The sequence below is a fragment of the Vibrio sp. R10-SG3-ISO10 genome, assembly GCF_059834185.1.
The window spans coordinates 806,138-861,809 of the sequence record NZ_JCBDHG010000022.1; the positions used below are offsets into that span (position 1 = coordinate 806,138).

59 protein-coding genes and 1 riboswitch (1 of these 60 only partly in view) are annotated in these 55,672 nt (G+C 44.8%); of the genes, 23 read left to right on the forward strand and 36 right to left on the reverse strand.

The features are described 5' to 3' along the window. Positions 1-74: 74 nt before the first annotated feature. Complete coding sequence (locus AC6R16_RS17180) at positions 75-1,892, forward strand: MOSC N-terminal beta barrel domain-containing protein (protein WP_500675187.1); 1,818 nt, start codon at positions 75-77, stop codon at positions 1,890-1,892. Between the two features lie 46 nt (positions 1,893-1,938). Here the strand turns inward: AC6R16_RS17180 and AC6R16_RS17185 are convergent, their stop codons facing one another. Both AC6R16_RS17185 and AC6R16_RS17190 read right to left on the reverse strand, forming a co-directional pair. Then, positions 1,939-2,850, reverse strand: a complete 912-nt coding sequence (locus AC6R16_RS17185; protein WP_500675188.1) for a sensor domain-containing diguanylate cyclase — start codon at positions 2,848-2,850, stop codon at positions 1,939-1,941. A 139-nt stretch (positions 2,851-2,989) separates the two neighbouring features. After that, entirely contained in the window at positions 2,990-3,889 is a 900-nt protein-coding gene (locus AC6R16_RS17190) for a DMT family transporter (RefSeq protein WP_500675189.1), read from the reverse strand. A gap of 99 nt (positions 3,890-3,988) precedes the next feature. Between AC6R16_RS17190 and AC6R16_RS17195 the strand changes: the two genes are divergently transcribed. Then, positions 3,989-4,777 (forward strand): AraC family transcriptional regulator, encoded by a 789-nt coding sequence (locus tag AC6R16_RS17195; RefSeq protein WP_500675190.1) that lies wholly within the window; start codon positions 3,989-3,991, stop codon positions 4,775-4,777. Here AC6R16_RS17195 and AC6R16_RS17200 read toward each other — a convergent pair. Both AC6R16_RS17200 and AC6R16_RS17205 read right to left on the reverse strand, forming a co-directional pair. After that, positions 4,769-5,692: a M14 family metallopeptidase gene (locus AC6R16_RS17200; RefSeq protein WP_500675360.1), complete on the reverse strand. Its 924-nt coding sequence runs from the start codon at positions 5,690-5,692 to the stop codon at positions 4,769-4,771. The genes AC6R16_RS17195 and AC6R16_RS17200 overlap by 9 nt on opposite strands. Positions 5,693-5,838: 146 nt before the next feature. Next, complete coding sequence (locus AC6R16_RS17205; RefSeq protein WP_500675191.1) at positions 5,839-6,486, reverse strand: DsbA family oxidoreductase; 648 nt, start codon at positions 6,484-6,486, stop codon at positions 5,839-5,841. Between the two features lie 276 nt (positions 6,487-6,762). On the opposite strand from AC6R16_RS17205, the gene AC6R16_RS17210 reads away from it, so the two are divergent. After that, positions 6,763-8,115, forward strand: a complete 1,353-nt coding sequence (locus AC6R16_RS17210) for an alpha-amylase family protein (protein WP_500675192.1) — start codon at positions 6,763-6,765, stop codon at positions 8,113-8,115. 51 nt (positions 8,116-8,166) lie between these two features. Here AC6R16_RS17210 and AC6R16_RS17215 read toward each other — a convergent pair whose 3' ends face one another. Both AC6R16_RS17215 and AC6R16_RS17220 read right to left on the reverse strand, forming a co-directional pair. Next, a complete protein-coding gene (locus AC6R16_RS17215) occupies positions 8,167-10,035 on the reverse strand; it encodes a methyl-accepting chemotaxis protein (RefSeq protein ID WP_500675193.1) in 1,869 nt (622 codons plus the stop codon). Positions 10,036-10,120: 85 nt separating this feature from the next. Then, entirely contained in the window at positions 10,121-10,732 is a 612-nt protein-coding gene (locus tag AC6R16_RS17220; protein WP_500675194.1) for an AraC family transcriptional regulator, read from the reverse strand. 188 nt (positions 10,733-10,920) lie between these two features. On the opposite strand from AC6R16_RS17220, the gene AC6R16_RS17225 reads away from it, so the two are divergent. Beyond that, positions 10,921-12,021 (forward strand): 1-acyl-sn-glycerol-3-phosphate acyltransferase, encoded by a 1,101-nt coding sequence (locus AC6R16_RS17225; protein ID WP_500675195.1) that lies wholly within the window; start codon positions 10,921-10,923, stop codon positions 12,019-12,021. 52 nt (positions 12,022-12,073) lie between these two features. On the opposite strand, the gene nadE is transcribed toward AC6R16_RS17225, so the two are convergent. Beyond that, entirely contained in the window at positions 12,074-12,901 is an 828-nt protein-coding gene (gene nadE / locus AC6R16_RS17230) for an NAD(+) synthase (protein ID WP_500675196.1), read from the reverse strand. A gap of 187 nt (positions 12,902-13,088) precedes the next feature. On the opposite strand from nadE, the gene AC6R16_RS17235 reads away from it, so the two are divergent. Both AC6R16_RS17235 and AC6R16_RS17240 read left to right on the forward strand, forming a co-directional pair. Continuing rightward, complete coding sequence (locus AC6R16_RS17235; protein WP_500675361.1) at positions 13,089-13,601, forward strand: nicotinate-nicotinamide nucleotide adenylyltransferase; 513 nt, start codon at positions 13,089-13,091, stop codon at positions 13,599-13,601. 47 nt (positions 13,602-13,648) lie between these two features. Next, positions 13,649-14,119, forward strand: a complete 471-nt coding sequence (locus tag AC6R16_RS17240) for a hypothetical protein (protein ID WP_500675197.1) — start codon at positions 13,649-13,651, stop codon at positions 14,117-14,119. Positions 14,120-14,147: 28 nt separating this feature from the next. Here the strand turns inward: AC6R16_RS17240 and AC6R16_RS17245 are convergent, their stop codons facing one another. Together AC6R16_RS17245 and AC6R16_RS17250 are read right to left on the reverse strand one after the other, a co-directional pair. Continuing rightward, a complete protein-coding gene (locus tag AC6R16_RS17245; RefSeq protein WP_500675198.1) occupies positions 14,148-16,001 on the reverse strand; it encodes a sensor domain-containing phosphodiesterase in 1,854 nt (617 codons plus the stop codon). Between the two features lie 125 nt (positions 16,002-16,126). Next, positions 16,127-17,008, reverse strand: a complete 882-nt coding sequence (locus AC6R16_RS17250; RefSeq protein WP_500640347.1) for a LysR family transcriptional regulator — start codon at positions 17,006-17,008, stop codon at positions 16,127-16,129. Between the two features lie 113 nt (positions 17,009-17,121). Here AC6R16_RS17250 and AC6R16_RS17255 point away from each other — a divergent pair, with 113 nt between their 5' ends. From AC6R16_RS17255 to AC6R16_RS17265, 3 genes are all read left to right on the forward strand, one after another. Further along, a complete protein-coding gene (locus AC6R16_RS17255; RefSeq protein WP_500675199.1) occupies positions 17,122-18,300 on the forward strand; it encodes a multidrug effflux MFS transporter in 1,179 nt (392 codons plus the stop codon). Between the two features lie 51 nt (positions 18,301-18,351). Continuing rightward, positions 18,352-18,702 carry a hypothetical protein gene (locus AC6R16_RS17260; protein ID WP_500640345.1) on the forward strand — a complete coding sequence of 117 codons (351 nt, stop codon included), beginning with the start codon at positions 18,352-18,354 and terminating at the stop codon, positions 18,700-18,702. An 81-nt stretch (positions 18,703-18,783) separates the two neighbouring features. Then, positions 18,784-18,921, forward strand: coding sequence for a hypothetical protein (locus tag AC6R16_RS17265; RefSeq protein WP_004745434.1), 138 nt, complete (start codon positions 18,784-18,786; stop codon positions 18,919-18,921). Positions 18,922-19,187: 266 nt separating this feature from the next. On the opposite strand, the gene AC6R16_RS17270 is transcribed toward AC6R16_RS17265, so the two are convergent. From AC6R16_RS17270 to norR, 9 genes are all read right to left on the reverse strand, one after another. Continuing rightward, a complete protein-coding gene (locus tag AC6R16_RS17270; RefSeq protein WP_500675200.1) occupies positions 19,188-19,787 on the reverse strand; it encodes a glutaredoxin in 600 nt (199 codons plus the stop codon). Positions 19,788-19,827: 40 nt separating this feature from the next. Continuing rightward, the gene (locus tag AC6R16_RS17275) at positions 19,828-20,730 is read right to left on the reverse strand and encodes a DMT family transporter (protein ID WP_500675201.1); all 903 of its coding nucleotides are present in this window, start codon (positions 20,728-20,730) and stop codon (positions 19,828-19,830) included. 121 nt (positions 20,731-20,851) lie between these two features. Next, the gene (locus AC6R16_RS17280; RefSeq protein WP_500675202.1) at positions 20,852-21,766 is read right to left on the reverse strand and encodes a DMT family transporter; all 915 of its coding nucleotides are present in this window, start codon (positions 21,764-21,766) and stop codon (positions 20,852-20,854) included. Between the two features lie 203 nt (positions 21,767-21,969). Then, the gene (locus tag AC6R16_RS17285) at positions 21,970-23,307 is read right to left on the reverse strand and encodes an MATE family efflux transporter (protein ID WP_500675203.1); all 1,338 of its coding nucleotides are present in this window, start codon (positions 23,305-23,307) and stop codon (positions 21,970-21,972) included. A 128-nt stretch (positions 23,308-23,435) separates the two neighbouring features. Further along, entirely contained in the window at positions 23,436-25,355 is a 1,920-nt protein-coding gene (locus tag AC6R16_RS17290; RefSeq protein ID WP_500675204.1) for a monovalent cation:proton antiporter-2 (CPA2) family protein, read from the reverse strand. A gap of 2 nt (positions 25,356-25,357) precedes the next feature. Further along, entirely contained in the window at positions 25,358-25,972 is a 615-nt protein-coding gene (locus AC6R16_RS17295; RefSeq protein WP_500675205.1) for an NAD(P)H-dependent oxidoreductase, read from the reverse strand. Positions 25,973-26,069: 97 nt separating this feature from the next. Further along, entirely contained in the window at positions 26,070-26,681 is a 612-nt protein-coding gene (locus AC6R16_RS17300; protein ID WP_500675206.1) for an HAD family hydrolase, read from the reverse strand. Between the two features lie 15 nt (positions 26,682-26,696). Beyond that, positions 26,697-27,056, reverse strand: a complete 360-nt coding sequence (locus tag AC6R16_RS17305; RefSeq protein ID WP_500640338.1) for a glutaredoxin family protein — start codon at positions 27,054-27,056, stop codon at positions 26,697-26,699. An 88-nt stretch (positions 27,057-27,144) separates the two neighbouring features. Then, positions 27,145-28,731: a nitric oxide reductase transcriptional regulator NorR gene (norR, locus tag AC6R16_RS17310; RefSeq protein WP_500675207.1), complete on the reverse strand. Its 1,587-nt coding sequence runs from the start codon at positions 28,729-28,731 to the stop codon at positions 27,145-27,147. 254 nt (positions 28,732-28,985) lie between these two features. On the opposite strand from norR, the gene hmpA reads away from it, so the two are divergent. Beyond that, complete coding sequence (gene hmpA / locus AC6R16_RS17315) at positions 28,986-30,161, forward strand: NO-inducible flavohemoprotein (RefSeq protein WP_500675208.1); 1,176 nt, start codon at positions 28,986-28,988, stop codon at positions 30,159-30,161. A gap of 82 nt (positions 30,162-30,243) precedes the next feature. Here hmpA and AC6R16_RS17320 read toward each other — a convergent pair whose 3' ends face one another. The 3 genes from AC6R16_RS17320 to AC6R16_RS17330 form a co-directional block, all read right to left on the reverse strand. Further along, a complete protein-coding gene (locus AC6R16_RS17320) occupies positions 30,244-30,783 on the reverse strand; it encodes a hypothetical protein (RefSeq protein ID WP_500675209.1) in 540 nt (179 codons plus the stop codon). Then, positions 30,776-31,315, reverse strand: coding sequence for a YaeQ family protein (locus tag AC6R16_RS17325; protein ID WP_500675210.1), 540 nt, complete (start codon positions 31,313-31,315; stop codon positions 30,776-30,778). Before AC6R16_RS17325 ends, AC6R16_RS17320 begins: the two co-directional genes overlap by 8 nt. A gap of 69 nt (positions 31,316-31,384) precedes the next feature. Then, entirely contained in the window at positions 31,385-31,594 is a 210-nt protein-coding gene (locus tag AC6R16_RS17330) for a cold-shock protein (RefSeq protein WP_004745419.1), read from the reverse strand. Between the two features lie 353 nt (positions 31,595-31,947). Between AC6R16_RS17330 and AC6R16_RS17335 the strand changes: the two genes are divergently transcribed. Beyond that, positions 31,948-32,160, forward strand: coding sequence for an alternative ribosome-rescue factor A (locus AC6R16_RS17335; RefSeq protein ID WP_500640333.1), 213 nt, complete (start codon positions 31,948-31,950; stop codon positions 32,158-32,160). A 43-nt stretch (positions 32,161-32,203) separates the two neighbouring features. Here the strand turns inward: AC6R16_RS17335 and AC6R16_RS17340 are convergent, their stop codons facing one another. Then, the gene (locus AC6R16_RS17340; protein ID WP_004749661.1) at positions 32,204-33,367 is read right to left on the reverse strand and encodes a threonine/serine exporter family protein; all 1,164 of its coding nucleotides are present in this window, start codon (positions 33,365-33,367) and stop codon (positions 32,204-32,206) included. A 469-nt stretch (positions 33,368-33,836) separates the two neighbouring features. On the opposite strand from AC6R16_RS17340, the gene AC6R16_RS17345 reads away from it, so the two are divergent. Together AC6R16_RS17345 and AC6R16_RS17350 are read left to right on the forward strand one after the other, a co-directional pair. Next, positions 33,837-34,202, forward strand: a complete 366-nt coding sequence (locus tag AC6R16_RS17345; RefSeq protein WP_239824737.1) for an NADH:ubiquinone oxidoreductase — start codon at positions 33,837-33,839, stop codon at positions 34,200-34,202. A gap of 194 nt (positions 34,203-34,396) precedes the next feature. After that, complete coding sequence (locus tag AC6R16_RS17350) at positions 34,397-35,563, forward strand: serine hydrolase (protein WP_500675211.1); 1,167 nt, start codon at positions 34,397-34,399, stop codon at positions 35,561-35,563. A gap of 57 nt (positions 35,564-35,620) precedes the next feature. Here the strand turns inward: AC6R16_RS17350 and gbpA are convergent, their stop codons facing one another. Beyond that, positions 35,621-37,078: an N-acetylglucosamine-binding protein GbpA gene (gene gbpA / locus AC6R16_RS17355; protein ID WP_500675362.1), complete on the reverse strand. Its 1,458-nt coding sequence runs from the start codon at positions 37,076-37,078 to the stop codon at positions 35,621-35,623. Between the two features lie 71 nt (positions 37,079-37,149). Continuing rightward, positions 37,150-37,237: riboswitch (cyclic di-GMP riboswitch) on the reverse strand. 372 nt (positions 37,238-37,609) lie between these two features. On the opposite strand from gbpA, the gene AC6R16_RS17360 reads away from it, so the two are divergent. The 4 genes from AC6R16_RS17360 (at position 37,610) to AC6R16_RS17375 (ending at position 39,241) form a co-directional block, all read left to right on the forward strand. Beyond that, the gene (locus AC6R16_RS17360; RefSeq protein ID WP_069668320.1) at positions 37,610-37,963 is read left to right on the forward strand and encodes a helix-turn-helix domain-containing protein; all 354 of its coding nucleotides are present in this window, start codon (positions 37,610-37,612) and stop codon (positions 37,961-37,963) included. 94 nt (positions 37,964-38,057) lie between these two features. Then, entirely contained in the window at positions 38,058-38,729 is a 672-nt protein-coding gene (locus AC6R16_RS17365) for a DUF3313 domain-containing protein (protein WP_500675212.1), read from the forward strand. 12 nt (positions 38,730-38,741) lie between these two features. After that, a complete protein-coding gene (locus AC6R16_RS17370) occupies positions 38,742-38,957 on the forward strand; it encodes a DUF3820 family protein (RefSeq protein ID WP_004748751.1) in 216 nt (71 codons plus the stop codon). 41 nt (positions 38,958-38,998) lie between these two features. Next, positions 38,999-39,241 (forward strand): hypothetical protein, encoded by a 243-nt coding sequence (locus AC6R16_RS17375; protein WP_500640329.1) that lies wholly within the window; start codon positions 38,999-39,001, stop codon positions 39,239-39,241. 142 nt (positions 39,242-39,383) lie between these two features. Here the strand turns inward: AC6R16_RS17375 and AC6R16_RS17380 are convergent, their stop codons facing one another. From AC6R16_RS17380 to AC6R16_RS17415, 8 genes are all read right to left on the reverse strand, one after another. Then, complete coding sequence (locus AC6R16_RS17380) at positions 39,384-39,722, reverse strand: cytosolic protein (protein WP_500675213.1); 339 nt, start codon at positions 39,720-39,722, stop codon at positions 39,384-39,386. A 69-nt stretch (positions 39,723-39,791) separates the two neighbouring features. Then, the gene (locus AC6R16_RS17385) at positions 39,792-41,033 is read right to left on the reverse strand and encodes an RNA polymerase sigma factor (RefSeq protein WP_500675214.1); all 1,242 of its coding nucleotides are present in this window, start codon (positions 41,031-41,033) and stop codon (positions 39,792-39,794) included. Between the two features lie 3 nt (positions 41,034-41,036). Next, positions 41,037-41,396, reverse strand: a complete 360-nt coding sequence (locus tag AC6R16_RS17390; RefSeq protein WP_239852875.1) for a YciI family protein — start codon at positions 41,394-41,396, stop codon at positions 41,037-41,039. Positions 41,397-41,721: 325 nt separating this feature from the next. Then, positions 41,722-42,453: a dienelactone hydrolase family protein gene (locus AC6R16_RS17395; RefSeq protein ID WP_500675215.1), complete on the reverse strand. Its 732-nt coding sequence runs from the start codon at positions 42,451-42,453 to the stop codon at positions 41,722-41,724. Positions 42,454-42,554: 101 nt separating this feature from the next. Beyond that, a complete protein-coding gene (gene yiaY, locus AC6R16_RS17400; protein WP_500675216.1) occupies positions 42,555-43,703 on the reverse strand; it encodes an L-threonine dehydrogenase in 1,149 nt (382 codons plus the stop codon). Between the two features lie 290 nt (positions 43,704-43,993). After that, positions 43,994-44,644: an isoprenoid biosynthesis glyoxalase ElbB gene (gene elbB / locus AC6R16_RS17405; RefSeq protein WP_500675217.1), complete on the reverse strand. Its 651-nt coding sequence runs from the start codon at positions 44,642-44,644 to the stop codon at positions 43,994-43,996. 69 nt (positions 44,645-44,713) lie between these two features. Further along, positions 44,714-44,848: a hypothetical protein gene (locus AC6R16_RS17410; RefSeq protein WP_272787406.1), complete on the reverse strand. Its 135-nt coding sequence runs from the start codon at positions 44,846-44,848 to the stop codon at positions 44,714-44,716. Between the two features lie 135 nt (positions 44,849-44,983). Next, complete coding sequence (locus tag AC6R16_RS17415) at positions 44,984-45,901, reverse strand: LysR family transcriptional regulator (protein WP_500640317.1); 918 nt, start codon at positions 45,899-45,901, stop codon at positions 44,984-44,986. A gap of 96 nt (positions 45,902-45,997) precedes the next feature. Here AC6R16_RS17415 and yjjG point away from each other — a divergent pair, with 96 nt between their 5' ends. Both yjjG and AC6R16_RS17425 read left to right on the forward strand, forming a co-directional pair. Next, positions 45,998-46,672 (forward strand): pyrimidine 5'-nucleotidase, encoded by a 675-nt coding sequence (yjjG, locus tag AC6R16_RS17420; RefSeq protein WP_500675218.1) that lies wholly within the window; start codon positions 45,998-46,000, stop codon positions 46,670-46,672. Positions 46,673-46,736: 64 nt separating this feature from the next. After that, complete coding sequence (locus AC6R16_RS17425) at positions 46,737-46,952, forward strand: cold-shock protein (protein ID WP_500640315.1); 216 nt, start codon at positions 46,737-46,739, stop codon at positions 46,950-46,952. Between the two features lie 9 nt (positions 46,953-46,961). On the opposite strand, the gene AC6R16_RS17430 is transcribed toward AC6R16_RS17425, so the two are convergent. Further along, positions 46,962-47,648 (reverse strand): helix-turn-helix transcriptional regulator, encoded by a 687-nt coding sequence (locus tag AC6R16_RS17430; protein WP_500640314.1) that lies wholly within the window; start codon positions 47,646-47,648, stop codon positions 46,962-46,964. 77 nt (positions 47,649-47,725) lie between these two features. Further along, positions 47,726-48,046 (reverse strand): hypothetical protein, encoded by a 321-nt coding sequence (locus AC6R16_RS17435; RefSeq protein ID WP_004748736.1) that lies wholly within the window; start codon positions 48,044-48,046, stop codon positions 47,726-47,728. 204 nt (positions 48,047-48,250) lie between these two features. Here AC6R16_RS17435 and AC6R16_RS17440 point away from each other — a divergent pair, with 204 nt between their 5' ends. Then, positions 48,251-48,844, forward strand: coding sequence for a DUF1294 domain-containing protein (locus AC6R16_RS17440; protein WP_500675219.1), 594 nt, complete (start codon positions 48,251-48,253; stop codon positions 48,842-48,844). A gap of 66 nt (positions 48,845-48,910) precedes the next feature. On the opposite strand, the gene phnX is transcribed toward AC6R16_RS17440, so the two are convergent. From phnX to phnW, 3 genes are all read right to left on the reverse strand, one after another. Continuing rightward, positions 48,911-49,726: a phosphonoacetaldehyde hydrolase gene (gene phnX / locus AC6R16_RS17445; RefSeq protein WP_500675220.1), complete on the reverse strand. Its 816-nt coding sequence runs from the start codon at positions 49,724-49,726 to the stop codon at positions 48,911-48,913. A 90-nt stretch (positions 49,727-49,816) separates the two neighbouring features. Then, a complete protein-coding gene (locus tag AC6R16_RS17450; protein WP_500675221.1) occupies positions 49,817-51,196 on the reverse strand; it encodes an aspartate aminotransferase family protein in 1,380 nt (459 codons plus the stop codon). A 25-nt stretch (positions 51,197-51,221) separates the two neighbouring features. Next, the gene (gene phnW / locus AC6R16_RS17455; RefSeq protein WP_500675222.1) at positions 51,222-52,325 is read right to left on the reverse strand and encodes a 2-aminoethylphosphonate--pyruvate transaminase; all 1,104 of its coding nucleotides are present in this window, start codon (positions 52,323-52,325) and stop codon (positions 51,222-51,224) included. A 283-nt stretch (positions 52,326-52,608) separates the two neighbouring features. On the opposite strand from phnW, the gene AC6R16_RS17460 reads away from it, so the two are divergent. The 3 genes from AC6R16_RS17460 to AC6R16_RS17470 all read left to right on the forward strand — a co-directional run. Then, positions 52,609-53,619 carry a putative 2-aminoethylphosphonate ABC transporter substrate-binding protein gene (locus AC6R16_RS17460; RefSeq protein WP_171319806.1) on the forward strand — a complete coding sequence of 337 codons (1,011 nt, stop codon included), beginning with the start codon at positions 52,609-52,611 and terminating at the stop codon, positions 53,617-53,619. Between the two features lie 436 nt (positions 53,620-54,055). Beyond that, the gene (locus AC6R16_RS17465; RefSeq protein WP_500675223.1) at positions 54,056-54,460 is read left to right on the forward strand and encodes a GNAT family N-acetyltransferase; all 405 of its coding nucleotides are present in this window, start codon (positions 54,056-54,058) and stop codon (positions 54,458-54,460) included. Positions 54,461-54,615: 155 nt separating this feature from the next. Continuing rightward, a protein-coding gene (locus AC6R16_RS17470) for a putative 2-aminoethylphosphonate ABC transporter ATP-binding protein (protein ID WP_500675224.1) crosses the window boundary here: on the forward strand, positions 54,616-55,672 show its 5' portion. It continues 56 nt past the right edge of the window; the window shows 1,057 of its 1,113 coding nt (coding positions 1-1,057); the start codon lies at positions 54,616-54,618; the stop codon falls past the right edge of the window.

The following is a 55,672-nucleotide window of genomic DNA, read 5'->3' on the forward strand; positions in this document are numbered from 1 at the left end:
GATAACGTTTTGTAGAAGAAATTCAATCAAATCAAGTATAATGGCTGCACAATAATTCTAGCTTAGGATAAGCAATGTCAGCTCCAACTCTTTCTCAAATCAATGTCTATCCGGTCAAATCTGTGGGTGGATTGTCTCTCTCAACGGCTTGGGTTGAAAAGCAAGGTCTGATGTTTGACCGTCGATTTATGCTTGCACTCTCAGATGGATCTATGGTCACGGCTCGAAAGTATCCACAGATGGTCAAAGTGCGTTCAAGTTTGCTACCTGATGGAGTGATCTTTACCGCTCAAGGTCAGTCGCCGCTGAGAGTTCGCTATGCGGACTTCAAGATGCAGGAAGCGCCAGCTCAAGTGTGGAAAGATCACTTCACGGCTTATACCACAACGGATGATGCTGATGATTGGTTCAGCCAAGTGTTAGGCCAACGTGTTGAGCTACTATTTAGTGGCGAGCAATCTAACCGGGTCCGAGAGAAGTTAGGCCACAATGTCAGTTTTGCAGATGGTTATCCAGTGTTAGTGATCAGTGAAGCTTCATTGGCAGAGCTAAACCGTCGTAGTCCAGAAGCTCACTCAATGGAGCAGTTTCGTACTAATCTTGTCGTTTCTGGCTCGGAACCGTTTGGAGAAGATAGTTGGAAGCGCATTCGTATTGGAGAGGTGGAATTCGAAGCAGTAAAACCTTGTGAGCGCTGCATACTCACCACGGTAGATGTTGAAAGAGGTGAGTTGAGAACGAGCAAAGAGCCGCTGAATACTCTATCTCAGTTCCGCGCTAATGAGCTTGGTGGTGTTTTCTTTGGACAAAACTTAGTTGCAAAAAATGAAGGGATGATTCATCAAGGCGACAAAGTTGAAGTTTTGGAGTACAAAGAGAAAGAGTTCTACCCAGACAATACTCCTAAACAGTTACTAATGACGTGTGTTGAAAGAGAAGAAATTGCCCGTGACTTCGTCACTTTTTGGCTTGAACCTCAACACGGCGAACTACCTATCTATCAACCTGGTCAGCATTTACCTATCTCGATTGAGATTGATGGTGAGAATGTTGCTCGCCGATATACATTATCTTCAAGTCCTTCTCGTCCGGGGCGCTTAGCAATATCCGTTAAACGAATTGACGGCGGGCGCGTGTCAAATTGGCTTAGCGACAATCTTAATATTGGTGATACTCTGACGTGTGAACAGCCTGATGGTAGTTTCCATTTGGGTGAAAAACATGGACAGCCTATATTGTTACTTTCTGCAGGTAGCGGTGTTACACCTATGCTTTCTATGCTCCGTTACCTTTCGGATCACAATCAAGTCGATGACGTCGTCTTCTACCATCAATGCAGCAGCGTAGAAGATATTCCGTGTAAAGAAGAGTTGGATGAGTTAAGGCGTAAACACGATGGCTTAACGGTGCTGTTTTCCTTGTCTCAAGCCCCAACAGATTGGTTTGGCTTAAAAGGTCGCTTGACGCTCGCACACTTGAAGCAAATTCGCGATGTTGAACAGAGACAAGTCTTTGTCTGCGGGCCTGATGGTTTCATGCAAAAAGCAAAAAACTTATTACTTAAGAAAGGTCTAGCAGAAGACAACTACCACCAAGAAGCATTTGGGGTCAGTCAAACCTCTCAGCAGCCATTAAAAGAGCTTACCTTGAGTGTTAATGGTCATGTCTTCGTGGGTAATAACCAGAAAACGTTGCTTGAACAAGCTGAAGACGCAGGCGCACCGATCGCAAACAGTTGCCGAGCTGGGTTGTGTGGAGCATGTAAAGTGACTGTCGAGTCAGGGAAAGTGCATCAACCGGACGTACCAGCCTTGCAAGATCATGAGCGTAATATGGGTGTTGCACTGGCTTGTTGCTGCGTACCAGAAACCGATATCGAAGTCGTCAGTTAAGTTTCTATTTGAATTAAATCAGCCCCTGCATTAGGGGCTGACATTTTTACTCAATGACACTTTGATTTCTCCCTAGGTGTTTGGCTTTGTATAGGGCATCGTCAGCTCTACGGTACAAATCTAAAAACTCACTGTCGTTGGGAGAGAGCTGGGTAACACCACAGCTTAAAGAAAATGGAGATTCTAAGATATTGAGTTCTGATTCAAGAAATTGATGACGCAACCGCTCCGCAACATCAAGGGCTTCTTTTCCTGTTGTATCGTTAAGCACTATCAAGAACTCTTCACCTCCGACTCGACCACAGTGATCGCTCTTTCTTAAGTTACTGTGAATGATGTTGGCAAGTTCCACTATCACATTGTCACCAAAATCGTGTCCAAACGAATCGTTGACGCGCTTAAAGTGGTCAATATCTATGATGATGCAAGATAGTGCAGAATCTTGTTGCCTTGCCTTTTCATAAGAAGATTCAAAACATTGCCAGATTTTACGGCGGTTATAGAGTCTGGTCAGTTCATCCGTGTAGGCTTGTTCTGCAAGTTTTTCCCTTAGCTCTACGATGTCGGTGATATCAGTAGAAACACCAATAAGGCCGATGACCTGCTTTGTTTTAGAGTGAGTTATCGGTTGTTTGATGGCTCGGTAAACACGGACTCTGCCATCTGTTACGGCTAAAGCGCGCTCCTCGTTGATCACCTTTTGACCAGTGTTAAAAACCATCTCATCGGTTTTGAGAATGTCGGCTAACATATGTGGTTCAAAAAACGCGTAGTCAGTTTTACCTTTGAGCTCATTTAACGTGGTATTAAACAGTTCTAAGGTCAGTTGATTAGCGTAAAGATATTCACCTTGGCGATTCTTAACGAATACGTAAGAGCCAATCTCATTCAGAACAACTTCATGCAACGTAAATTGGTCGTGATTATATATCTCTTCTATATGCTCCAATTCGATCATCTGACCTCCATCATGGTAATGAGGTCTAGCCAATGTCAGACGCAGTTATATTGTTATTGTGTATAGAGTTTGCTTTGTTGGTAAATGTCCAATATGCAAGCTGGATACTACAAACATATACCCATTCCCCCTCAAGTACCTATACCTGATTAACATTTTCTAATGATTTTCTACTTAAGTGCTTGAATTTTAGTTGTGAAAGAACTACGCCAGATACCACAAGTAAGCCGCCCATGACATGGTAGCTGTATACCGCCTCACCTAACATGGTCGCAGCTAAAGTTATAGCGACGACTGGCATTAAATTCATAAACATTGCACTCGAATCTGCGCCAATCAAATCAATCGCCTTAACCCACATCCAAGGAGCGGCAATTGAGGCTGCGAGACCAGCGTAAGCTATCAAAGGTATCGCGTCTTGGCTTGGCAATAACTGCTCGCTGGTCAACCATAGTGGCGTGAGCATGACAAGGGCAAGCAAACCCTGCATATACACCATCGTCCAGTTAGATAGAGGCATCTTCCAGCGCTTGAGAAGGACGCAATAAGCAGCGTAGCAAATGGAAGCGACAACCATAATGCCGTCACCAGGGGTAATGTCTTGATGTAAAAAGAATGCCACGTCACCTTTGCCCAGCATAAATGCCAGTCCGGCTAACGCTATCACGCCACCAACGATACTGAGTGGGGAAATTGGCTTAGATAGAATCGGTACACTCATAAAAATCGCAATCAATGGCACCAACGAAGTAATTAGCGCCATATTCGAAGCTGTAGTTGTTAATCCAGCGTAATAGGAAAGCGACTGATTCAAAACCATACCTAGCATTGACAGAAAGGCAAGTTTTGCCAAGTAAGGGCGTATTACGTCCCAGCGTTGAATGACTTTTGGTAGGCAAAATGGTGTGAGTACGACAACCGCCAGAAACCAGCGATAAAAGCTCATTGCGCTGGGTTCAATGGTACTCGCCGCCATTTTGTTTACGATAGCGTTGCCGCCCCATATACATACGGTTAAAAAAGGAAGTAGGTAGACCATGTGAACACCATCGCATTATTTTTAGTAGAAGCTAGTCTGACAGGTCGATATAATTATATATATCTTTAAAAAGACATTGTGAGTCATAGGAAGACAAGTTTGAGAAAGTCTGCAAAACACCTTCATCCCTCGTTATCAATTGATAAGGCACCATCAGATGTATTTATGAATTTCGAGGCATTTCTCTCCAATACTGAAACTCGTATGCATAGCCACCCTTGGGGGCAGGTGCAGCTGATTAGTGGGGGGATTTTAGAAATGGAGGCAGAAGACACTCGATTTTTAGCGCCACCTCATTTAGCCATTTGGGTCCCGGCTGGGATAATGCATACCAGTTTTAACCGAAAGCCACTGTCGTACTGTTCGTTAAACATCGCTCAAGCTCATACAGAGAACTTTCCAGACTGTACCAGTCTTATTAAAGTCACACCGATAGTATCAGCCATTATTGATGACTTTCGTCAGCGCAGTATTAACGTTGCACAATCAGAGCAAGACAAGCGCTTGGTTCAAGTACTACTAGATCAACTCGCCACGCGAGACACTCAACACCATTTTCTACCATCTACAGACAATAAATACCTTGCCAAGATTCTCGCTGCGGTAGAAGAGAACCCGATTGATAACACTAGCTTGTCTGTTTGGGCAGAACGCGTGCATACCACTGAGCGGACGCTAGCAAGGCACTGCCAAGCTGAATTAGGAATGAGCTTTACCGAGTGGCGATTAAGAGTTCGCTACTTACATTCGATGGAGTTACTGCGCAAAGGCCACTCAGTGAAAGAGGTTGCGCTCACGCTAGGTTACAACCAAGCTAGCCCTTTTATTGCGATGTTTAAAAAATACTCCGGGCAGACCCCGGAGCAGTATAAGGGGCGGTTACTGTAGTTGTGCCACCACATAATCCAAGCCACCGACAATCGCAGCGACTTGAGCGTCGTTGCACTCTTCGTCAGTCACTTTCGGGCTATCTGGATAAACTTCTGTGGTTGTGCCATAGGTGCATGTCGTTACACCGCCACATAGGCCGAGTTTAACCATTGGGTAGTTAATCACGCCGTGCTGAACCACAGCTGAACCAATGATTTCCCCTTTATCGTCTGCTGGAGCGATGTGAGTCACTTTACTCACTGATTCAATCACCGCAGCTTGGAACTCTGGTTGAGGGTTCTCAGTATCGCCCACGGTGTAAAAACCATCCGGAATCATACCTTCAATGTATTCGATACCATCGCGGGCGGCTAGGGCAGGGCGAAACTCGGTTTCGTCACTATCTGTGGTTTCGTGCAAATCAATGTGAACCAGTACATCTTGACCTAAAGAGGCAACGAGCTTCATTAGGTTTGCAGATTCTTCAGCAGGTGAGTCTTGATAGAAAGAGCGGTTTGGATCAAGCGCTAATGGGTTCCAACGGTTGATCACTTCATAGCCCCATGGGCTCACACAAGGAGCAATCACAATGTTGAAATGCTCGCTGTACTTTTCCATCTCGTTGGCGGCAAACTTTAAAGCGCCATGAACTCCACTGGTTTCGTAGCCATGTACGCCACCTGTGACTAATACAATTGGTTTAGCCTCTTGCCAGTTTTTAGACTTAATACAGAAAAGCGGGTAACGCTCTTGGTCATAAGAGAGGGCGCCATATTGCTCAACATCAAACTGCGCTGAAAGTGCCTGAATCTTGGGAACCACTTCTTTTTGATATTCACGTTTAATCGTGGTTTGGTCACGCCAAGCGATTCGCTCAGCGTCACCCCATTTTTGCCCAGGGGTACCGATTGGATAAGTGTAAGAACTGCGCATTACCTTGCCTTTATCATTATGGTTGTAGAAAACGTAAAACAGCATAGTGTGCCCATTTGGGGCAGGCAAATATTATCTTGCAGAACGTGAAAGATTGACTTGGTTTTGACATCCTTTGTTGTGGCGATAATGCGGAGAAATGAGCGCTACTCTTGAGATTGGATAATCTGATTGATGGCCGATATTAGCAGTTCGGTCGTTTGCGCGCCGGAAATTAGGTGCTTTCGATTAATGATGATTGCAGGAACGGCATTGATACCCGCTTCAAGCCATTGTTGCTCGGTAGACGCAACGGCTTCAGCCCAGCTTTCATCTTCTATTACGCTTGTGACGATATCTTGTTCAAGCCCTAGCTCAGTGGCACATTCTATCAGTACTTGAGAGTCGCTAATGTCTTTACCATCGGTGAAATAGGCGTGAAACAGAGCAAGCTCTAAGTCGAACTGTTTACCTTCACTTTGTGCCCACATTAAAAGCTGGTGCGCTTTGCGCGTGTTATAGATTCGAGAGTCGTCATTGAAGTTGAACTCAAACCCTACCTCGTTACCTAGATTGGTCAGAGTTTCGCGCGCTGAGATACTGGCTTCTGTTGTCGTACCATACTTTTCAGCGAGGTGTTCTCGCAGATTTTGACCTTCGTCTCCCATTGCTGGGTTTAGTTCAAAAGGGTGCCATTGTATATCAGCTTCAACTTCATCCGCCAGAGCGGCAAGCGCGTGCTCTAGACGTTTGTAGCCAATAATACACCATGGGCAAACGACATCAGAAACAATATCAATCCGAACTCTGTTCATATATCCATCCTTGTACCGCTCAGATGAAAGTATAGCGCTGTCCTCAATGAGATTTTACTAAATACCTCACTATTTCGGTAATCTACGCCTAAAAGCTACTACGTAAAAAAATAGACAAAGGGGGAAGAGCTTAGCGCGAATGCTTTGTTAGGATGGTAGTCAGTGTTCACTATAGATACTCAAGTGGCTTTGCCGTAAGAACTGAAAAGTAGAAATTAAGGGTTAAGGGTATTTGGGTATCGTTATCGTGTTATGAATCTTGTAAAGGAAATCGTGATGAACTGTTCTCACGCAACTGATGTGATTTTGCACGCGTTTGATTGGCCATATGCAATGGTCGAACAACTCGCGCGACAGATCCATCAAGCGGGCTACAAGTACGTACTCGTTTCACCACCAATGAAATCATTAAAAAGGGAAACGGGGACCAAGTGGTGGCAACGCTATCAACCGCAAGATTATCGAGTGATCGATAATCAACTTGGCAATACAGAAACATTTAAAAGCATGTTGGAGACTTTGTCGTCTTATGGCGTTGGTGTCTACGCCGATGTGGTGTTCAACCATATGGCGAACGAATCGTCGATAAGGACAGATCTAAAGTATCCAAACGCCTCAGACATGCTCGATTACCAACAATCTGCTGATTATTATCAGAATCAATGCTTGTTTGGAGATTTAAGTGAGCCCATTTTCGATCATGACGACTTTGTCGAAGCGTTTGGAATTGAAGACTGGGAAGATCGCTGGCAAGTGCAAAATGGCCGCATCACTGGCGGTCCTACTGATCCAGGCTTGCCAACATTAAGGGTTTGCTCACACGTTATTGAGCAACAGCAAGCTTATCTTAAAGCGCTTAAAGGTATGGGAGTCAAAGGGTTTCGCATTGATGCCGCGAAACACATGACGTTAGAGCATCTAAAACAGGTTTGGACGGAAGAGATTTGCCAAGATATTCATATCTTCGGTGAAATTATTACCAGCGGCGGTGCAACGCAGCCAGAGTATGAGCTGTTCTTACAGCCCTATCTTGCTGAAACTCGATTGGGTGCCTATGACTTCCCGTTGTTTCAGACAATGTATGATGCGCTGCAAGTCGATGGCAGCTTAAAAAGCTTGGTCGACCCATATTGCTTCGGACAAGCGTTGTCTGAATCGCGGGCAATTACGTTTGCTATCACCCACGATATTCCTAACAACGATGTTTTTGCCAACTTGGTCATGAGCGAAAACCAAGAGTGGCTAGGGTATTGTTACTTGCTCGGGAGAGATGGCGGAGTACCACTGATATACACTGATCTCGATACGAGTGGGATTGTTAATTCAGACAAGCAGCCTCGCTGGGTCGATGCTTGGAAAGACGAAAAGATGATAGCAGCGATCGACTTTCACAATCGTATGCATGGCACTCAAATGAAAATCATTGAGGCTTCAGACGATCTATTGGTGTTTAGTCGAGGTAAGGAAGGTTTAGTTATTATTAACAAATCTAAACGGTCACAAACCATAGAGTTTAAAGCTAACTCAGATTGGATGGATTTGTTGTCGCTAGATAGTTTTGCGCCACAAAATGGCCAGTGTAGCGCGGTGGTAGAGCCTAATACGGCAATGATGTTAGTGGCAATTTGAAACAAAGTAGGCGCACTCAATTCGAGTGCGCCTCTTGGTTAGTGTGTTTGTCTAAACGGTAAATTTATTCAAAATCGAGTCTTGCTCTCGGATGTTTTCTGTTTGTGCTTGCATAGCAATATTGGCATTCTCAGCGGCATCCGCTACTTGAGTTGAAAGATCTTTGATCTTCACTGTATTACCGTTAATTTCCTCGGCAACCAAGCTCTGTTCTTCTGCAGCGGAAGCGATTTGAATATTCATATCACTGATCTGCTGAATAGCATCACGGATGCTTTCCAGTGCGACATTCGCCTCTTGAGCTCGCTCAACCGCGTTGGTGGCTGTGCTCTTGCTCATGTTCATCGCATTTGAGACAGAACTAGCACCGGCTTGAAGCTGTTCAATCATGTTGCGAATCTCAGTTGTTGACTCTTGAGTACGTTGTGCCAAGGTACGAACCTCATCAGCAACCACAGCGAACCCTCGACCAGACTCACCGGCGCGGGCTGCCTCAATTGCTGCGTTAAGGGCGAGTAGGTTGGTTTGATCAGCAATATCGTTAATTACCTTCAAGATGGTTTCAATGTTATCTGTTGCTGATTCTAAGACTTTCACCTCTTCGACGGCTTCGTCGATTTTTTGTGATAAGTTGTCGATCGCGTGAGTTGTTTCACTAACTACCGCTGTACCTGTACTGGTGGCTTCATCGGCTTCACGTGCGGCGGCTGCTGCACCTTGAGCATTATTGGCGACATCACCTGAGGTGGTGGCCATTTCATGCATGGCGGTAGCAAGCTGCTCTAACTCGTGCAATTGATCCTGCATTGCTGAAGCCGACTCTTGCAGCCCTATTGAGGTCATTTCAGAGCCACGTAAAATCTCTTCCCCTATCGCTTTAGATTGCGTGATCAGTTGTTGCAAGGTTCCTGTGAACTCATTAAACCCTGAAGCCAGAGTAGAGAATTCTTGATCTGTGTTGGTATCGAGTCGTTTGGTTAAGTCACCTTGTCCTGTCGCGACATCCTGAATCGCATCTCCCAAGGTATCTAGCGGGCGCATCAAGGTCTTAATCAGAACAAGCAGAATCACAATACTAATAACCAAAGCTATGATGGTGTAGATAATTGAGCTGTTGCGAAGGTCTGCTAATGACTGGTAGGCCACTTCTTCATCAAGAACAACGCCGATGTACCAATCTTCACCTGGCACTTTTGAAAAGTCGAGTGTGTAAGCCTTGCCATCAATCATTGCTTGCTGCGGATCATCTTGGATGGGTGCATTGCCCAAGAAGTCTGACATAGGCTTGCCGTTTAACTCAGTAGTGGGGTGGGCAATGGTTGTACCATCTCCTGCTACGATAAACACATAGCCCGCATTGAACAATTGTACTTTGTTCACGACTTCAGCAAGTGCAGCAAGGCTCACATCATAAAAAATCGCTCCAATGAACTGACCGTTATCTCGAACTGGTGTAGCAATTGAAACCAATATCTCGCCTGTGGCTGAGTCGGCGTAAGGGGCGGTAATTACGAGCTTTCCTGAGTTTTTTGCGTCAATGTACCAAGGTCGAACCCTAGGGTCCCAAGTAGGTCCCGGATTCCATGAGGGGTCGTTGTTGATGTTTGAACCATCACTCTCAAAACCAAGGCCTGCCAACAGAAAGGTATCTTTTACTATGGGGCGGGTAATGACAGCGGAGACAGCGTCGGGAGACAAGTCGACTTCGAGCATGCTGGTTGCGTACTCTGCGATAGCTTTACGTCCATTGATTTCTGCGGCGGTAGTGTTTCGAACGCCGTCTACGATTTCTGTAACGCTTGAGGTTACTTGCGTCTTAATTTCGTTTTTAACGGTGTAATATTGTTGCAAGGTTAGAAGGGTGACAGTCGCTAAAAGCAAGACAGACGAAGCGGCCACAATCTTATGGCTGAATTTCATTTCACAATCCTCTTCTATAAATAAAGCAGTTACTTATAGATTTATAGTTATGAAATGGGTATTCAGCCAGTAAAAGCGTGAACTTTTATGATATTTGCTGACCTAGAATGGTTTGCTCAAGGCTCGTCAGCAAAGCATCGTTGCCATCAAACAAAGAATCAACAACTACAGGACGTTTCTTACCAGATTGCATCTGCTTGTTTGCTTCACGGACTCGCAATACCAACTTTATTTCATTGGAGAGAGAGGACTCTTTATCGACTTGCCACTGATTAATCTGCTTTGTGTATCGAGTCTCTTTTAGCTCAGGCTTAAGCGTTGTAAGTTCGCTTTGTACGACTTTAAGCAGATCAACTTGACGTTCATGTTGACCATTGAGCCCTTCTAAACGGTTTATTAGTGCTGACAGGAGCTCCCCTGCCTGGATATAGCCACCCTGTTTAGGAAACGTTGCTCTAACTCGGCAAGAAACACTGACGGAGTGTGTAATGGTATTAGGCGTGTAAGTGAGCGAGGTAAGTGTGTCAAACGGTAGCCAGAACGACTGACCTGCTTCCACGGCATACTCCAACTTTCCAAGTTTGACTAACACCAAACCTTGCTTAACGCTGATAAGTTGATGCTTTAGCGACTTCTTACGTGGCGTACAAATGAGAAAGTCGTTCAGTTCAGATTGAAAAGATATAGCGTGGTGCATGGAATTTGTCTCTCGTTACGGGGCGCTAAGATTAACGTTTCTTGGAAAAAAAGCCAACTTTGTGCAAGTCATGGCGCAAATTCGAATAATTAGTCTGGTCTGACCTTAACGAATCTGAGAGAACTATAGCTGCCAAGAAACGTTTCTATGCGTAGAATAGTCCCGCTTTTTACCTAATGTATAAAATAATGACGACAAACACTGACCCATTTATTGAAATTCGTCCTTATAACGATGACGAAATTCCAGCGGCAATTGACCGCTTAGTTAACGATGAAGAATTCATCAGTGCGATTTTGCAGCACCGCTTTTCTAACCATGCAGGCTGGTTTAAGACCTTAATGTCTCCAATGGTTAAGATCTACCTTAAGATGAAGTGGTCAAAACTGAACTCAGTTGAGACGATTCAATTAGAAGTAAAGAAATATCTTGATCAAACGCTTAAAACAACCACCAAAGGTGTTACGTACAGCGGGCTAGAAAATCTAGATCCTGAGCAGGCGTATCTTTTTGTTTCTAATCACCGTGATATCGCAATGGATCCTGCACTTGTTAACTATGGTCTGTTTCAAAGTGGTCATAAAACCGTGCGCATTGCGATTGGTGATAACCTACTGAAAAAGCCTTGTGCGACTGAGCTAATGAAGCTCAACAAAAGCTTTATTGTCAAGCGCTCGGCCAAAGGGCCGCGTGAGATGATGAAGGCATTGGGGACCTTGTCAGGCTACATCAAACACTCATTAGATACAGGTCACTCGATCTGGATTGCACAAAAAGAAGGTCGCGCAAAAGACGGCAACGACTTTACCGATCCTGCAATCCTAAAAATGTTTCACGTGGAAGGTCGTAAACAAAAGCTTTCGTTCCCAGAGTACATTAAATCTTTGAAGATTGTGCCAGTTGCGATCTCATACGAGAATGACCCTTGTGATATTGCCAAAGCGATTGAACTGCACGCTAAAGACTCTGTCGGAAGCTATGAAAAAGGTGAGTTCGAAGATATTGAAAGCATTATCCAAGGCATCGTGGGTGATAAAGGTCATGTGCATGTGGCGTTTGGTGACGTGATAGAGCAAGACTTCGAAACACCAGAGGCACTAGCCGAAGAGATTGATCGCCAAGTACATGCTAACTACAAACTGTTCCCAATCAATCAGCTCGCAGCAGGTAACGAAGACGTGAGTGATGATGTGAAAGCCACAATGGCTGACAAGCTCAATTTATTACCGCAAGACGCGCAGCCATTTTTAGTGGCTAGCTACGCGAATCCGGTTAAGAATCGCCCTTAGGCAAAAAGAATAGAAAATAGCCTCTCAATCGAGAGGCTATTTTGTTTTTACGTTAATCGTAAATGGTAGGTATTGGTTGACGCTTGTGCTGAGTCACTTTGTAAATCTGAATTAAGCGCTCGGTCACTTCCGCAGATACTGGCTTACCTTCTAGGAAATCATCAATCTGTTCGTAGGTAAGATTAAGCGCATCTTCGTCCGCTTTTTGTGGATCTAACTCTTCTAAATCCGCCGTAGGAACTTTCTTAACCAACAACTCTGGCGCACCTAGTGTTGCGGCAACTTCACGTACTTGACGTTTACTAAGACCAAATAGAGGGGCAAGGTCACAAGCGCCGTCACCAAATTTGGTGTAGAAGCCAGTGATGTTTTCGGCAGAATGGTCAGTACCAATCACTAAACCACCGACATAACCTGCAATTTCGTATTGAGCGACCATTCGCGCACGGGCTTTAACGTTCCCTTTTACAAAATCTACTTTGGCCTTATCTTCAGGAAGTAACCCAGTCCCTTCAAGTGCGGTATGACTTGCCGTGTGAAGGCCGTCTACACCTGCTTTAATGTTAACGGAAACAGAGTGAGAAGGCTGAATAAACTGAAGAGCGAGCTGCGCTTCATCTTCGTCTTTCTGCTCGCCGTAAGGCAGTCGAACTGCGATAAATTGGTAGCCGCCATTAGACTCTTCATTTAATTGATCAACGGCTAGCTGCGCTAATCGACCACAAGTCGTTGAGTCAACACCACCACTGATACCAAGAACTAGAGATTTGCATCCGGCTTCTTGAAGTTTTCGCTTAATAAAGTCGACGCGACGTGTTATCTCAAAATGAGGGTCGATCGACGGCAGAACGCGCATTTCATCGCGAATCAACTGTTCCATTATGTTTCCTTCCTGCAAGCAATGTAGTTTAAAATTGGGTAGTAAAGTTGGTAGCCTTAACAGGTCTACCTCAGCAAGGCATATTTATGCTGAAGTGAACGTGTTAAAGTCACGTGCCTATATCATACCGCAATCAAGGAATTAGAAAACTGTGATCACGGTTTTCAATAAAGAGTAAATGAATAAAATGAGCAAAATTGCTGTATTTGGAAGCGCTTTTAACCCACCAAGTCTGGGCCACAAGAGCGTGATCGAGTCATTAACCCATTTTGATCGGGTTTTGCTACTGCCAAGCATTGCTCACGCTTGGGGTAAACAGATGTTGGAATACAGTGCTCGATGCGATCTAGTTGATGCTTTTATTGAAGACTTGCAAGTGAATAACGTAGAGCGATCTACGATTGAAGAGTCTCTTTATTCACCAGAAAGTAGTGTAACGACTTATGCCGTACTTGAAGCTTTGCAAGTTCAATACCCAGACAGTGAATTAACCTTTGTTATGGGTCCAGATAACTTACTTAACTTTGCTAAGTTTCATAAAGCAGAAGAAATCGTCAATCGCTGGTCTCTTTTATGTTGCCCTGAAAAAGTAAAAGTGAGAAGTACCGATATTCGCAATGCCCTTAAACAGCACAAAGATATTTCACATCTTGTTACGCTAAAAGTATTACGCAAATTAATCGAAAAGGAGTATTATTAAATAGGATTGCGTTCTATATATTTGAGGTGTGAATGTTTAGGTGTGGAATGATATGGTTGATGTTATCGTTCTCTCCCCTTGTTGCGGCTTGCGAGCTTTATCAAGAGGATGTATCTGCACATTCGTTAATGCTTGAAGGCACTAAGCCATCGTGTACCACAATCTTCGATTTGGAGATAGATGATACTGTAGCAAACGAAGCCTTTATGGAACTGACCCTCGCAGAGAAAACCGATCACTCCTCTTATTGGTCTGATTGGTTGTTTGGTCATGAGACCAATCCACTGATTTCAAATAATGCCTCGTCCAATTACTTTGGTGTTGGAGTTTGGGTGCCCAATGAGTTGGAAGATAAACTCAAAGAGATGGACACCGAAAACTGGATCAGAAGCCATGGTGTACAGCTGAGCCTCGGCTTTGGCGACATGGATGCCGGAACACCACGCATGCGACTCGACTACCGTTGGCATGAACAGTATGACGGTGATTTTATGATGCAGGTTGAAGTACCTTTTTAAGCGAAAGCTTACCTTTCCTAATCAAGACCTATCCGTTAGACACTTGTTGTTGTTGGGTAATTCGTTCAAAGCTTTGACTAATAATGTTTTGCGGTTTATCAGGCTTTGAGAAGTAGTAACCCTGAATTTGACTGCACCCCATGTCATAAAGCTTCTCTAGCGCTTCTTGATCCTCAACGCCCTCTGCGACCAACGAGAGATTCAATTGTTTGGCAAGTTGGACGATAAGCCATACCACACGTTCGGCGGTTTCATTGGTATGCATATTCCGGATAAAGGTAGCATCGATTTTAATGCAGTCGATTGGATAGCTATGGATATAGTTAAGGCTTGAATATCCAGTACCAAAGTCATCGAGTGCGACTTTAAAGCCAAGGAACCTCAGCTTGTTGAGGATCTTTTTCACTTCCTCGGTTTGGGATAATAGCACCGTTTCTGTAAGCTCAATGGTGAACTCATCAGGTTTAAAGCCGTAGTGCTTTATGGTGTTGAGTAGGTGCTGTAAATAGCGATTCGAATTGTGCAGCTCGTGCGCCGAGCAATTAAGGCTCAGTCGAACGCTATGACCCAGTCCTTTCTCCAGTGCTAGCTTCGCCTTACAGGCTAGCTCTACAATGTGCTCGCCCAATTCGACAATAAGCCCAGATTGCTCCGCGGCATCGATAAACTCTAGTGGTGAAATTGTCCCAAGAGCATGGCTTTGCCAACGGGCGAGAACTTCGAAGTAGTCCCAATTGTTATTGTCACGCTCAACAATGGGCTGCACTGCGACATATAGTTCGCTATCACTAATGGACTCTTTAGCGAGTTCTGTTCTGAGTGCGTCAATGATCAATGCTTTACGATAGTATTGAGCACTTAAGTGGGTATCGTAACATTGCACGTGAACGTGACGAGATTGCTTACAATCCTTCAGCGCTAGACTGGCATTGAGAATAATTTGGTCGGCGGACAGGCTTTGATTAATGTTTTTTGCTAAGCCAATACTCGCTGTGAACTTAATTTTGTGCGAAGGATCTTGGTAGCCTTTTTCTAGGTTTTTAATGATGGTGTAGCAGACTTTAAACGGATCGCTGGCTTGCGTGATAAAAGCAAACTCATCGCCGGCAATTCGAAATGCAAACTGCTCGTCTTTTATCGTTTCCTTGATGGTATTGGCAACAAACTTTATAAGCTGATCACCTATATAATTCCCATACAAGTCGTTAATTGACTTGAAATTATCAATGTCTAAATAGGCTAGCGTAAATGGAATGTTTTGCGTTTCGCTGAGTCTCTCAAGCTTATCTGAGAGATAGCTTCTGTTAAGTAGCCCCGTGAGGTTATCGTGAGAAACTTCATAACTGAGTTGATCAACGAGCATCTCTGAGCGTGCCGTTAGCCATTTTGACTTAAGGTTATGGGTGACGATATTGGCAAATAGCTTGTGGTTATATATCAGCTCCTCTCTGCTTTTAGGATCTAAAGCGCGAGTATAAGCAGACAATAGTATCCCTAAAACTTCGCCATTGCGGGTTTTAAGGGGAATTGCTAAGTACGATTCAATATCATGCTCAGAAATATATTGCTCATGAGGGTGGAGCTTTTTGGCATCAGCATCGCAGACGATATAGTCCTGATTAGACTTAATGACAAAGGTACACGTGCTGTGAGTCAGTGGCGCGAGATAATCATCCCGTTTCAACTTTACACCGCTAGAAGAGGCAAGAAGTGTTGATCGGTTGGTAAACTGATCAAGTTCAATAATGCATGTACAAAATGAGTTCGAGTATTGCTGAAGCTCCAACGTAGCTTTGTTGAGAAGATCTTGGCCATCGAGGCTGAGCGTATCGTTAATCGTCTCGACGCTTAACGAGTTCTGTACTGACGTTGTCCTAACCATATCGGTAACTCACTGTTATTGTGATTTGTATCACTTAATTATCAATCTAGTTACTCATTAAATATGGTACGTGTCGCATATTAATGCAAATGCCAAATATAGGTTTTTCGTTCGGTAGATAAAGATTACTGTTGGTTGGAAAGGCGCTCTTTTAAGTAGTCCAAAAACAGTTTAGTACGTGTATGCTGATAGTCGAGTTTTGGATAGTAGGCGTAAACTGTTGCTTCATCAGCAGTTATATCCGGGAGAATACGCTTTAGCGCTCCGAGCTTAAGATCTTCTTTGATCATTACGTCGTTGGTGAGCAGCAGTCCCATTCCACTTTTTGCGGCATAAAAAAGAGCTTCAGGATTAGACGTAGCGAAGTTGCCATTGAGCAAAATCTTATGTCCATTGGTCAGGGAAATCTCACGTTGGGTTCTCTCTCCCCATACCAACATGTTGTGTTGAGTAAGCTCTTTAAAGCTTTGCGGCTCGCCAAACTGCTCAATATAACTTGGTGACGCATAGAAACCAGCTCGATGCTCAAAAAGGGGAGTGGCTTTAAAACTCAGCGAGTTGAGTTGTTCAATTTCACGGCTGATAAACAGATCCAAACTCAACGTTGGTAATTGACCGGGCGTGGTTGTGATAAGTTGAATGCGAATGTCAGGATACATCTGCAAAAAGTCGTTCAAGTACTGAACCAAAAACTTTGATCCTACCGCCAGAGTTGCGCCTATTTTAAGTAACCCTGCTGGCGTCTGAGATACCGAGCGTGTTTCGTCAACAATGGATTGCCAGCCATCAAGTTGGACTTTGGCACGCTCATAAAATAAAGCTCCCGCTTCAGTTTGCGTGACTGAACGAGTGGTACGTTTTAACAACTGAACGCCAATACGTTCTTCCAGCCAGTGGATACGTTTACTGATCGCTGAGCTGGTGGTGTTGAGGGTTCTTGCTGCACCATTAAAACTGCCTTCATCAACGACACGAATATAACTCTGCACACTTTGAATCCAATCCATAATGCCACCTTATTGTTTCTTTTTGGGAACTAATCACTTTCCATAGCGATATATTATCATTTAATAGTGGCTAATTTAAACTGACATTATTGTCGGTTTGTTAAGGAGCTACTATGAAGAAAACACCTATATTGTTAGCAATGATGATCATCGCAACTGGACAAGTTGGTGTCAGTATCTACCTTCCGTCATTGCCAATGATCAGTAACAGCTTGAATGTTGGGCAAGCCGACGTACAACTTTTGGTCACCGTTTTTCTCGTCGCTTTTGGCCTATCTCAACTCTTTTACGGCCCTTTGTCAGACGCCATTGGTCGACGCCCCGTATTTATACTCGGTCAGGGGATCTATTTAGCCGCAACTGTAATGTGCGTTACTTTCACCGATAACCTAACCGTGCTGATTATTGGGCGATTTTTGCAGGGTTTAGGGGCGGGTAGTGCGTCCGTTCTTGGTCGAAGCGTGCTCCGAGATAGCTACGAAGGTTCACAGTTAACCAAAGCGTTATCCTACATTTCTGTCACTGCTTCTGTTATGCCGATCATCGCGCCTGTTATGGGTGGTTGGATTGCTTTCTACTTGGGGTGGGAAGCGGTGTTTATGTTCGTCTTACTCTATCTAATCGCCATTTTTACTTTAGGTTACTTCGTTCTTCCAGAAACCATGACTTATGGAAAGACACAATTCAATTTGGTGAGTGTGATTAAAAACTATGGCGGCTTAATGACTAATAAGCAGGTTATTTCCAGTGCGAGCTATAACTGGGTGACTTACCTTGCGAGTGTTGTGTCGTTATCTGTTATGCCGTTTATATTGCAACATCAGCTTGGTCTGACGGCTGCAGAGTATGGTTCGGTCATGATCATACCGTCAGCTGGTTTAATGATGGGTAGCTTACTGCTTAATGTGGTGAACCGATATCTAGATACCAAGCAGATCCTTGCATTAGCCATTTCGACGATGATGCTCTCTGGTCTGTGGTTACTGGTTACGGAAGTTACTCTGTTTAATCTTGTGTCGGCGTTTACTTTGCTGACGATTGCACAAGGTCTTTCCACTCCTCTTTCTATCAGTATGTTGCTTGAGCCACATAAACGGCAGGCTGGTTCAGTGTCTGCACTATCAGGGGCAGTGCAAATGTGCTTGTCGGGAGCATTTGGTGGCTATTTGGTCGAGCATTGGGTGCAAAGTCAAATGAGCATGGGAGTTTTCTATCTCATCTCGGCGACTACGATGGGTTTGGTTCTTATATCTTCGAAAAAGCTTATCATCGCTCAGCAAAAGTTTGCTTGATCACGCGTTGGGTATACAATGCCCGCAAATTTCTATGTTGAGACTGGATCAATGGAACTTAAAGATTTTGAAACGCTAGTCAAGTCACTATGCGATAAAGAGAACTTGCCGCAAGCACTCGAAGTACTGAAAGCAAGCGAAGACCAAGAAGTGGCGGAAGCCGCTGAGTCACTAACTGGGCAATTTGCGTTGGCAGAAGTCGATGGCGCTAAGCGTATCTATCACGTAACAGTACAGGCTAATGAGCAAGGTGAAGAACAAGAGTTTGTTGAGCATGTAATGGATGAAGGCGATGATGTGATCCGTTTTGTTGCTTGGTTCTTTGATGTCATGTTTGATGTGAAGCGCAAAGATACCTACCAAGTGGCTGGAAAAACCTATCAACAGCCAAAGCGTGCTTAGTTGTTAAATTTAATGTGATTTAGATCTTGTTTTTAATCTGATTGTGATTAAAATCACGCTGCTTACTTTGAGGAGATAATCATGAATCACGAATTAGGCAACGCATATCTAGGTCAGATGATCGCTAAGCAAGCCATGCAAGATGCTCTTTACGGCAAGCCTAAAGCGAAGAAGACATCTTTTATCAAACGTATGATGAAGAAAGTAATCAGCGCGTAGTTGAAAAGGATTTTATGAGTGAGGCGAGCGAAGCTGTCTGGCTCATAAAAACAAAGCCCCGCACAATCAGCGGGGCTTTGTCGTTTTTGCTTGGTGGAAAGCTTATACCAACCAGAATAAATATCTGGTCATTCTTGCTGGTCAAAATCGCTGATAGCTGCGTTATAGATTTTGTAGGTAGATCAACTAGCTATCTGCAATCTATGCCTTGCTCTAAGCGATTTTTCCTGCGCAATTATCTGATCAGCTATTTATCCCGATTGGTATTACAGAGAAACCACGTTGTCTGGCACTGTGCTTAGCCCTTTCTCTTCAATCCAAGCGGAGAGGTTGTCGGCACCACCAATGTAATGACCATCGAGCCAGATTTGAGGAACAGTAACCGGCGTCTTCTCACCAATGATAGCTTTTACTTCAGGGATCATTCGATAAAGGGCTGCGCTGTCTTTAACGACATCGTAGTATTCGTATTCAATGCCCGCTTCATCTAAGATCTTTTTCGCTTTGACACAGTAAGGGCAAGTTGCCTTACCATAAACAATGTTGCCTTTTAGAGTATCGCGCTTAGTCCATTCTTGAATAATAGATTGCACGAGCACGCCACGGTTTAGCGCTTCCCCTTGGCTTACTACTTTGCCTTCGACCATCAGAATGGGCGCGTGCCATGAACCTACTTTCAAGGGTTCCCACCAGTGAGATAACCAATCTTTCACTTCAAGCTCGACTGGGATACCGGCAAGTTCATTTTCGAATGTGTCCTTAAGGACATCTTTGGTCAGAGTACACTCCCCGCAAGGAATGTTGACTTTGAATGGTCCCCAACTGCCAGCCCAGCGGTAAAGTGTTAATTTGATTGGTTGTGTCATAGAGGTTTCTCCGTTAAAAGCTATGACTAATTAGAACGGTCTAGCTTGAAATTTCTTTCAACTTTTTCGGCTTTTTTGCTTCCCATTGGGTAATGAAAGCCACTGAAGCGATAATGATCGCCGCACCAAGCCAAAGCCGACCTGGTGGTACCCAGCCAAATACCATCCAACCCGCTAACACATTTAATGGCAGTTTCGCGTGATCAAAGGGTTGAACAAACGAAGCATCTGCCACTGAGTATGCTTTAACAATAGCCCACTGCGCCAGTGCTGTCATAGCGCCTGCACCAATTAAGATTAGCCATAATGTTGCGCCTGTTGGCAGTTGCCAGTCTGGTAGAGCGAGCAAAATGTTAAACGGTGTAATGAGTATGAGTAGGTAGACAACCATGGTTGACGGAGAATCTTGTGAAGAAAGCTTCTTCACCATTAGAGCGTAACAGGCCCAAAAGAATGCCGCACCGACAGGGAGAAGTGTCGCCCAACTAAAATCATCCGCCCAAGGTTCTAAAATGATCATTGCACCAATAAAGCCAGTGAGGGTAGCACCCCAACGAGCCGCACCCACCTTCTCTTTAAGGAGCAAGCCAGAGCCAATCGTCGCAAATAATGGCGAAGTCATCAGTAGGGCGATGCCTTGCCAAATAGGTACAGGGTAGGCAAGTGCCCATAGCCACAGTTGGATACCTATCACCGCTAAGAAGACGCGTAAAACATGCAATCCTAGATTCTGCGTGCGCAGTGACTGCCTAATACCTAGTGTTTTTAAATAGGGTAGAATAACCACAAGTGCGATTGCATATTGAATCAGGGCAACCGTTGTCGAAGAAAGACCGTAATTGATACTCGCCACTTGAGCCAAGCTATTTACAATGGCAAAAGCCAGTCCTGCGCTTAGCATCCAACTAGCGCCTTGAAGAGGATGGTGGTTTTGGGTGCTCATGATATAAGTGTCTGAAAAATAGATAAGCTGAATCATACGATGTTATTTAGCTCAGGTCACCTGACGAATTTGAGCGTATTGGACAAATGATTCGAATGATTCAGCTAAGTTTGGTACGAGATTACTTCTTGTTTAAGGTGTAAACCGACACGACGACAAGAACAAGCCCCAGTGCATGCCAGATCGTAAACGCTTCATCGAGTACCACTACCGCCATACCAGCGGTAATTCCTGGGCCTATATTACTTGTTAGGCTCAAGGTTGTTGGTGTAAGCCTTGCCATCGCGGCGGCGACCAAATACGAAGGCAACACGGTACAGAATATGCCAAGTAGTACACCGGTTACGATTAGCTCACGGCTCCAAGTTGCAATATCAGCGCCGCTCAACCCTAAGTGAACCAAAATAGCCAGTCCGGCGCTACCCATGCCGATACTGGTGAAAAGTGAGCTGCCAAGGTGACCGATAAGTGGCTTGCTCCATACAAGATAAAACGCGAACACCAGTGCTGAACCAATAGCGAGCAAGCTGCCAAGAAGCACCGATTGTCCTAGGGTATTAAAGTCATGAACAACAATAAAACTGATCCCTAGGTAACCAATCAAGGCAGAAATAATGACGGTGCGACTCGGTTTTTGCTGATATAAAGCCCAACTGATCAGTACGACAAAAGTTGGAAACAAGAAGATCAACAATCGTTCTAGCTGGGCAGTAATAAATTCCAATGCAGCAATATCAAGGAAACTTGCCAAGTAGTAGCCCATCACACCAATAGCAGCGGCTTTAAAGCCATGTTGATTTACTCTATTTCGGTTTTCAGGTTTTCTGCAAAGGTAAATGAGCATAAGTAGATAGAGTGGCAGAGAACTAAACGCACGCAGAGTCATTATTGAGGTTGCGTCGCCACCATATTGGTAGGCAACTTTGACCAAAACGGGTTTTATCGAAAAGAGAATGCAACCTGCCAGTGCCAGCAAGATCCCGACTTGAGAGATGGATGAGCTTGATGAGGGGGCGACGTGTGTTTCTTCAGTCATGTTTCTCGTATCCTTTCTTTGAGAGTTGCGGCTACGAGAAAGTGGTGTTCTGGCTACGTTTCTCGCAGCCAGACAGGAGGTTACCTACCGGCTACAGGCATTAAGGAGAAGGAGCCAAAGGTAGGTAAACGTAAATTTCATAATTGTTCCTAAGTGATGAGTTTTTAGACTATCGACATATGCTTTAGATTGCAATCGACAAATTATGCAGATTGTAGCCTAGTTTCAATTTGGCCTAATGCTCTTTGGTACATAGACCAGGCACATATGCCCGCTAGGATATTGCCGCCGAACGCGCCCCAAAACAGACCTTGAATCCCTCCTAGCTGTGCACCTAACCACAAACAAGGTAGGAAAAAGGCAAATAGACGCAGTGCTGAGATAGTCAGCGCGGTATAGGATTTACCAAGTGCGTTTGAAATTGAAACCATTAACATGCAGATGCCCAAAGGCCCAAGGCTAAATGGCACGATCATCAGGTGGAAATTTAGGATGGATTCTACTTCTTCTTCACTGGTCATTAGCGATGCCAGCCAATCAGAGGTGAGTAAAGTGATCGCCGCGATTACGACTTGAAAACCGATAACAAATTTACACGCGATCACCACAAGTTTGCGAATATCGGTTAGATTGTTACCACCTAGCAGCTTACCAACCATAGGCGGCATTGACATGGTAAGAGCAAGCACCGAGACGATCGCAAAGAATTCATAGCGAGAGCCGAGTGCCCATGCTGCAACCGCTGCTGTACCGTAACTGGCGAGAAGCTTTGTGGCTAACATTGATGAGAGTGGCGGCAGCAATTGACTGATCATTGCTGGGCCCATGATGTTACCAATTGAACGCACGCTTTTAACCACATTCAAATCGCTCCAATCGAAACTCATCCAATGCTTACGCGTCACCTTAGGGGCAACAATCAAAATGCCGATACCAAAGGCTAGAATGGTGGCAATAGCCGCTCCATTGATCCCCATATCTAGAGTGAAAATAAAGATAGGATCGAGAATTAAGTTGAGAAGACTAGTCACCATCATCATGGTGCCAGGCAACATGGTATTGCCATTGGCGCGACATACGCTGTAAAGGAAGTAGAGCACAGCACCTACCCAAGCACTGACTAGCCAGTAAATCCAATAGCTATCAATGATAGGAAGAACGCTATCCGGAGCACTAAGAAGAGACAGAATCGGTTCACGCAACAGGTAGATAATGACTGAAAACAGCGCGACACCAATACTCCCCATTGCAATCACAAGGCCACCGAGTTGTTTCGCATAGCGCTCTTGGTTCGCTCCAATGGCTTTGGCTATCACTGCCGTTGTCGCGATCCCCAGACCAACCTGAATGCCGATGATCACCATCTGAATCGGTAGGGTAAATCCTTGTGCAGCAAGAGGCAGAATACCCAACTGGCCGATGAACGCACTGTCTACCAGTTGGAAACTCATAATGGACAACACGCCAAATAGCATTGGCCAGGTCATTTTGAATAGCTGTTGCCCCAGCGAAGGGGATGTTTCTTGTGTCGTTACAGTCATATTTGAGCTCAGGTTGTTTAACCAGTTTCAAAGCAAGTTGAGGTAATGCGCTTCGGTTTGATTAGGGTTACTGTTACATCGTTGCTAAAACGTTAAAATTCAAGCCTAAAGCGTAAATATCTGTAGATTTACTCTTCTTTTAATTCATCGGCATATCCTTTTGGAGGAGGAGTCCAGCCTCGCTCTCCTCCCTCGTGGCGGTCGCTGCGGTCAGCTTGTATCGCCAGTTTGATTTGCTCTTCGAGGTGCATAAAGAGTTTACGGTAGTTATTATCGAAGCGTTCACCTTCAGAATCATCTTCCCAAGCGTGGTATAAGATGTCTGATTTCTTGTCCTCAACGCGCTTATAAGCCGACTTTTGCTGCTCTACGGTAAATGGATGGTAGTTCAAAGAACGCATTGCATGTGCACCGAGTTCTAAAGCGGAGTGATAAGTCTCTAGCTCGACAATATCAGCCCCAGCTTGTCTCAGTAGATAGCCATGGCCGCGGTCAAAGGCGCGCACTAACACCCTCACTTTCGGATAGGTATGTTTCACGTACTTGGTCAGTTCAACGCTGGTGTCTGGATTGTCGATGGCGATAACGATCATTGCTGCCTCTTCAATTCCTGCGGTGTGGAGTAAGTCTGGTCTGCTAGCATCACCAAAATAGGCTTTAGTATTGATTTGTCGCATAACATCAACTTGCGCCGCTTGTTGATCAAGGACGACAGTTTTAATCCCGTTGGCAACCAATAGACGGTTAACAATCTGACCAAAGCGCCCAATCCCTGCAATAATCACAGTGCCTTGCTCTTCAATGGTATCTGCTTCTTGCTCATTCGACTGCTGTTCAAAGCGCGGTAAGATCACCTTATCGAACAGAATGAACAGTCCCGGAGTGAGGAACATAGATAGGGCAACAACGAGCGAAAGCATTTGAGCGATATCTTGCGGAATAACATGGTTTTGCACGGTAAAACTAAGCAGCACAAATCCAAATTCACCCGCTTGAGCAAGGCTTAGAGTAAACAGCCAACGGTTACTATTCTTGATGCGGAAAATGAACGCCAAAGCATAGAGGACGAGTGCTTTGAGCAGCATGACACCAATCGTCAAACCAATGATAAGCGCAAAGTCATTGAATAAAATGCCAAAATTGATGCCTGCGCCAACGGTAATAAAGAACAGTCCGAGCAGAAGCCCTTTAAATGGATCAATATTAGACTCAAGCTCGTGGCGGAATTCACTGTTGGCAAGCACGACACCCGCTAAGAACGTGCCCAGTGCCGGAGAAAGCCCGACTAAGCTCATTAATGCGGCTATCCCTACTACTAACATCAGTGCTGTAGCGGTAAATATTTCTCGTAGACCTGAGCTGGCGACGAAGCGAAATAAAGGACGGCTTAAGAAGTGGCCGCCAACGACTAATCCCACTATAGAAGCGATGATGACTAAGCCATAGGCCCAGCCTGGAAGACCTGCCACTAAACTTAACTCTTCATGGTGGTCTGCGGCGGTGCCAACGGCATTTTGCGCCTGCTCGACTAACTCCGGCAAAGCAAGTAGCGGAATAAACGCCAGCATCGGAATAACGGCGATATCTTGGAACAACAAAACAGAAAACGCGTTCTGTCCACCTTCTGTTTTCGTTAAGCCTTTTTCATTAAAGGTTTGTAAAACAATTGCAGTTGATGAAAGCGCAAAGATTAAGCCTATTGCTAACGCGATAGTCCACGGTTGTTCGAAGTAAAGAGCAATTGCTATAACAACTGCGGTGGTTCCACCGACTTGCAGGCCTCCAAGACCCAATAGACGGTTACGCATCGACCAGAGCATCTTGGGTTCTAGCTCAAGACCGACTAAGAACAGCATCATCACAACACCAAACTCAGCGAAGTGCTGAATGGTTGTGGTTTCTTCGCCTACTAGCCCAATAATCGGGCCGATAATGACGCCAGCGATGAGATAACCAAGAACCGAACCTAACCCTAATCGTTTGGCGATAGGCACAGCAATAACAGCCGCTACAAGGTAAATAAAGGCTTGGAGAAAGTAACCAGTCATGCTTAGTCCTCTTTCACTAATGTGGCGAGATAATGATTGAGTTTTTCCGGCTTACTCGCTTGTTCGAAATCTATCGCGTTGGCGACGAGTTTTTTGAGCAAGCTTGACCAGTTTTCAACATGCGATTTAACCCGTCCATCTTCTTGAGCTGTGCGAGCACCAAATAGAGCAAATGGGGCGAGGTATTGCATGCCTGTCAGTGTAGCCATTTGCTCCAACGGATGGAGCAACTCGCGAATCGTAAAGTGGTTGTAGCCATCGGTTTGGTAAGCATCGGCTTTACCACCTGCCGATAGAGAGCAGAGGAACTTTTTGCCATGCAGAGCAGTGCCGTCATGTCCGTAGGCAAAACCATATTCCAGTACAAGATCTTGCCACTCTTTTAAAATTGCAGGAGTGGAGTACCAGTAGAGGGGAAACTGAAAAATGATCACATCGTGGTCAATCAACCTTTGCTGCTCTTTATCTATGTTGATGTGATAGGTCGGGTACTCATGGTAAAGATCGACAACCGTAACGCCTTCAACCTTTTTCGCTGCTTTAAAGAGGTGTTGATTCACTTCGGAACGTTGAGGTGAAGGATGAGCGTAAAGCACAAGAACTTTGTTTTCAGACATAGACTATCTCGCTGATTGAAAGGCCGTTTCTCGAAATTGGGCGCAGAAACTAATTGTTACATAGTGATTATATTTACGCCACTAATGCGAGCGCGAGCTATTTGTGAAATGGAGCAAAAGCTTGTTCTAAGTCGTGGAGGTGCTCAACAATCAAAGAGGCGTGAGCTGAGAAGTCAGTAGGCTTGCCATGAGTTAATAGACAAGAGGGCATGTCTGCATTAAAGGCGGCTTGTAAGTCATAGAGATAATCTCCGACATAAAGGATTTGATGACGTTCTAAGTTCCACTCGTCGGCGAGATATACCAGCGAATCAGGAGCTGGTTTAGGTGGGAAATGCTCTCGGGTGATAATACGTGGGATTTTGAGTGCGTTGTGAGAGACTTTTTGTTCTGCGGCTTGGGCGCAATTTCGAGTAATAATCGCAGTTAAGAGTTGATTAGAATGGATAAACTCAATCAAAGATTGGCATCCGGGCATAGGGTGCGATGAATTAGCGTCGTCTAGCTCATGTTGGAGAATAAGCGCATTGGCTTGTTGAGAGGTTTGCTCACATTCCAATTGGTCAACAAAAGAGAGCAAGTCTCTATCGAGCGGGCAGCCGATTTGCTCTCTTAGCCAACGGAAGTCCATGTCAGAACTCACCAGAGTATTATCCAAATCAAAAACAATGGCTTTGATATCGCGAATATTCAATGGTACGTGTGACATAGACAATCCTTCTGTTTATGCGAACTCTTTCTCCAAGTACGCGACAATATCTGAAGACTCATACATCCATTGTACGTCCCCATCTTTTTCAATTCTTAGACAAGGGACTTTTACTTTACCACCACCCGCTTCGAGTTCTGAGCGGTGCGTCTGATCGTTCTTAGCATCACGAAGGTCAAATTTTACCGATTGACGCTTCATTGCTCGGCGCACTTTTACACAGAATGGACACGCTTCGAACTGATACAGTGCAAGAGACTGTGCTTTGCTATCTACCTCTTGCTGCGCTTCGTTCGAGCGCTTAACGCCTTTTGGTGAGAAAACAAAGTTGAGCAGTAGGATAACGCGTCCTAAAAACCAGCGGATAAACTTCATAACAATCCTATTTATATAATTCTAACTTCAGATGACATTTACGTTACGCATTGTAACCGAGATGTGATCATTCTTGAATCCTAAAAGCTCAGCTAACTTTTACCTGATGTTTCTTGGTAACCTCGATACCAAGGCGCTTAGCCAAGCGCGTCAGATTGGCGCGATCTGTCTTTAATGCTCGTGCCGCTTTGGCCCAATTAAACTCCGCCTCGGTTAAGGCCGAAACGATCATTTTGCGTTGATACTCTTCAGTGGCTTCGCGTAGCCCCAATGAGATGTCTAACTCTACGCTCGCATTAGGGGAGTCAAGCGCCGTATCGTTGCCCGAAACGATAGACTGTAGTTCACCGATATCTTCAATTGAGACCGTAATCAGTTTACCGTTTTTGCCGCGAGCTCGTGCTTTGAGTGCTGCACGATTGATGACGTGTTCAAGTTCACGAACATTACCCGGCCAGTTGTAGCGAGAAAGAAGAAGCTGCGCATCTTTACCTAGCTTGATCTGGACAATACCGAGCTTACGCCTTGCTTGTTCAAGAAAGTAGCCGGCGAGCAAAACAATATCGCCGTTTCTTTCACGAAGTGCTGGGACGGTGATCGGGTAGACGCTTAAGCGGTGGTAGAGATCTGAGCGGAAATGCCCTTCAGAGACTTCTTCTTTGAGATCTCGGTTAGTGGCGGCTAAAACGCGGACGTCGATCGTTTCTACCTTGTCTTGCCCGACCGGTTGGATCTCATTGTTTTGCAGTGCACGTAGAATCTTGCTTTGTGCTGCAAGGGGCAGTTCTCCTATTTCGTCTAAGAAAAGCGTTCCGCCATCGGCTAACGCAAACTTGCCTAAACGAGATTTATCTGCGCCAGTGAAGGCTCCTTTAATGTGCCCGAACAGTTCACTCTCGACCAAGTTTTCGGGAATAGCGGCACAGTTTACATACACTAAGGGCTGTTTTTTACGTGGTGATAGATGATGCAGGCTTCGGGCGACAAGCTCTTTACCTACACCAGTTTCACCATGAATCAAAATGTTGAAACTGGATGGAGCGACGACCTCAATGTCGGCCTTCAAAGCTTGCATCGCGACGCTGTCACCAATGATATCCCCACCATCACGATCCCAAGCGTCCTCATTAAGCTCTTCAAAGCGTTGTTGGGTTTGTTTTGCCTGTTGTTCTAGTTGGCTTACCGTGAGCGCGACTTTTAGTGTAGAAGCCGCAATAGCCGAGAGTGCATCTAAGCTGCGAGTTGGAAACTGCTCAAACACGCCTGGCGTTAAGCTATCAAGAGTTAAGACGCCAAGCAGTTTGTCGGCATAGAGTAAAGGTAAGCCCATACACGAGTGCATCGGTAAATCGCCTTCGTAATCGAGGAGCAAATTATCAAACGGATCAGGAAGATCGCTATCGGCGTCAAATCTTACCGCGGTTTTCGACTCACAGATTCGGGCAAATCGTGGATGTTCGTCTATCTTAAAACGACGACCTAATGTGTCACGGGTTAAACCCTGCAGAGCCAGAGGGACTAATGTGTCTCCTTGACGTGACAAAAGCGCGACACTGTCACACTGAATCGATTTACGGATAGCATCGAGTAGATTGTTAAATCTATCTTGATCGTTGTCTCCTCGAGCGAGACCTATCGTCATATCAATGAGGGTTGAAACAGAGATATCTTGCATAAAATTACCAACAGCGGGGGCAGGAGAAACCCAGTTTGAATCGGATGTTGCTAAATTAATCACACTGAATGCGGCATTGCAACCTATTAATGTCAATTTGACCTATTTCAAAAGTGTCGTAATGACTATTTCTAAGCAAAAATAGCAATAAAACTAGCAGTTTAAAGGGATTCTGAAGTTGGCACACTTCGTGCTGTTAAGGGGTATAAAAAACTTAAATATAACAAACTATAACTACTGAGGAGTAAGTCCTAATGCTTAACAACCAACATATCGAAGTCGTAAAGAGCACTATTCCACTTCTAGAGTCTGCAGGCCCGGCGTTGACTCAGCATTTCTACCAAAGAATGTTTAGCCACAACCCAGAGCTAAAAGATATCTTTAATATGACCCACCAAAAAACAGGGCGTCAAAGTGTGGCTCTTTTCGAAGCGGTTGCGGCTTATGCGAAAAACATTGAGAACCTAGAAGCGCTGACTTCTGCGGTTGAACGTATTGCTCACAAACATACTAGCTTTAACATCCAAGCGGAGCACTACCAAATTGTCGGTCACCACCTTATTGAAACGTTGCGTGAACTGGCGACAGAAGCTTTCACTCCAGAAGTGGAAGAAGCGTGGACCGCTGCGTACCTTTTCCTTGCGCAGGTATTCATCGATCGCGAGGGCGAACTATATCTACAACGCAAGCAAGCCGTGGGTGGGTGGCAAAATGCACGTGGCTTTGTTGTGAAGTCCAAAAAGGCAGAATCAGAGCTAGTGACTAGCTTTGTGCTAGAACCAGAAGATGGTGGTGAGGTACTGGATTACCAACCAGGTCAATACATTGGTATTGAGCTAAAGCCTAGCCAATGTGATTATAACGAAATTCGTCAGTACTCTCTGTCTCAAAAGCCGAATGGCAACGATTACCGAATCTCAGTGAAACGCGAAGTCGGTGAACATAAAGGCTTGGTGTCTAACTTCCTCCATGACGAAGTCAATGAAGGCGATAAAGTGAGTCTTTATGCTCCGGCGGGTGATTTCTATTACCAAGAAAAGCAGCAACCAGTGGTGCTTATTTCGGCGGGTGTTGGTGCAACTCCGATTCAATCTATGATGCAGACCCTCGCTTCACAAGGTAAGAAAGATGTGAGCGTTCTGTATGCATGTAACGACCAAAAGCAACACACATTCAAAGATGAAACTGCGCAGCTTGTACAGCAGAACAACTGGAAGCGTTTCACTTGGTACTTAAATGAAGCAAGTGCCGACTTCTCTGGTGAGCTAGATTTGAACCTAGTCGCGAAGGAGTTACCACTTGGCAGCGCGGATTTCTATCTATGTGGTCCAGTAGGTTTTATGGAATCAGTGGTACGTCAACTGGAAGCGCTAGGTGTTGATCGCGACCGCATTCACTACGAAGTGTTTGGCCCTCATACTTACCTATAATCTATAGCAGTAGTAATAAGGCCCTCATTTTGAGGGCCTTTTTGATTTGAGTTCATCACTACGCGGTGCTGTTATCGTTAGACTAATGGAATAGTTTCTTTAGCCAAGTGATAGGGTTACATGAACCCGAAGCTTGAATAGGGGAGCGCTTTGAACCGTGATAGTAGCTCGACAAGAATTCTGTTCTCAGTGACTGAACATCAAGTTTATTAACTGAGGAGATAACCTCAGCACTGTTTTGCGCATGATCATTGGCAAGACTAAAATCGAGTCTTAGATAACCTTGGGTATACAACCACAGATGAGTACAAAGGATCAGTTGATCCATTCCTTGCTCTTCAAACTTTCCTGCGTGCTCTTGACCTAAATTGTCAGTGAATGCTTGATGCATTACCTGCATAGAAGCGGCGTTAGATTGCACGTAACTGCTCGTTTCGACATGAGCCTTAGTCAGAATGCCAAGTAGGTGATTGGAAACAGGGCTTTCCGGTTTGTTTTGTCGCGCTTTTTCAAACAAAGGTGAGTGAGCCTGACAAAACAAATCCCAAGCTTTAGATAGAGCAACCAATGACGGCAGAGTGTCAGCTTCTATCGCTTTGAGTTGCTGCTCCAAATCAGTCATTCGACTGTAAGCTCTCTAGCGAAATCTCAAATGACCCCTTATCTGAGTCAACAAACAGGCTGTCTCCAGTGATCATCACTGATAGATCCATACTGCGTTCGACAACCTCTGATAGTGCTTCGATACCGCTCCAGTCAAAGCGATAGATGTTAGCATCATACTGGTGAACTTTATTTTTGGTCTGTTCCCACCAGACATCGGATTTACTGTTAAAGGAAAATACATCCACTTTCTTAGCTAAGCGGCAAGACTTCTTAATGCGATCAAGGGATGGCTCTCCGATATCCACCCAAAGTTGAATTTGGTCGTCGAGAGACTTGACCCAAAGGTCCGGCTCTTCAGTGGTTGATAAGCCTTTTGTTAGCTCGAGTTCCGGCTGCCATTTGACACAGAAGGCCAAAATACGCGCCATCATTCGTGGCACTGTTTCTGATGGGTGCTGTGCGACAGTAAGCTGTGTAGAGTCGTACAAGTCGCGGTTGGTGTCGGAAAGAGAAATTCGGAATTTGTAAATAGTTGGTTTAAGAGCCATGAGCCTTACTTATAGTCAAAAAAATAGCCAGCGTAATGCTGGCTATTGTAAATCTTTAGTACTAGATAATTAAAGTACTTTAATTTGCTCAGCTTGTGGGCCTTTTTGACCTTGAGATACTACGAACTCAACTTTTTGGCCTTCAACTAGAGTACGGAAACCGTCGCCAGTGATTGCTGAGAAATGTGCGAAAACGTCTGGGCCGTTTTCTTGCTGGATGAAACCAAAGCCTTTAGTTTCGTTGAACCATTTAACTGTACCAGTAACAGTGTTAGACATAATGTATATCCTTGATAAACCTTGTAAAAGCCATACGGCACCGATAGCGTGGAAAAGGAGATTGCTATTGCGTACGACGTTGCGGTAGATATTCAAGTAATCCAACGAAACGGCGAAATTAAACAAGAACCGTTTTCTAGCTGCGATCCAGTCTAAAGCGAAGTGCAACTAAGTCAATAAAAATAAGGAGCTTTGTACAGTTTAATATCGTGTTTTCACTAGAAATTTGCGCTAGGTATAGTTTCGAAAATATTACTGATTAGCGTATAAATAGTGTAACATTCGTTTGGCTAGTAGATTGTATCGTTTTACTATTCTCTGGCTAATATTTAATCATTTATTGTGGAGGCCGCATGGCTAAGAGCAAACCAAAAGGTGACATTGGAGAGGTTAGCCTCATCCATGATGTCGAGATGGGTAGGGGGCAGGTAAAAGACAATGCCCTAAAAGCGATGGTAACCAGTAAGCTCTACAGAGCCAAGGTAGAGAAAGCGAAAAAAGGCAAAGGGAGTTATCAGCGTAACATGAAACACAAGGGCAAAGAGCCCTATTCAAAAGCCGCTTAAAAAGCGAAGTTTGAATAGGGCTTTTTTATTACCTGACGACAAACTACCTTTCTATCTTAGGTGAATAGATAGAGTATGCGGTGATTTGGCCTGCGACGATGGCTGAGAACATAAACAGTGCGGAAAGGCCAATACTCGGTATAGGCAGCACTGACTGCTCAAACACCGATTGACTTGCGCTAACTAAAACTCGGCTTCCTGGAACTAGAATGATAATCCCTTGTACGATGTATATCGAGCCGGTGAGGTCCATTTTTTTAGCCACCCATGTACCATACAAAGTAATCAGAACTGTCGTAACCCAAGTACCCACAACCCAACCACTCTCAAAGCCTAGATAAAATGGCCCCCACATGCCCAGAGCTGCAACAGGCAAACCAAGCAATATATCGGTAGGGCGTGCATTGAAGATGATGCCAAGTGAGATTGAGATTAGGAACAAACCGGAAATATGCAGCCAAGTCGGTACTTCATTAGTGTAATCAATGGATGCTGCTTGCCCCCAAACGGCTTCACCAATATTGAGCCCCATAACAATACCGACAAACAGCTTGATAAGCGTCAGCGCACTTTGCCCCAACAGACTTGTGCCTGAAACCAGATCATTAAACGCGAGACACTCTAGCGAGTTTGCAATGGAAAGTCCGGGGACGAAGAGAACAATGGCAGCAATACACAGAGCCCAAACGGGGACGGCAGCACCTGTGCTTGCGAACCAAGCAACTAGCATCCCAGTGATAAGCGCAGCAATAAACTCAACGGCTATTGATCTGCGAGCTTTACAAATCTGTTGAGCGCCCCAAACTAGAAAACCTAACAAGACAGAGAACAAAACCGCATCTAGCGTACTGCCAACGAGCATTAGGTATGCAGGCGGGATGCCCATATTAGCCAGCGCAATGACCCACTTAGGGTAACCCACAGGCTCTGGCACGGGCTCGCTGCTTGGCTGGTTGATTCTGATGATGGTATTGGCAAGCAAACTTAAGTTAATTGATGCAGGTTGGTGGCGCTTCATCACTACCGCATTATTGTCATCAGGAAACTGATAGTTAACGGTCGTCGGGGTTGCCTGGATCATAACATCCACCCCATGTTTACGAGCATAAAATTGAGTGTATTTCTCAAGTTTGTATGGCGCACAGCCACTGCGGTGAAGGGTATCGCCGATCTCGACTATCTTCTTAATTCGGTACTGGGAAGGCATGGTATGTGATACGTATAAATCTGTGACGCAAAGGTACCAAAGCCCTTCTAATGAGACGAGACACAATGCAGTGAACAGTGGTTAAGCTCACACAAAAAAGTTATCCCTCATGCCTGTATCTTGTCGATTTTCGAAAACTAAGTTTTTGGACTCATAAGTTTGTCAATTTGACTGCACATTTAGTGTTCTCATTCACATATATCGAAATAATTTAAACTGTAACAATTGTTATTTGTCTGTAACATTTAAAAGCTAACCTTTTATGTTATTACCCTAAGTGTAAGTATACAAAGAATCCTTATTAAATAGATATTTAACAAGTTATTTACAAATAGCTTGTCTATGAAATCTGTGTAATAAATAGACAAAAATACTGCTTGAATTTAAAACTAGATGGGCGAAAATATACGCAAAATGAGTTTGCAGAAATGAAAGGAAGCTTTTTCTAGTTTTAAGAGCGAGGCAAAATATGAAACTATTCATTATCTTCATGGTGTCGATTTCCGCGGGTGTCGCGTCAGCAGATCACCTTCATTCATTCTTGCTTGGTCTTTACGTTTCTACTCTTGCGGTCGGTAGCTGCTACTGGTTTGCATTCCGCAGTAGTCGTTTCCCACAGCTAGCACTTCTGCTATTGCTTTGTGGTCTATTCTCTAAAATCGCAGTGACGGTTGCGGGCGTATCTTGGGGAATCTCGCAAGACCTTATTAGCTCACCACTAGTATTCTCACTCTCGTACTTGTTCTTCTCACTTGTCGCAAGCTATGTTTGGTTTGTTTACCGCGAGAAGCTAATGGCAAGAAAGAAAGCCCGCGAAGAGCTAAAAGCCGCTTAATAGAAAACTAAGCCAAAAGATTACAAAACCAGCGTTTCGGCGCTGGTTTTTTGTATCTAATTCCGTCATCTAGGTAAATATTTACCAAAATTCCTACTGAATAGTAACGATTGATGTCAAAGCTGCTGATTCTATTGCAAGGTTGTCTATACTGAGGTCGTTACTCAATCATTTAAAGTGAGACGTCGCATATCATGACCACGCGTTTTCTAAAATTCACCGCGCTTCTTTCGACATTTTCTCTTTCATTTGGTGCATTTGCCGCACCTACCATTATCCCGGATCCTCCGACATTAGGTGCTAAAGGGTATATCTTGATCGATTACCATACTGGTGCCGTGTTGGTGCAGAAAAATGCGGACAAGAAGCTTAACCCAGCGAGCTTAACCAAGCTAATGACGGCATACGTTGCTGGTCAAGAAGTGAAAAGCGGTAATATTTCTCTCGACGATCAAGTTCGCATTAGCCGTAAAGCTTGGGCAAAGAACTTCCCTGATTCTTCAAAAATGTTTATCGAAGTAGGGACAGATGTTCCACTTATCGATTTGTACCGTGGTTTGATTGTTCAATCCGGTAATGATGCCAGTGTGGCTATTGCTGAACATGTAGCGGGCAGTGAAGGCGCATTTGTTAGCCTAATGAATAGCTGGTCGCAAAAGCTTGGTCTGGAGAACACTGGATACACTAATCCACATGGCTTAGATAGCGACGGCTTGTATTCAACACCGCATGATATCGCTCTGCTTAGCCAAGCCATCATTCGTGATTTGCCTGACATCTATTCGCTGTACAGTGAGACTTCTTACACTTACAACGGCATTACCCAGTACAACCGCAATGGCCTGCTTAGAGATAGAAGCCTAAATGTTGATGGTATGAAAACCGGTTATACAAGTGGGGCAGGCTACAGCTTGGCGACATCGGCAACCAGTGGTGACATGCGTCTGATTTCGGTGGTGATGGGCTCTAATAGTACGAAAAGCCGCGAGTCAGAAAGCAAACAATTGCTAAGCTATGGGTTCAGGTTCTTTGATACCGTGTCTCCATCTAAAGTGACAGATACATTAGCCAACGCAAAAGTGTGGATGGGTAGTGAAGAGCTCGTCCCTGTTGGCGTCGATAAACAAGTATTGATTACCCTACCAAAAGGTGATGCGAGCAAGCTTAAAGCAGAGATTGAATACAATGGCGAGTTGGTGGCGTCAATCAGTCAGGGAGATGCTGTCGGGCAGGTGATCTACAGTATTGATGGCGAAGAGGTCGCAAGCGCAACATTGGTTGCTCAGCAAGATGTTGAAGAGGGCGGACTGTTCAAGAAGTTGTTTGATTGGTTTAAACGCCTAATCTCAGGTTGGTTTTAACCATACCTAAAATAAACAAGAGGATGCACTAGGCATCCTCTTTTTTATATCAACGACTTACAGCTTGTTCCAAGCTGATTGCCAGTGAGAGCCAACTCCTGGTTCGTACTGCGTCGCCGATGGTGACCACTGTACACAGTAACCTGAGTATGGGAACTCTTTACACTGATAAACCGCGCCATCACTGGCTAAGACTTTAGTTCCTGCAGTGTAGCTTTCTAAGCCTTGTGGGAAGACAAAGTCGTAGTCACCAGGTGGTGGCGTTTGATCTTCTACTAGGTGGAAATCTAGCGTATTTTGGTCAATCACTTTACCTTGGTCGTCTTTGGTAACCACTACTAGCATATGATGCCCTAGCTCAGACTTAGATAGAGTCATCGTGGTGCTTTCAACTTCACCGTCTTTCAGCTCCTTCGAGTATGAAGCTAATGGTTCGCGATGGTGGTTGTAGACAGTTAACTCAGCCGTTAAGTCGCCTGTGGCGGTTAGTGTCAGGTCAAGCTCTGTCGGCGACTCGCCAATTACGTACTCTGACTGAAGCCCTACAACATCAAGGTCGTATTCTGGCTCTGGTGTTTCAAATTTATAGCCGATTTCAACGCTGTTTAGTCCTGATCCTGCTTTTAGGTAGACTGGGTTGGTTCCATAAACAGGGGTAAATTCGCCTTGGTCATTAAGCTGTCCGGCACGAATTTGGCTTTGCTCTTGGTTAATCTTACTCGCTAGAGCATAAGACCAGTTGTTTGCTTTACCTTGTTCGCTGTTTTGAATTACGAGTTCTGTGCTGTAAGACGAGTTCTCACCGCTGCTGTCAAACACACGGGTATAAACTGTATCGCCAACACTCAGATCGAGCGTAGGGTTGATCTGACCGCCTTGACTCCAATCAGGAATCACTGGGCCATCACCATCGAATTTCACGTCGATAACATTGTAGAATGAGGCTGCCGTATCGCCTACATCCCAAACTGCAAGGACCACTTGGTAACCTTCTCGCTCAGGAACGTTACAAAGGTGGCTAACACGTTTTGGCGGCTGAACCATTCCCCCATCGACAACGCAGAAAGGCGTGAGGTCAAATGAACTGCGAGCGAGGGGCTGATTAGGGTTCCAATCCGCTTTGGTGATGTAATATTTCCAGTCTTTAGTGACGTGATTGGCAGTGAAAGTCCACTCAAAGTACTGAGAGCCCGATTTGATAGGTCGTTTAACCCACCGGTCAGCGGTTTGCTCATCCAACGCCGCTGCTAGCGAGGTTTCAGCGCTGGCAATTTTACCATCGCGTGGGCCTGTTTCAGGGAAGCCGTCTGGCCCTTCTACGCTTTGCGGTTCATATTGAATAGCACCACAGTTGGTGTTCTTTTCGTTTGTGTCACTGGTTGGGAATTTACAAAGTGCTGCACGGCCTTCAGCAACACCATTTTCGTACGCTGAAACGTACCCATGGCCGAAGCTAGCACCGCTCACACTAAGTAGAGCTAACGCAATGAGTGATTTGTTTGGGAGTTTGTTCATCATTTGTCCTTATCTATGGATAACAAAAAAGATGACACTCCGGCACGCGAAACATCTAGCGAGACTCGCTAAATGGCAACCCCGCTATCATAGACATAAGATGTCGACAGACCGGTGGCTTTGCGTCCTAACCTTTCGGATAGTTTGCCTGAAGTGCAGCCTATACTTGCCTCACTATATTGTTAAATTACAAAGTACTGAGTTTTGTATAAGCAGGCGAAATGTAGCTAACGCGATCCAGAAAAGCTAAGCCTAAAATGAAAATGTGGAATGACAATCCCGAACTGGATTTCTTGTCGCAAATTAACTTGCTAATTACATATTGATTAAACTGTTAACTTATTGAAATTGATTAATTAAATGGGTTGATTGATGTGTTTTGTGAATGTGTTTGGGTGGTTTGATTTTGACTTGTGCTTCGTTTGACTGACGCCTAGCAGACAAAGCTTTGACTTTCACTTACCAAGCTCTGACAACGTTAAGTACCAAAACAACGACAATCCACCCCAAAATGTTATACAAGGAATCACGATGGAATTTACCGACAAAGATAGAGAGGCGCTCTACCAAATCTGGATGTCGAAAAAATCGAAAATGCGACTCACTCAGATGGAATTTGCCAAAAAGCTTGGGATGAATCAGCTCAGCTTTTCTCGCGTATTAAGAGGTGAGACACCGCTTACTATGTCTTTCGTGAGCCATTTTTGTCGACTTCTTCATTTAGAGCCCAAAAATGTGGTTCCAAGCCTAAAAGAAACCAATGAGCATGGACCAAAGGTGGTGTATCTGCAAAGTCGCATGAGTGTCGATGGTGAAATTCAAAATGCCTACATTGAAGGCAATCAAGTGATCGTGGAATACGCGCACACAGTGCATCCTTCATGATCCCAATATAGCCAACTTGAATAGAATAGCGTTGGACATCTAAATATCATATGGTATAGCATTCTGGTTGTCATTTTAAACTAGAGTGCTGTACATGAAACCTTTCAAAGTCTTGCTTTTAATCGTAGTGAGCGCATTCGTTGTAGGATGTGCCGGTGGGCCTGTTCAACGCGCCACTAAATTTACCAGTTATGAAGACTTTCGAGCTGGCCCGGAAGGCGGTGTCGATTTAGTATGGGCCCGCATTGGTCTAAGAGACGCAAAACGATTAAGCGAAAAGCTTGATGAGTACGATTCGGTAGTGATTGACCAAGTGTTTGTGGTTACAGACGAAAGCACGCTAGATAAAGAAGAAACCCAAGAGCTGACTGATTACATGGTCGCCCGTCTGACCGAGAAAATCTCCCTTCATAAACAAGTTGTCTCAGAGCCGACAGGGAAGACGCTTCGCCTGAGTATCGCATTAAGTAATGTTGAAACCCCTAATCCAGTACTGGCGGTTACGAGCAGCGTACTGCCATTTGGTTTAGCCATCTCAACTATTTCCAAAGTCACCACTGGTGAGCATACCAATGTGGGTAGTGCGAGTGTTGAGTTGCTTGTTAGTGATGCGCAAGACGGTACACCACTGTTTGCCGCCATTGACAGAGAGGCAGGAAACAAAGACTTTTCTACGATGATTGACTCGCTTGATGATGCGAAAGACGCGATTAACTATTGGGTAGAGCGATTAGGTGTTACTCTACAAGGCTGGGAACAGCCATAGAAAACCTTAGCAATGCTTGAAAAAGAAAATCTAATTAAACTTGCACGAATGCAAATGCCGTTTGGTAAGTACGCTGGTCGCGTGCTTATCGACTTACCAGAAGAGTACTTACTTTGGTTTGATAAAAAGGGCTTTCCGAATGGGGAGCTAGGCGATCTCCTCAAGCTATGCTTAGCGCTAAAGATCGAAGGATTAGATAGCGTGGTTAAGCCCTTAAAGCGCATGTAACCTTCCACAATCGCTCCCTATATTTAATTTAAAGATGTACTATGAATTTTGATATCGATGCACTGAGACATCACCAACTGGTCGAAGACGGTCAACTAGAGGGTTGTTACATTCATCAGCCTGCTCAAGGTAGTCAGCAAGATGACAAAGCCGTTTTGGCAGAGCGCCGAACGTTAGAAAAGATGGGATACAAGGTAGTGCAGGTTGAGGCTAAAGGCAGAACAACCACGTTTGCCGAGGCGATGCAAAAGTTTGCGAAAAAGAGTGGTCATCAGGCCATCTAATCAGCGAAAGAAGCTAATGTTGCATCCTTAAACTCCCTCAAGATAGCTCCTGTCTTATAAAAAGAGTCAGACCGAAAGGCTGACTCTTTTTACTTTATTCCTTGCTCGGGCTATTCGTCGATTTCAACTTACAGAACAACTGTTAGCCCATTCGGGTAATAAAGGTTTGCTCGTCATCCACAAACGCCACATAGCCACCGTGATAGATAAACACCCGGCCGCGACCCTCAACGATGCAGGCAAGCTGAGGGTTTAGATCTTCTTCGATGTTCATGCTTTGAAATGTGCCCGTATCCGTAATGATGCCATTGAGTGAAGGCAAATATCCATAAGTACGCTTGGCTTGATCAATCAGACTCAATTCACTGGTGATAGAGAAGCAAGAGGGGATCGAACCAGCGTCTTCGATAAATATAGGTTTCAGCTCTTCAAAAGCGGTAATCACTAGCCAGTCGATGCCGTTAACATGATGGATGAACATAGGTTTTCTCGGTAATTCTGATGCGCAGATTGTATCACTATCATGGGAGAACCCAATAGAGGGTTACGTTTAAGCGGCGTCACCCTGTGTCAACTCTCGTAATTTCAACTCTAAAAAAGCGCGGGTCGCCGTACTTGGCGACTTTTCTATGGCTAGTTTATAAAAAGTGCAAGCTTCTGATTTGTTACCTAGTTTTCTGAGAATATGCGCTCGTGCCGCGTACCAAGGTTGGTAATCTTTAAGGTCTTCTTTTATCTCGTCCAACCTTTTAAGTGCAAGTTCTGCACGCTCTGTTTCTGCAAACACTACTGCCCAGTTTAAGGCGACAACTGGAGTAGGTTCGAAGCGCCAAAGTGATTGAAAAAGCAAAGACATCTGAATCCAATCAGGGTTGGGTTTCATCATATGGCAGTCTGCAATAGCAGCCTTGATCTGAAAAGGGCCAGGTCGCCTTTTTTCGATAGCCTTGGAAAGGATGCATTGAGCTTCATCAATATCGTCTAGCAGCCATAATGTGCTGTCCTGTTCTTCAACAGGCACTATGGCACCACTAACATTGATTCGAGCTGTGCTTCTTGCATCAGTAAGTAGCATTAATGCCAATATACCTTCTACTTCTGGTTCATTGGGTCGTAGTGTCATCAAAAGTCTGGCTAAAAAGATGCCTTCTTGGCATAGGGAACGGGGGCTCTCGTCTTCTGTTACATAGCCAGTGGTGAATATCAAATAGATGGTTTTAAGCACCGTTTCCAATCTGTCATCCCATTTGTCTTCATCTGGGGTCGAGAACGGAATGCCTTTGGCTTTAAGTGACGCTTTTGCGCGATACAGTCGCTGCCCCATGGCTTTTTCGTTATCTAGGAAAGCGGCGGCGATTTCCTTGGTCGTTAAATTGCAAACTGTACGTAGGGTCAACGCGATACGTGACTTTTCTTCCAAGGCTGGATGACAGCAGGTAAAGATGAGCTGTAAACGTTCGTCCGGAATGGCTTCATGAACGTCATACTCTAAGTCTGCGGTAAAATGGTCAGCTAGATCCACCGTTTTACGTTGCTCTCGTTGCACCCGACGAATCTGGTCTATTCCCTTATTTAAGCCGACTCTCATTAGCCAAGCCTTAGGGTTATGGGGCGGCCCGGATCGAGTCCAGTGTTTCAAGGCCGATATTGTTGCTTCCTGTAGGGCATCCTCGGCTAATTGAAAATCATTAAGGCGTGAAATAAGCCCCGCCAAAAGCAGCCCTCTGTCTTTATGCAAGAGCTCATGAATAATACGACTGACAGTGATTGCTTTTGAAGAGGCGTTATTCATACGTTAATCTGCTTCACTATAGTTCAGCAATGGACGAACCTCGATGGTGCCGAACTTAGCGACGGGAATGATTTCTGCGCATTTCAATGCGGCGTCCAAGTCGGGCACGTCAACGATATAGTATCCCCCCAAGTTTTCACGTGTTTCTGCAAAGGGACCGTCCATGGTTTCTACCTTACCGGAGTGGATTCTCAATGAAGTTGCAGTTTCTACCCCCTCCAATCCTTCGCCACCAACAAGTACGCCATCTTTTTCGAACGTCTCTGAGGTAAGGGCAAAATCTTCCATCATCTTGTCAAATTCAGGAGTACCAAATGCTGGCTCTTTATCTGGTGCAGCATAAAGCAAAAGCATATATTTCATCTTAATTTTCCTTCTGGTTTGTTGTTCCCTACTCAAGGACGTTTTCGCTTCGCCATTTTCGACACGAACTTAAAATTATTTTAACTCTGTGAATGAATGTACATTAGAACGTAGACTAAATAGCTATCAATGGTGAGATTTGTGCTAGGTGTCGTTTAAGTGTTTGATTGACAGGGTAGAGAAGGGAATATTTATGAAGCGCTCAGATATCTTTTCAAGTGATGTTTAGCGTTAAAATTTGCAGGAATCGATCGCGTGGTTTAGTCACTGAAAAATGGTTGAGGATAAAAAGCCGACAGTAACGTCGGCTTATTTTGGTACAAATCTACTGGGTGGTGGCGGTTAAGAAGTTGGAAAAGCTTGCCCAAGACTTACGATCGGCATCTTCACGATACCTAGGGCTGCCAAAAACCGTAAAAGCGTGTGGGGCTCCGCTGTAGGTAATCATTTCGTGTTTTACGTTAGCCGTTTCTAGCTGTTCGGCTAACGAGGCGAATTGGGACATGGGAATTGCGCTATCAGCCGTGCCGTGAAGTACGAGAATAGGCGCAGTAGTTTGTGAGTAAGATTGCCCATCGGGTGTGCTGAGGCCACCGTGGAAGGTAACAAACCCTTTGGCATTCATTCCTGCTCGTGCAGATTCCAAGACAGCGGCACCACCAAAGCAGTAACCCATCACGACGACATTCTCTGCGTTTCCTCCCAAGGAAGCCGCAAAATCCAGACTACCTTGCATTAATGCACGAAGCTTCTCTCGATCTTTATAGAGTTCTCCGGTGTGTTGTTTTTTATCTTTCACTTCCGTTGGACGGACACCTTTGCCAAATAGGTCAGCAGCAAAAACGTTATAGCCCATCTCATTGAGCATTTGTGCTCTTTTCATTTCGTAGTCGGTAAGTCCATCCCAATCGTGGATAAGCAGAACTAGAGGAGCGCTATCACTCACTTTAGCCCAGTAGCCCTCGTAGTCACTACCTTTTACATTGTAAATTTTGCTTTCACCTGCCTGAACGAGCGAGGATAATAAAAGAAGAATAAGCCCAATTATTGATTTCATAGAACACCTCCGTTGTCGTAGAAGTGTAGTACGCAATTAGAACTTATAGGGTACAAAAAAGCCTCCCGAAGGAGGCTTGATCTGTAAGGAAAAAAGTGGAATTACATCGCAGCTTCAAAAATCGCTGAGATCTCTTCATGTGTTGCTTGTTTAGGGTTAGTAAAGCCACATGCGTCTTTTAGGGCATTATCGGCTAGTACTGGAATGTCTTCAGATTTTGCACCTAACTCTTGGATACCTGCTGGAATACCCACATCTTTTGCAAGTGCCACAATGGCATTGATAGCGGCTTCAGCTCCTTGCTCAGCGCTCAATCCTTCTACTTCAACGCCCATTGCTTTCGCTACGTCGCGTAGACGTTCAGGGCAAACCTGCGCGTTGTAGCGTTGAACGTGTGGAAGAAGAATCGCGTTACATACACCATGTGGTAGGTCGTAGAATCCGCCTAACTGGTGCGCCATTGCGTGAACATAACCCAGAGAAGCGTTGTTAAATGCCATACCTGCCATGAACTGGGCATATGCCATCTGCTCGCGAGCTTCGATGTCGTCACCATTTTCTACGGCTTTACGTAGGTGTGCTTGAATTAGCTCGATTGCTTTAATCGCTACCGCGTCAGTGATAGGCGTAGCTGCGATTGACACATAGGCTTCTACAGCGTGAGTCAATGCGTCCATACCTGTTGCGGCAGTGAGTGAAGCGGGTTTAGCCAGCATCAGTTCAGGATCATTAACCGAAATCAGTGGCGTTGTGTGCTTATCAACAATAGCCATCTTAATGTGGCGCTCTTCGTCTGTAATGATACAGAAGCGGGTCATTTCAGATGCAGTACCCGCGGTAGTGTTGATTGCGATAAGTGGTAGCATTGGCTTCGCTGATTGGTCAACGCCTTCGTAGTCACCGATTTTTCCGCCATTTGAAGCGACCAAAGCGATACCTTTAGCACAGTCGTGTGGAGAGCCGCCGCCTAGAGAAATGACAAAGTCACACTCGTTGTCGGCAAGTAGTGATAAACCATCATTTACGTTGCTGATTGTTGGGTTTGGTTGAGTGCCATCAAATACTACAGTCTCAACATCACGCTCAGACAGCATGTCTTGTACTTGCTTAACCATGCCAATTTGGCTAAGAATTTTGTCTGTAACGATAAGACCTTTTTTGAAGCCTTGAGATTGGATGCTATCAGCAGCATCTTTTAGGCAGCCTGCGCCCATTAGGTTTACTGTAGGGATGAAAAATGCACTTGTCATTGGATTGCTCCATATTCTTATAGATTTAAAAACTGCATTTAGACTCGCATAACTATCCCATCAAAAATCTTGATCTTAGACAATTAACTCACCCAAAAGGGGTAGATTTGGCTGCAAAATGTGAAGTCAATCTAGTTGCATATTTATCGTATATAAACTTGTTAAATATTAGTGGGTTAGCGCAATCGTTTTCTCAACAGCAATTGGGGTTAAATAAGATTCATATTGCTTAATGAAAACTAAAAAGCCCCTATCCACAGAACATGAATAGGGGCCATAACTTAAGATAACTATGCGAGTTTTACTAAGCGCTCAACGAGCTTGTCGATACCACTTGCCGCTTGTGAAATATTCTCGGCCAGCATATAGGCAGGCGTTGATAGCACTAGATTTTGCTCATCTACGACAACGTCGTCCACGCAGCATTTGACGTGCTCACCACCTAAAGCGTTAAACGCGGCAGCGGTTGCTTCGTCGTTACCAATAGTACCTTTAACTCCTTGATCGTAAATCATAGGAATTATCGCCGGAGCAATACAGAGGTAACCTGCGGGCTTGTTGGCTTGAGCAAAGGCGCGACACGCTGAGGCAACGTGAGTGTTGATGCTGCACTCAGCGCCACTCACGGCAAAATCAGTCAGGTTTTTTGCTGCACCGAACCCACCAGGTACCAGTAAAGCATCATAGTCCTCAACATTAAGCTTCGCGACATCCTCAATATTGCCGCGTGCAATACGCGCCGCTTCGACAAGAACATTGCGTCGCTCATCCATTTCTTCTCCGGTCTTATGATTAATGACATGGAGTTGATCAATATTAGGAGCAAAGCAATGCCATGAAGCACCTTGCTTTTCTACTGCGTGTAAAGCGAGCACGGATTCGTGAATTTCTGCACCATCGAATACCCCCGAGCCACTGAGAATAACTGCAATCTTTTTCATTTTATGTTCCCTTATAAACGTGCGCTAATAGGGTAGTAAAAATTGCTCGTTAGTGACCTGATGAGCCTCTCATTCTTCCAGTTCAAGTTCAGGAGTTGGCTCAGATTCTCGTTCTAACTCTGGGCTATCCTCATGATCTTCTTCAGAATAGTTTTTGACGACGAATGGGATAAGCATGACACTAGATGGGAAAAATCGTTTCATTTCGAATGTCTCCTAGAACAGCAGGTATATCGCTATTCTGAACGGATGACAGCCGTTAAAAATTGTCTTACATCATTAACTGACTGAGAAAGTCGACCAATGTAAATTTATGAGCTTAGTGTCACATTTGGCTTTCTAAGGTAGTAACCCTTCATCCCAATAGGGTGTTTCTGTTCCCAATCGTTGGTTGATGAAATCAATAAAGGCTCTAACCTTGAGAGGCATGTGTTTCTTCTCTGGGAACACTGCATAGACGGCATGGCTCGGTAAAGCGTAGTCTGACAACACGACTTGTAAGTTACCTGCCGCAATATCTTTCCCTGCAATAAAGGTGGGCAGGTTTGCAATGCCACTTCCTCCAAGCACCGCTCGACGTATCGCTTCACTATTGTTGACCACCAAGCGACCTTTAGGAATGACTTTGAATTCGTTTCCCGCTGAGTGAAGGGACCATTCAGAACCACCGCGATAATAGCTGTATTGCAAACAACTGTGCTTGGAGAGATCGCTTGGTTTACTTGGTAAGCCGTGTTGAGATAAATAACCGGGTGCCGCGCAGAGGACGCTTCTACACGGCGCTAGACGTTTTGCAACCAAGTTGGAAAGAGGTAAGTGGCCGATTCGAATCCCAACATCAAATCTCTCAGCGACAAGATCTACCATGCGATCTTCTAGGTTAAGGTCAATTTCGACATCTGGATAGAGAGCTAGAAAGTCAGAAATGAGCGGGGCAATGTGTAGTACACCAAATGACATGGGCGCAGTTACTTTAAGCGTGCCTCTTGGGTTACCTTGGAGCTCAGTGACCGCATCAATACCTTGTTGCGCCAGTGAGAGCGATTGGACAACATAATCGTAATAGCGCTGGCCCGCTTCGGTTAGGCTAAGTTTGCGTGTAGTACGGTTAATGAGTCGAATACCTAGCTCATCTTCTAATTGGGTAATTCGCTTACTTACCGCCGATTTGGTGATATTAAGTTTGCTGGCTGCGGTAGAAAAACTGCCACTTTCAACCACTGAAACAAAGATGGGAATCGCAGAAAAAGCTTGCATTGGTTGAGCTCCAGTAAACAATAAGTTTCTTTGTGAGGGTATTATCATCTAAAAGAAAACAATTTACACTAGCGGCGAGAATTTGAGGAGATAATAATGAAGTACGATTGGATCTTATTTGATGCTGACGAAACCCTGTTTCATTTTGATGCCTTTAAAGGGATGCAGCTAATGTTCTCTCGTAAAGGTATAGACTTCACACAAGGCGACTTTGAACACTATCAGAAGGTCAATAAACCGCTGTGGGTAGATTATCAAAATGGCGCAATTACCGCGCACGAATTAAAGCATACTCGATTCAAAGAATGGGCAGATAAGCTAGAAACGACAACCTCAGAATTAAACTCTTCATTCCTTGAAGCCATGGCGGATATCTGCACGGTTCTACCTGGAGCGAAAGAGCTGATGGAAGCGATATATGGCAAAGCGAAAATGGGCATTATCACTAATGGTTTTACCGATCTTCAGGCGATCAGACTCGAAAAAACCGGGATGACCCAGTACTTTGAACATGTCATCATTTCCGAAGAAGTCGGAGTAGCGAAACCCGATACGGCGATTTTCAGTCACGCACTAGAGAAAATGGGCATGCCTTGTAAAAGTAAGGTGTTGATGGTGGGGGATAACCAGCATTCCGATATTTTGGGTGGTCTTAACTTTGGTATTGAAACATGTTGGCTTAATAGCAGCGGTATGGAACAAGATCATTCGATTTCGCCTCACTACACGGTAAGCTCATTGCATCAATTAAAAGAGATATTGATTGCTTAGTGAGTGATCCGAAAGCGTAAAACCCTAGTATGTAGTACTAAAGTTTGTATTAGGGGATGCGAAGATGTCGGTATTGGGAAAAATTGTCGATTTAGACGAAGGTCATGGTTACGGATTTATCAAGCAAGAAAACGAGGATGATAAAGTGTTTTTCCACGTAAGGGATATAGCAGTTTCATCTATCGAGCCTCATGTGAATGAGTTGGTCGAGTTTGATGTGGAATCGGACCTCAATGGTTGTCGGCTAGCTCTGAATATCTCTCCAACGTTAATGAAATAATCCCGTTGTCTAAGCATCCGGAGCGTGTTGTCTAATATAGTATTCGAGGCATTTCTCTGCTGAAGTCTCGAATACTTCATCAAGGATATTGAGCTTGTCTATGCGGTCAATTCGAAAATGGCGATAGTCGTCTCTTAACTCACACCAAGCCACCAACGTCCAAATTTTCCCCCAAAATATCTGCCCGAGAGGCTGGAGCTTTCGCACGGTTTTATTGCCTTTTTGGTCACTGTAATCAATTTCGATCTTTAACTTGGCATCAGTAGCATGTCGGAGCATTTTACTGCGCGTCGCATCTTTTGTAGACGTGTGAATTTCCGGCACGAATATCGGAAAGCTCTCAATCTGTTTCTTGAGCCGATCGGGAAGGACAGAGAGTATCTTGGTTGAGGCCGATTTTGATGCGGTGGCGAGTTCATCGTCAGACCAAGCTCGCACCATTCGCATACCTAGCTCTAGTGCTATCATTTCTTGATCAGTGAACATCAAAGGCGGCAGATGAGAATCAGCATGCAGTAAATAGCCAACACCGGCTTCTCCTTGTATCGGAACGCCGGAGTTGAGTAATGATTGGATATCTCTGTAGATGGTTCTTTCGCTCACTTCCATTTGCTCGGCAAGGTGGGAAGCCGTGACAGCATAACGCTTTGAGCGCAATAGAGTTAGAAGTTCAAAAAGCCGTTCTGATTTACTCACTTGTCTTCCTAACATTAGAAGTTGTAGAACAAAGGAAAGTTGGGGGCCGCTCAGGCACCCCAACTAATGACTCGTTGCTATTGGTATTTAGCGGCTAGGTCACTCATCATAATTGTCTGATGTTGCATGATGACAGACTCTGGGTCAATTAAAGCCATCAGCGGTTTACAATCCTCACTAGCCATAAATTGCTCACCAGCCGCTTTTGCGTTATCCATCGAATCCCAGTAGACCACGTCCGTCCAAGTGCCTGAATCTTGGTCAAAGCTTAGCGAACGATATTCAAAACCGTTTAACGACGATACAAATTTCTGACTCTGTTCACTAGCCGAAACGAGCTGCTCTGAAGTTGCATTTTCTAGTAATTTGAAACGAACGATTTCGATGACACTTTTCATAGTTTAATTCCTTGTTTTGTGTTGTTTAGGCTCGAATTAAGAATATGAGAGTGGTGTGTCAGAACCTGTCAGGAGTGTTTCACTTCAAAAAAATGTCAGAAAATAGCGAAAATATGCGCATGGTAGAATATGTGTGCTATAGGTATTTAAAGAAAGTTTATAACGATCAATACATTTAACGTTGTTGCTAGGAAGAGGAAAACTATGTCCATTCAAGGAACGATCGCTCAGTGGGATCAGAACAAAGGATACGGTTACATTGCGGTAGAGAATCAAGATACCCAGATTCGTTTTCATATTAGTGATTTAGCGAATGCATCACAGATTCCAAGTGTCAGTGAACCAGTGGTGTTTAGGTTGGGGGCAGACAGCAATGGCATGATGCGAGCGATCGAAATTCAACGGCCCGTTGTATTTAACTTTTCATTGGCGATTGCCATTTGGTTTTGTAGTGCTTTAGTTGGCAGCGTCGTGCTTCTCGACTTTCCTTTGGTTGCTTGTATGTTTTACCTTGCTATTAGCACTGTTACTTACACTGTGTATGCGTTCGATAAACATGCCAAGTTAACAGGGGCATGGCGTGTTCCGGAAATAACCTTCCATGTACTCAACTTAATGGGTGGTTGGATTGGCGCCTTATTTGCTCAGTCATTTATGCATCACAAGTACAATGATATTGGTTTTAAGTTTTTGTTTTGGACAACGTTAGTGCTAAATATTTTGTTCTATTGTTGGTTGAATACTGACGAAGGGGCAGTGATGCTACATGAATTTGTGTATCAATATAGAGTGTTGTAGCGCTTAGCTTCAAACATTGAAAAAGGGCTCAGTTGAGCCCTTTTTACTGTCTTGGGGTCAACAACGCTATGGTCGTTCACCCGCTGCTAATCTACGCTCGATATCGGCAACCACTTGTGGAAAGTCAGCAATGGTATCGATTAGGTAGTGTGGTGAGCTCTTGATAAGCTTCGCACGTGCTTTTTCACGTGCGTCATTCAGCGTTGCTTCATCTGCCGCTTGGTACTCTTCAAACGTCAGACCCGCTTCGTTACCAGAAAGCAGCAGGCCAACGGTCCACATCCCCGCGTTATGACCTTCATCGATGCCTGGTGCGGCATCATCGACCTTGATACAAGCGTTTACATCGGTCACATTCAGCTCAATGACGTTCTTGAGTGCCATAAAAGGTGCAGGGCGACCACCCTGAGGGAGATCATCTGTTGCGACTACATAATCGGGCTTGTAGCCGTAGTCCGCCGCAACAGAAATCAGTACGTCCATCACCTGACGAGGGTAGCCAGAACAAGATCCAATCTTAATGCCTTTGTCTTTGAGATCGTTGACCACTTCAATTGCATTCAGGATTGGCTCTGCGTGGTCTGCGACTTTTGCTTTTTGCAAAGGCATAAACGCCGCGTAGATTGCGTCAATGTCTTCGCTAGTCATCGAGCGACCAAACTTCTCATTCCAGCGTTTATCTACCGCAGGAATGCGGCCCACTGCCTGGATGTGGTCCCACTTACCAAGGCCCATCGGTTCACGCGCTTCTTCAAGGTCTATATCGAAGTCAAAGCCTTGTTTGAATGCTTCAACAAAGATGCTGGTTGGCGCAAATGAGCCAAAATCGACGATAGTGCCTGCCCAGTCAAAGATGACTGCCTGAATTGGTGAGTTGTTCATATTTAATCCTTTTTCTTGCTTGCCAGAACGCTTGGCTTTATGTTGGAGTCGCGCTCTGGATAAATTGGTTTCTGTTGAGCTTTATTGACCTTAAAAATAGTTAAAGTCTTTGCACACTTTGGCGATGGCTTCTTCGAAGATGGCTAAGGCTTCTGTCAATTGTTCGCGAGTGATGATTAACGGTGGGCTAAGCTGGATCACATTGCCTTGTGACACCTTAAAGCTCACACCATGGTTGAGGCATTGGTAGAGCACGGCCTCGGCTTCGTCATAGGCGCGCTGCTTACTCTCATGGTCGGTGACCAGTTCAATACCCCAAAGCATGCCGATGCCACGAACATCGCCAATTACTGGGTATTTGGCTTTCATTTCTAGCAGCTTGTCACGCATGAACTGGCTATCGGCTTTGGCTTTATCTAGCAAGCCGCCTTGCTCTATCGCTTCCATGGTTGCCAGTGCCGCTGCGCAGCCGATTGGGCTTTTCTCATGGGTGTAATGGCCCATTGAGATTTGCTCAGCGGTGTTGTATTTATCTTTGGTGACCATAGCGGCGATAGGCACTAAGCCTCCGCCTAAGCCTTTACCAATGCACAGAATGTCTGGCTCAATATCGTAAGCTTGGTAGGTAAACCATTCTCCGCTGCGACCCATTCCGTTGGGAATGTCGTCGATAATCAGCATGACATTGTGCTTATCACAAATTTCACGGATGCGTTTCCAGTAGGCTTTACTTGGCACTTGTACATCGGTGTTGCGAACGGCTTCGGCGATAAACGCCCCGACACCGCCTTCTTTTTCTATTACGTATTCAAGGTAGTCGGCATAATGCACATCACTGCCGTCTGGTGATGGAAGGGCGCCTCGGTAAGATACTGCTGGTGGTATGCGTTCCACACCCGCCATAAGTGGGCCCATACCTTGACGGAAGCAGGCTTCACCACCAACAGAGATAGCATCCAGTGAAGCACCATGGAAGGAATCCCACAAAGAGACGACCTTGTAGTTGCCTGTGATGTGACGTGCCAGTTTTAGCGCCATGCCAACCGCAGATGTGCCACCCGGTGCAAACAACACACGATTCAACTCACCACCACAGATTTGCGTTAGCTTCTCAGCACATTCAATTGCAGTTTGGTTAGTAAAACGGCGTGGTGAAAACGGCAACTTGGCAATTTGCTCTTGCACACGTTTAATCACATGTGGATGTCCGTAACCCAACTGGTGAACATTATTGCCATGGAAATCCATGTACTTTTTGCCCGTCGAATCTTGAATATAGATGCCTTCTGCTGCTTCCAACGTATCTAGGCAAGGCGTCGACATAGCTTGATGAAGAAAGACCTCCGAATCACGCTTCAACAATGCTTGCGTGCGTTCGTCGTCCATCGATGCATTCCAAGCTTGGCGCGCTGGTGTCGTGTTGACATCACCTTCGCTACGGAAGTGGGTCGGTTGTACATTTTCAGTCATAACGCTATCTCTTCCTTAAGGCTATTTAAGCAACTTGCCAGTACATGGCTTTTTCAATCGCACCGATTAGGCGCTCAATATCCGCAGGGTACACTTCACCAATGTTGCCGATACGGAAACAGTCTGCGTTTGACACCTTACCCGGATAAATCACAAAACCTTGCTCCTTCAAACGGGTGTAGAATTCTTTGAACTGATAGTCACTGTGCGTAGGAGAGTAGAAAGAGGTGATGATTGGTGAATGAAGCTCATCATTCAGTAGTGGCTCAAAGCCGAGAGAGCGCATACCCGCAACCAGTGTTTTCTGGTTAGTCTGGTAACGGTTGTGACGCGCTTCGACACCGCCTTCTTGCTCAAGCTCTAATAAAGCTTGGTAGAAAGCGCGAACCGTGTGCGTTGGAGACGTGAAACGCCATTTACCGTGGTTCGCTTCCATACAGTGCCATTGGTCGTATAGATCAAGGCTTAAAGAGCGTGCCTGACCTTTGCATTTTTCTAGCTCAGTTTGTTTTGCGATTACAAAGCCAAAACCCGGTACGCCTTGAATACATTTGTTTGCAGAGCTGATCATAAAGTCGATGTTGAGCTTTGCAATATCGATAGGAATCCCGCCAAAGCTCGACATTGCATCGAGAATCACCACTTTGCCGTGCGCTTTTGCCATCGACGCAAAAGCTTCAATTGGGTTAAGCATGCCTGTTGTGGTTTCGCAGTGAACAATCGCAACATGGGTGATGCTAGGATCCGATGCCAATGCAGTTTCCACCTCGTTCAAGTGCGGCTGTGATGTTTCGCCAGGGGAAACTACATGGCATGGAATGTTTAGATACTCAGCAATTTGAGCGATACGTGCGCCGTATGCACCGTTGTCAACAACCAACAATTTGCCATCTTTTCCAATCGCGCTGCCAATCGTTGCCTCTACAGATGCGGTACCACTGCCTTGCATCAATACGCTAGTGTAGCCGTCTTGCTCTGTTGCGAGTTTCACTAGCTTAGTGCGGATAACTTCTACGATGTCTTTGTTGTAGTCATCATCCCAAGTACACCAATCTTTAAGCATGGCTTCACGAACGGTTTCAGATGTCGATAAAGGACCCGGAGTCAGCAGTAGGTATTCGTTTTTCATCTCGATTTCCATTTTAACTATATTTGGTCTACACCAGAATTTGAATTAACTTTAGCAAGAGGAAAAAACAACAGTAAAGGTCAGAAAGTCGAATTTAATAAAACTTTCATATGAAAAATTCGTCGGCAAAATTCCGCGCAGTTTTTCGTTAATTCTTTAAAAAAGTGCCATTTTTTGTTCATTGAATCGTAATAAAGCGCTTTTAGGGTGTATTACGTCAACTGGTACAGACCAATGCTAATTCGGCAAGGTTTAACAAACGTAATAGTCTTAATTGGAGAAGATGATGAAAAACCGTTTGATGAAAGGATCGCTAGCTGCACTTGTTTCTCTGCTGGCAACAAACGCAATGGCAGCACAGGAAGTGACGGTTTACACGGCTTTCGAAACTGACATTCTGGCAAAGTACAAAAATGCTTTCGAAAAAGAAAACCCTGATATCAAAATCAAATGGGTTCGTGACTCAACAGGCATCATGACTGCTAAGCTACTTGCAGAAAAAAACAACCCGCGTGCTGAAGTTGTTTGGGGTCTGGCAGGTTCTTCGATGGCGTTACTAAAAGAAGAAGGTCTTCTACAGCCATACACGCCTAAAGGCCTGGATCAGCTGAATGCCAGTTTGAATGACCCGCAATCAAACCAAGCTTGGTTTGGTAACGACGCATTCTTTAACGCGGTATGTTTTAACGAAGCGGTTGCTAAGCAGCTGAACCTGCCAAAGCCGACGTCTTGGCAAGATCTGACTAAACCTGTATACAAAGGTCATATCGCGATGCCTAACCCAGCTTCTTCAGGGACTGGCTATATGCAAGTTTCAGCTTGGCTGCAGAATATGGGTGAAGACAAAGCGTGGAACTACATGCGCGATCTTGATAAGAACATCGCACACTACACGCATTCCGGTTCTAAGCCATGTGTACAAGCAGGCATGGGTGAAGTTGCGATTGGTATTTCAATGGCAAGTCGTGGCGCTAAGCTAAAAACACAAGGCGCTCCTTTAGCGGTGATTACACCTAAAGGCATCGGTTGGGAATCAGAAGCGGTCGGCTTAGTTAAAGAGTCTGACGCAGCTAAGCGCGTTGTTGATTGGTCCATTTCGAAAGCAGCAAATGAGCTTTACATAGAGATGTACCCAGTAGTTGGCCATAAAGATGTGAAAGCAACTGTGTCTAACTTCCCGAATGTAGAAGCGAACATGGCTAAGATGGACTTTGCTCAGATGGGTAGCAAGCGTGCGGATATCCTAGCGGCTTGGTCGGCGAAATTTGACGCTAAATCAGAGCCAAAATCTTAAGCTGATTAGGGTCTGTTGACCTTTTGAGCTGATTTTTGCAGCAGTTTGTGGGTTCTTTATGCAAGGCAGAGGCTTTGAATTGTAGTTGCTCTACCTGATAAGCCGATAACACAGCAGAAAGGAGCCACAAACGCTGCCCGAAGGGTTCGGCTAAAAGCGTTTTACTCTTTGTTGAGAGGTGTTTTGCTTAGAATGACTAGGCGACAAACCTCTCGCCGCGATTAAAACGCTTTTATCTCGAACAAAATTTAACCGCAAAAGGTCAACAGACCCTAGTTATTGAGATAACAAAGGAGAGCAGGGTTGCTCTCCTTTTTGCTTTTCAGCAAAGTTAAGGGCAAATTAGGATAACTGGATAACTGGATAACTGGATAACTGGATAACTGGATAACTGGATAACTGGATAACTGGATAACGGGAGGGCAAGGAAAGCATTATGAGGGTAGAAAGAATTACGGCTGATCAAACACTCGCGTTGAGGCATGCGGTGTTATGGCCGGCAAAGAGTCTGGAGTTTTGTCGTGTGGCAGAAGATGAATTTGGCTTTCATTACGGAGGCTTTATCGGAGAACAGTTGGTCGGTGTCGCATCGGTCTTTGTTGAGCAGGATGAAGCTCGACTACGCAAATTTGCTGTTTTGCCTGAGTATCAAGGACAGGGTATAGGCTCAATGATGTTGGAAACCATGCTGAGCGAAATTCGAGATTTTCAAGCGACACTTTTTTGGTGTGATGCACGTGAATCAGCGTTGGGTATCTATCGCAAATTCGGTATGAGTAAACAAGGTGAGCGCTTTTACAAAGGAGACATCCCTTACTTTAAAATGTCTCTTGAGCTGTGAGGTTTAGGACGTAGATTGACTTCGCCAATCGTTCGGTCACAGATAATAGGCTAATCGAGTGAATTCATTTTATTGTCATCTTTGCTCTATAAATTTGTCATGCCGCTGAAACAAACCAGATTTAAGGTTGGTATATACCATTTGGAGAGTGTGTTATGTCAACTAACCAACCTTACTTACAAATTGAAAATGTAGTGAAGCAATTTGGCCAGTTCACTGCGTTAAAGCAAATTTCACTGGCAATAGAGAAGGGCGAGTTTGTCTGCTTTCTTGGCCCTTCTGGCTGCGGCAAAACGACCCTACTACGAGCTATCGCTGGACTTGATCTACCGACTTCAGGTGGCATTTATCAAGACGGACAAGATACGACCTTCCTTCCTCCGGAAAAACGAGATTTTGGTATTGTTTTTCAATCGTATGCGCTATTTCCAAACCTTACCGTGCAAGAGAATATTGCCATCGGATTAAAGAACCAAGGGATGACCAATCAAGAAGCTTTAGAAAAGGTTGATTATTGGCTTGATATGATTGGTTTACCGACTTCTTGTGAGAAATACCCTAACCAATTGTCTGGTGGACAGCAGCAGCGTGTTGCCCTTGCGAGAGCGTTAGCCTTGTCTCCAGGGTTATTGCTTCTTGATGAACCTCTCTCGGCGCTTGATGCCAAAGTTCGTGTTCACCTTAGAGATGAGATTTGTAAACTACAGCGCAAACTGGGTATTACCACAATCATGGTGACTCATGACCAAGATGAAGCGCTGTCTATGGCTGACAGAATCGTTGTGATGAATCATGGCGTTATTGAGCAAGTGGGCACGCCACAAGAGATCTATCAACACCCTGCTACTCGTTTTGTTGCTGAGTTTGTTGGCAGCATGAATTTTATTTCTGCTTCAGCAGCGACTGATACTCAACTACGTATCGCTGAGTCGCTTATTCCCGCTCCTGTGATTGAAAACAAGCAAGTAGTAAGAGGGGATTGCTTTGATCTGGCAATACGCCCAGAAAGCATTCGTTTTGCCGAACAATTTAATAATGCGCTACCTGTGAAGATCCGAGACAGAGAGTTTCTTGGTGCGTTTTATCGCTTTGAATGTGAACTTCAGCATGACAAACAAGCCGCGCCGATCTTTATCGATGTCGCTGGCGAAGTGGTCACCGAGCAGAAGCTGCGTATTGGCGATATTCGATACATTCAGTTCTCAAAACAGG

Excerpts from the sequence above, each read along its gene's own strand:
- AC6R16_RS17180 (WP_500675187.1), top strand. The coding sequence starts at position 75 with ATGTCAGCTCCAACTCTTTCTCAAATCAATGTCTATCCGGTCAAATCT.
- AC6R16_RS17185 (WP_500675188.1), bottom strand. The coding sequence starts at position 2,850 with ATGATCGAATTGGAGCATATAGAAGAGATATATAATCACGACCAATTT.
- AC6R16_RS17190 (WP_500675189.1), bottom strand. The coding sequence starts at position 3,889 with ATGGTCTACCTACTTCCTTTTTTAACCGTATGTATATGGGGCGGCAAC.
- AC6R16_RS17200 (WP_500675360.1), bottom strand. The coding sequence starts at position 5,692 with ATGCGCAGTTCTTACACTTATCCAATCGGTACCCCTGGGCAAAAATGG.
- AC6R16_RS17205 (WP_500675191.1), bottom strand. The coding sequence starts at position 6,486 with ATGAACAGAGTTCGGATTGATATTGTTTCTGATGTCGTTTGCCCATGG.
- AC6R16_RS17210 (WP_500675192.1), top strand. The coding sequence starts at position 6,763 with ATGAACTGTTCTCACGCAACTGATGTGATTTTGCACGCGTTTGATTGG.
- AC6R16_RS17215 (WP_500675193.1), bottom strand. The coding sequence starts at position 10,035 with ATGAAATTCAGCCATAAGATTGTGGCCGCTTCGTCTGTCTTGCTTTTA.
- AC6R16_RS17220 (WP_500675194.1), bottom strand. The coding sequence starts at position 10,732 with ATGCACCACGCTATATCTTTTCAATCTGAACTGAACGACTTTCTCATT.
- AC6R16_RS17225 (WP_500675195.1), top strand. The coding sequence starts at position 10,921 with ATGACGACAAACACTGACCCATTTATTGAAATTCGTCCTTATAACGAT.
- nadE (WP_500675196.1), bottom strand. The coding sequence starts at position 12,901 with ATGGAACAGTTGATTCGCGATGAAATGCGCGTTCTGCCGTCGATCGAC.
- AC6R16_RS17235 (WP_500675361.1), top strand. The coding sequence starts at position 13,089 with ATGAGCAAAATTGCTGTATTTGGAAGCGCTTTTAACCCACCAAGTCTG.
- AC6R16_RS17240 (WP_500675197.1), top strand. The coding sequence starts at position 13,649 with ATGATATGGTTGATGTTATCGTTCTCTCCCCTTGTTGCGGCTTGCGAG.
- AC6R16_RS17245 (WP_500675198.1), bottom strand. The coding sequence starts at position 16,001 with ATGGTTAGGACAACGTCAGTACAGAACTCGTTAAGCGTCGAGACGATT.
- AC6R16_RS17250 (WP_500640347.1), bottom strand. The coding sequence starts at position 17,008 with ATGGATTGGATTCAAAGTGTGCAGAGTTATATTCGTGTCGTTGATGAA.
- AC6R16_RS17255 (WP_500675199.1), top strand. The coding sequence starts at position 17,122 with ATGAAGAAAACACCTATATTGTTAGCAATGATGATCATCGCAACTGGA.
- AC6R16_RS17260 (WP_500640345.1), top strand. The coding sequence starts at position 18,352 with ATGGAACTTAAAGATTTTGAAACGCTAGTCAAGTCACTATGCGATAAA.
- AC6R16_RS17265 (WP_004745434.1), top strand. The coding sequence starts at position 18,784 with ATGAATCACGAATTAGGCAACGCATATCTAGGTCAGATGATCGCTAAG.
- AC6R16_RS17270 (WP_500675200.1), bottom strand. The coding sequence starts at position 19,787 with ATGACACAACCAATCAAATTAACACTTTACCGCTGGGCTGGCAGTTGG.
- AC6R16_RS17275 (WP_500675201.1), bottom strand. The coding sequence starts at position 20,730 with ATGAGCACCCAAAACCACCATCCTCTTCAAGGCGCTAGTTGGATGCTA.
- AC6R16_RS17280 (WP_500675202.1), bottom strand. The coding sequence starts at position 21,766 with ATGACTGAAGAAACACACGTCGCCCCCTCATCAAGCTCATCCATCTCT.
- AC6R16_RS17285 (WP_500675203.1), bottom strand. The coding sequence starts at position 23,307 with ATGACTGTAACGACACAAGAAACATCCCCTTCGCTGGGGCAACAGCTA.
- AC6R16_RS17290 (WP_500675204.1), bottom strand. The coding sequence starts at position 25,355 with ATGACTGGTTACTTTCTCCAAGCCTTTATTTACCTTGTAGCGGCTGTT.
- AC6R16_RS17295 (WP_500675205.1), bottom strand. The coding sequence starts at position 25,972 with ATGTCTGAAAACAAAGTTCTTGTGCTTTACGCTCATCCTTCACCTCAA.
- AC6R16_RS17300 (WP_500675206.1), bottom strand. The coding sequence starts at position 26,681 with ATGTCACACGTACCATTGAATATTCGCGATATCAAAGCCATTGTTTTT.
- AC6R16_RS17305 (WP_500640338.1), bottom strand. The coding sequence starts at position 27,056 with ATGAAGTTTATCCGCTGGTTTTTAGGACGCGTTATCCTACTGCTCAAC.
- norR (WP_500675207.1), bottom strand. The coding sequence starts at position 28,731 with ATGCAAGATATCTCTGTTTCAACCCTCATTGATATGACGATAGGTCTC.
- hmpA (WP_500675208.1), top strand. The coding sequence starts at position 28,986 with ATGCTTAACAACCAACATATCGAAGTCGTAAAGAGCACTATTCCACTT.
- AC6R16_RS17320 (WP_500675209.1), bottom strand. The coding sequence starts at position 30,783 with ATGACTGATTTGGAGCAGCAACTCAAAGCGATAGAAGCTGACACTCTG.
- AC6R16_RS17325 (WP_500675210.1), bottom strand. The coding sequence starts at position 31,315 with ATGGCTCTTAAACCAACTATTTACAAATTCCGAATTTCTCTTTCCGAC.
- AC6R16_RS17330 (WP_004745419.1), bottom strand. The coding sequence starts at position 31,594 with ATGTCTAACACTGTTACTGGTACAGTTAAATGGTTCAACGAAACTAAA.
- AC6R16_RS17335 (WP_500640333.1), top strand. The coding sequence starts at position 31,948 with ATGGCTAAGAGCAAACCAAAAGGTGACATTGGAGAGGTTAGCCTCATC.
- AC6R16_RS17340 (WP_004749661.1), bottom strand. The coding sequence starts at position 33,367 with ATGCCTTCCCAGTACCGAATTAAGAAGATAGTCGAGATCGGCGATACC.
- AC6R16_RS17345 (WP_239824737.1), top strand. The coding sequence starts at position 33,837 with ATGAAACTATTCATTATCTTCATGGTGTCGATTTCCGCGGGTGTCGCG.
- AC6R16_RS17350 (WP_500675211.1), top strand. The coding sequence starts at position 34,397 with ATGACCACGCGTTTTCTAAAATTCACCGCGCTTCTTTCGACATTTTCT.
- gbpA (WP_500675362.1), bottom strand. The coding sequence starts at position 37,078 with ATGAACAAACTCCCAAACAAATCACTCATTGCGTTAGCTCTACTTAGT.
- AC6R16_RS17360 (WP_069668320.1), top strand. The coding sequence starts at position 37,610 with ATGGAATTTACCGACAAAGATAGAGAGGCGCTCTACCAAATCTGGATG.
- AC6R16_RS17365 (WP_500675212.1), top strand. The coding sequence starts at position 38,058 with ATGAAACCTTTCAAAGTCTTGCTTTTAATCGTAGTGAGCGCATTCGTT.
- AC6R16_RS17370 (WP_004748751.1), top strand. The coding sequence starts at position 38,742 with ATGCTTGAAAAAGAAAATCTAATTAAACTTGCACGAATGCAAATGCCG.
- AC6R16_RS17375 (WP_500640329.1), top strand. The coding sequence starts at position 38,999 with ATGAATTTTGATATCGATGCACTGAGACATCACCAACTGGTCGAAGAC.
- AC6R16_RS17380 (WP_500675213.1), bottom strand. The coding sequence starts at position 39,722 with ATGTTCATCCATCATGTTAACGGCATCGACTGGCTAGTGATTACCGCT.
- AC6R16_RS17385 (WP_500675214.1), bottom strand. The coding sequence starts at position 41,033 with ATGAATAACGCCTCTTCAAAAGCAATCACTGTCAGTCGTATTATTCAT.
- AC6R16_RS17390 (WP_239852875.1), bottom strand. The coding sequence starts at position 41,396 with ATGAAATATATGCTTTTGCTTTATGCTGCACCAGATAAAGAGCCAGCA.
- AC6R16_RS17395 (WP_500675215.1), bottom strand. The coding sequence starts at position 42,453 with ATGAAATCAATAATTGGGCTTATTCTTCTTTTATTATCCTCGCTCGTT.
- yiaY (WP_500675216.1), bottom strand. The coding sequence starts at position 43,703 with ATGACAAGTGCATTTTTCATCCCTACAGTAAACCTAATGGGCGCAGGC.
- elbB (WP_500675217.1), bottom strand. The coding sequence starts at position 44,644 with ATGAAAAAGATTGCAGTTATTCTCAGTGGCTCGGGGGTATTCGATGGT.
- AC6R16_RS17410 (WP_272787406.1), bottom strand. The coding sequence starts at position 44,848 with ATGAAACGATTTTTCCCATCTAGTGTCATGCTTATCCCATTCGTCGTC.
- AC6R16_RS17415 (WP_500640317.1), bottom strand. The coding sequence starts at position 45,901 with ATGCAAGCTTTTTCTGCGATTCCCATCTTTGTTTCAGTGGTTGAAAGT.
- yjjG (WP_500675218.1), top strand. The coding sequence starts at position 45,998 with ATGAAGTACGATTGGATCTTATTTGATGCTGACGAAACCCTGTTTCAT.
- AC6R16_RS17425 (WP_500640315.1), top strand. The coding sequence starts at position 46,737 with ATGTCGGTATTGGGAAAAATTGTCGATTTAGACGAAGGTCATGGTTAC.
- AC6R16_RS17435 (WP_004748736.1), bottom strand. The coding sequence starts at position 48,046 with ATGAAAAGTGTCATCGAAATCGTTCGTTTCAAATTACTAGAAAATGCA.
- AC6R16_RS17440 (WP_500675219.1), top strand. The coding sequence starts at position 48,251 with ATGTCCATTCAAGGAACGATCGCTCAGTGGGATCAGAACAAAGGATAC.
- phnX (WP_500675220.1), bottom strand. The coding sequence starts at position 49,726 with ATGAACAACTCACCAATTCAGGCAGTCATCTTTGACTGGGCAGGCACT.
- AC6R16_RS17450 (WP_500675221.1), bottom strand. The coding sequence starts at position 51,196 with ATGACTGAAAATGTACAACCGACCCACTTCCGTAGCGAAGGTGATGTC.
- phnW (WP_500675222.1), bottom strand. The coding sequence starts at position 52,325 with ATGAAAAACGAATACCTACTGCTGACTCCGGGTCCTTTATCGACATCT.
- AC6R16_RS17460 (WP_171319806.1), top strand. The coding sequence starts at position 52,609 with ATGATGAAAAACCGTTTGATGAAAGGATCGCTAGCTGCACTTGTTTCT.
- AC6R16_RS17465 (WP_500675223.1), top strand. The coding sequence starts at position 54,056 with ATGAGGGTAGAAAGAATTACGGCTGATCAAACACTCGCGTTGAGGCAT.